General features: G+C 73.7%; 45 protein-coding genes and 1 pseudogene (1 of these 46 only partly in view). 25 read left to right on the top strand and 21 right to left on the bottom strand.

Going from position 1 to position 49393, the window contains the following annotated elements; all coding sequences use genetic code 11:
* Positions 1–246: 246 nt before the first annotated feature.
* The 3 genes from ABZ490_RS15710 to ABZ490_RS15700 form a co-directional block, all read right to left on the bottom strand.
* Positions 247–492: a hypothetical protein gene (locus ABZ490_RS15710; protein WP_358989548.1), complete on the bottom strand. Its 246-nt coding sequence runs from the start codon at positions 490–492 to the stop codon at positions 247–249.
* A 234-nt stretch (positions 493–726) separates the two neighbouring features.
* Positions 727–1623 (bottom strand): 2-hydroxy-3-oxopropionate reductase, encoded by an 897-nt coding sequence (locus tag ABZ490_RS15705; protein ID WP_358989546.1) that lies wholly within the window; start codon positions 1621–1623, stop codon positions 727–729.
* A 24-nt stretch (positions 1624–1647) separates the two neighbouring features.
* Positions 1648–2496, bottom strand: coding sequence for a TIM barrel protein (locus ABZ490_RS15700; RefSeq protein WP_358989544.1), 849 nt, complete (start codon positions 2494–2496; stop codon positions 1648–1650).
* 174 nt (positions 2497–2670) lie between these two features.
* Between ABZ490_RS15700 and ABZ490_RS15695 the strand changes: the two genes are divergently transcribed.
* The 6 genes from ABZ490_RS15695 (at position 2671) to ABZ490_RS15670 (ending at position 6644) form a co-directional block, all read left to right on the top strand.
* Positions 2671–2934 (top strand): hypothetical protein, encoded by a 264-nt coding sequence (locus tag ABZ490_RS15695; RefSeq protein WP_358989542.1) that lies wholly within the window; start codon positions 2671–2673, stop codon positions 2932–2934.
* Positions 2931–3320, top strand: coding sequence for a helix-turn-helix domain-containing protein (locus ABZ490_RS15690; RefSeq protein WP_358989540.1), 390 nt, complete (start codon positions 2931–2933; stop codon positions 3318–3320). The genes ABZ490_RS15695 and ABZ490_RS15690 overlap by 4 nt, the downstream gene beginning before the upstream one ends.
* Positions 3321–3407: 87 nt before the next feature.
* Positions 3408–3974, top strand: coding sequence for a 2-oxo-4-hydroxy-4-carboxy-5-ureidoimidazoline decarboxylase (gene uraD / locus ABZ490_RS15685; RefSeq protein ID WP_358989538.1), 567 nt, complete (start codon positions 3408–3410; stop codon positions 3972–3974).
* Positions 3971–4348: a hydroxyisourate hydrolase gene (gene uraH / locus ABZ490_RS15680; protein WP_358989536.1), complete on the top strand. Its 378-nt coding sequence runs from the start codon at positions 3971–3973 to the stop codon at positions 4346–4348. The genes uraD and uraH overlap by 4 nt, the downstream gene beginning before the upstream one ends.
* Before the next feature lie 6 nt (positions 4349–4354).
* Positions 4355–5251, top strand: a complete 897-nt coding sequence (gene pucL / locus ABZ490_RS15675) for a factor-independent urate hydroxylase (RefSeq protein WP_358989534.1) — start codon at positions 4355–4357, stop codon at positions 5249–5251.
* 10 nt (positions 5252–5261) lie between these two features.
* Positions 5262–6644 (top strand): 8-oxoguanine deaminase, encoded by a 1383-nt coding sequence (locus tag ABZ490_RS15670; RefSeq protein ID WP_358989532.1) that lies wholly within the window; start codon positions 5262–5264, stop codon positions 6642–6644.
* Positions 6645–6764: 120 nt separating this feature from the next.
* Here ABZ490_RS15670 and ABZ490_RS15665 read toward each other — a convergent pair whose 3' ends face one another.
* The 4 genes from ABZ490_RS15665 to ABZ490_RS15650 form a co-directional block, all read right to left on the bottom strand.
* Positions 6765–7580, bottom strand: a complete 816-nt coding sequence (locus ABZ490_RS15665) for a chitosanase (RefSeq protein ID WP_358989530.1) — start codon at positions 7578–7580, stop codon at positions 6765–6767.
* Between the two features lie 114 nt (positions 7581–7694).
* Positions 7695–8117, bottom strand: coding sequence for an acyl-CoA thioesterase (locus tag ABZ490_RS15660; RefSeq protein WP_358989528.1), 423 nt, complete (start codon positions 8115–8117; stop codon positions 7695–7697).
* A gap of 63 nt (positions 8118–8180) precedes the next feature.
* Positions 8181–8960 (bottom strand): hypothetical protein, encoded by a 780-nt coding sequence (locus ABZ490_RS15655; RefSeq protein ID WP_358989526.1) that lies wholly within the window; start codon positions 8958–8960, stop codon positions 8181–8183.
* Positions 8961–9010: 50 nt separating this feature from the next.
* Positions 9011–9604 (bottom strand): histidine phosphatase family protein, encoded by a 594-nt coding sequence (locus ABZ490_RS15650; protein ID WP_358989524.1) that lies wholly within the window; start codon positions 9602–9604, stop codon positions 9011–9013.
* A 199-nt stretch (positions 9605–9803) separates the two neighbouring features.
* Between ABZ490_RS15650 and ABZ490_RS15645 the strand changes: the two genes are divergently transcribed.
* A complete protein-coding gene (locus ABZ490_RS15645; RefSeq protein ID WP_358989522.1) occupies positions 9804–12620 on the top strand; it encodes a hypothetical protein in 2817 nt (938 codons plus the stop codon).
* Positions 12621–12627: 7 nt separating this feature from the next.
* On the opposite strand, the gene ABZ490_RS15640 is transcribed toward ABZ490_RS15645, so the two are convergent.
* Positions 12628–13836, bottom strand: a complete 1209-nt coding sequence (locus ABZ490_RS15640) for a pyridoxal phosphate-dependent aminotransferase (protein WP_358989520.1) — start codon at positions 13834–13836, stop codon at positions 12628–12630.
* Positions 13837–13923: 87 nt separating this feature from the next.
* Here ABZ490_RS15640 and ABZ490_RS15635 point away from each other — a divergent pair, with 87 nt between their 5' ends.
* Positions 13924–14550, top strand: a complete 627-nt coding sequence (locus ABZ490_RS15635) for a winged helix-turn-helix transcriptional regulator (protein ID WP_358989518.1) — start codon at positions 13924–13926, stop codon at positions 14548–14550.
* A gap of 384 nt (positions 14551–14934) precedes the next feature.
* On the opposite strand, the gene ABZ490_RS15630 is transcribed toward ABZ490_RS15635, so the two are convergent.
* From ABZ490_RS15630 to ABZ490_RS15620, 3 genes are all read right to left on the bottom strand, one after another.
* Positions 14935–15741, bottom strand: coding sequence for a hypothetical protein (locus ABZ490_RS15630; RefSeq protein ID WP_358989516.1), 807 nt, complete (start codon positions 15739–15741; stop codon positions 14935–14937).
* Between the two features lie 29 nt (positions 15742–15770).
* Positions 15771–17033 (bottom strand): VWA domain-containing protein, encoded by a 1263-nt coding sequence (locus tag ABZ490_RS15625; RefSeq protein WP_358989514.1) that lies wholly within the window; start codon positions 17031–17033, stop codon positions 15771–15773.
* Positions 17034–17112: 79 nt separating this feature from the next.
* Positions 17113–18627, bottom strand: a complete 1515-nt coding sequence (locus tag ABZ490_RS15620) for an IucA/IucC family siderophore biosynthesis protein (RefSeq protein ID WP_358989512.1) — start codon at positions 18625–18627, stop codon at positions 17113–17115.
* A gap of 113 nt (positions 18628–18740) precedes the next feature.
* Between ABZ490_RS15620 and ABZ490_RS15615 the strand changes: the two genes are divergently transcribed.
* Genes ABZ490_RS15615 through ABZ490_RS15605 form a run of 3 tightly spaced genes read left to right on the top strand, consistent with a single transcriptional unit; the run spans position 18741 to position 21516 of the window.
* A complete protein-coding gene (locus tag ABZ490_RS15615) occupies positions 18741–20261 on the top strand; it encodes an IucA/IucC family protein (RefSeq protein WP_358989571.1) in 1521 nt (506 codons plus the stop codon).
* A gap of 20 nt (positions 20262–20281) precedes the next feature.
* A complete protein-coding gene (locus ABZ490_RS15610; protein WP_358989510.1) occupies positions 20282–21196 on the top strand; it encodes a HipA family kinase in 915 nt (304 codons plus the stop codon).
* Complete coding sequence (locus ABZ490_RS15605) at positions 21193–21516, top strand: Rdx family protein (protein WP_358989508.1); 324 nt, start codon at positions 21193–21195, stop codon at positions 21514–21516. The genes ABZ490_RS15610 and ABZ490_RS15605 overlap by 4 nt, the downstream gene beginning before the upstream one ends.
* On the opposite strand, the gene aceB is transcribed toward ABZ490_RS15605, so the two are convergent.
* Positions 21506–23131, bottom strand: a complete 1626-nt coding sequence (gene aceB / locus ABZ490_RS15600; protein ID WP_358989506.1) for a malate synthase A — start codon at positions 23129–23131, stop codon at positions 21506–21508. The two genes, ABZ490_RS15605 and aceB, sit on opposite strands and share 11 nt — an antisense overlap.
* A 93-nt stretch (positions 23132–23224) precedes the next feature.
* Complete coding sequence (locus ABZ490_RS15595) at positions 23225–23842, bottom strand: nucleotidyltransferase family protein (RefSeq protein WP_358989503.1); 618 nt, start codon at positions 23840–23842, stop codon at positions 23225–23227.
* Between the two features lie 208 nt (positions 23843–24050).
* On the opposite strand from ABZ490_RS15595, the gene ABZ490_RS15590 reads away from it, so the two are divergent.
* On the top strand, positions 24051–24332 hold the full coding sequence (locus ABZ490_RS15590; RefSeq protein WP_358989501.1) for a DUF5955 family protein: 282 nt from the start codon (positions 24051–24053) through the stop codon (positions 24330–24332).
* 489 nt (positions 24333–24821) lie between these two features.
* On the opposite strand, the gene ABZ490_RS15585 is transcribed toward ABZ490_RS15590, so the two are convergent.
* Positions 24822–25619 (bottom strand): IclR family transcriptional regulator, encoded by a 798-nt coding sequence (locus ABZ490_RS15585; RefSeq protein ID WP_358989499.1) that lies wholly within the window; start codon positions 25617–25619, stop codon positions 24822–24824.
* Positions 25620–25870: 251 nt separating this feature from the next.
* On the opposite strand from ABZ490_RS15585, the gene allB reads away from it, so the two are divergent.
* A complete protein-coding gene (allB, locus tag ABZ490_RS15580; RefSeq protein WP_358989497.1) occupies positions 25871–27211 on the top strand; it encodes an allantoinase AllB in 1341 nt (446 codons plus the stop codon).
* A 43-nt stretch (positions 27212–27254) separates the two neighbouring features.
* Complete coding sequence (gene alc / locus ABZ490_RS15575; protein ID WP_358989495.1) at positions 27255–28379, top strand: allantoicase; 1125 nt, start codon at positions 27255–27257, stop codon at positions 28377–28379.
* Between the two features lie 211 nt (positions 28380–28590).
* Here alc and ABZ490_RS15570 read toward each other — a convergent pair.
* A pseudogene (locus ABZ490_RS15570) lies at positions 28591–28839 on the bottom strand (SDR family NAD(P)-dependent oxidoreductase); the annotation flags it as partial.
* Between the two features lie 110 nt (positions 28840–28949).
* Between ABZ490_RS15570 and ABZ490_RS15565 the strand changes: the two are divergent.
* From ABZ490_RS15565 to ABZ490_RS15555, 3 genes are all read left to right on the top strand, one after another.
* Complete coding sequence (locus ABZ490_RS15565; protein ID WP_358989493.1) at positions 28950–29780, top strand: AIM24 family protein; 831 nt, start codon at positions 28950–28952, stop codon at positions 29778–29780.
* Between the two features lie 160 nt (positions 29781–29940).
* Positions 29941–30327, top strand: a complete 387-nt coding sequence (locus tag ABZ490_RS15560; protein WP_358989491.1) for a ribonuclease domain-containing protein — start codon at positions 29941–29943, stop codon at positions 30325–30327.
* A gap of 184 nt (positions 30328–30511) precedes the next feature.
* Positions 30512–31201, top strand: a complete 690-nt coding sequence (locus ABZ490_RS15555) for an SDR family oxidoreductase (protein WP_358989489.1) — start codon at positions 30512–30514, stop codon at positions 31199–31201.
* Here the strand turns inward: ABZ490_RS15555 and ABZ490_RS15550 are convergent.
* The 4 genes from ABZ490_RS15550 to lanKC form a co-directional block, all read right to left on the bottom strand.
* Positions 31137–33062, bottom strand: coding sequence for an ABC transporter ATP-binding protein (locus tag ABZ490_RS15550; RefSeq protein WP_358989487.1), 1926 nt, complete (start codon positions 33060–33062; stop codon positions 31137–31139). The genes ABZ490_RS15555 and ABZ490_RS15550 overlap by 65 nt on opposite strands.
* Before the next feature lie 111 nt (positions 33063–33173).
* The gene (locus ABZ490_RS15545) at positions 33174–34874 is read right to left on the bottom strand and encodes an ABC transporter ATP-binding protein (protein ID WP_358989485.1); all 1701 of its coding nucleotides are present in this window, start codon (positions 34872–34874) and stop codon (positions 33174–33176) included.
* Positions 34875–35027: 153 nt separating this feature from the next.
* Positions 35028–35153: a SapB/AmfS family lanthipeptide gene (locus ABZ490_RS15540; RefSeq protein WP_099054098.1), complete on the bottom strand. Its 126-nt coding sequence runs from the start codon at positions 35151–35153 to the stop codon at positions 35028–35030.
* A gap of 100 nt (positions 35154–35253) precedes the next feature.
* The gene (gene lanKC, locus ABZ490_RS15535) at positions 35254–37812 is read right to left on the bottom strand and encodes a class III lanthionine synthetase LanKC (protein WP_358989483.1); all 2559 of its coding nucleotides are present in this window, start codon (positions 37810–37812) and stop codon (positions 35254–35256) included.
* A 539-nt stretch (positions 37813–38351) separates the two neighbouring features.
* On the opposite strand from lanKC, the gene ABZ490_RS15530 reads away from it, so the two are divergent.
* Entirely contained in the window at positions 38352–39170 is an 819-nt protein-coding gene (locus ABZ490_RS15530) for an MHYT domain-containing protein (protein WP_358989481.1), read from the top strand.
* Between the two features lie 27 nt (positions 39171–39197).
* On the opposite strand, the gene ABZ490_RS15525 is transcribed toward ABZ490_RS15530, so the two are convergent.
* Positions 39198–39398 carry a hypothetical protein gene (locus ABZ490_RS15525; RefSeq protein ID WP_358989479.1) on the bottom strand — a complete coding sequence of 67 codons (201 nt, stop codon included), beginning with the start codon at positions 39396–39398 and terminating at the stop codon, positions 39198–39200.
* A 188-nt stretch (positions 39399–39586) separates the two neighbouring features.
* Here ABZ490_RS15525 and ABZ490_RS15520 point away from each other — a divergent pair, with 188 nt between their 5' ends.
* From ABZ490_RS15520 to ABZ490_RS15510, 3 genes are read left to right on the top strand one after another with little or no spacing between them, the layout of a single operon-like run.
* The gene (locus tag ABZ490_RS15520; RefSeq protein ID WP_358989569.1) at positions 39587–40942 is read left to right on the top strand and encodes a histidine kinase; all 1356 of its coding nucleotides are present in this window, start codon (positions 39587–39589) and stop codon (positions 40940–40942) included.
* A 4-nt stretch (positions 40943–40946) separates the two neighbouring features.
* Positions 40947–41621: a response regulator transcription factor gene (locus tag ABZ490_RS15515; RefSeq protein WP_358989478.1), complete on the top strand. Its 675-nt coding sequence runs from the start codon at positions 40947–40949 to the stop codon at positions 41619–41621.
* A 59-nt stretch (positions 41622–41680) separates the two neighbouring features.
* The gene (locus ABZ490_RS15510) at positions 41681–42865 is read left to right on the top strand and encodes a cytochrome P450 (protein ID WP_358989476.1); all 1185 of its coding nucleotides are present in this window, start codon (positions 41681–41683) and stop codon (positions 42863–42865) included.
* Positions 42866–42905: 40 nt separating this feature from the next.
* Here the strand turns inward: ABZ490_RS15510 and ABZ490_RS15505 are convergent, their stop codons facing one another.
* Positions 42906–43910, bottom strand: coding sequence for a Gfo/Idh/MocA family oxidoreductase (locus ABZ490_RS15505; RefSeq protein ID WP_358989474.1), 1005 nt, complete (start codon positions 43908–43910; stop codon positions 42906–42908).
* Positions 43911–44039: 129 nt separating this feature from the next.
* Here ABZ490_RS15505 and ABZ490_RS15500 point away from each other — a divergent pair, with 129 nt between their 5' ends.
* The 4 genes from ABZ490_RS15500 to ABZ490_RS15485 all read left to right on the top strand — a co-directional run.
* Positions 44040–44777: a GntR family transcriptional regulator gene (locus ABZ490_RS15500; RefSeq protein ID WP_358989568.1), complete on the top strand. Its 738-nt coding sequence runs from the start codon at positions 44040–44042 to the stop codon at positions 44775–44777.
* Between the two features lie 145 nt (positions 44778–44922).
* Positions 44923–46071: an ROK family glucokinase gene (locus ABZ490_RS15495; protein ID WP_067246325.1), complete on the top strand. Its 1149-nt coding sequence runs from the start codon at positions 44923–44925 to the stop codon at positions 46069–46071.
* Positions 46072–46213: 142 nt separating this feature from the next.
* Positions 46214–46807 carry a sugar kinase gene (locus ABZ490_RS15490; RefSeq protein WP_358989471.1) on the top strand — a complete coding sequence of 198 codons (594 nt, stop codon included), beginning with the start codon at positions 46214–46216 and terminating at the stop codon, positions 46805–46807.
* Between the two features lie 82 nt (positions 46808–46889).
* Positions 46890–49393: the 5' portion of a DEAD/DEAH box helicase gene (locus ABZ490_RS15485; protein ID WP_358989469.1), read on the top strand. Its footprint extends 376 nt past the window's final position; only the first 2504 of its 2880 coding nucleotides appear in the window; its start codon is at positions 46890–46892; its stop codon lies off the right edge, out of view.

The raw sequence follows: 49393 nt of genomic DNA, 5'->3' as shown, positions 1-49393 counted from the left end.
CCCGATTTTTTCTCCGTCGCCCCCCCCCCCCGGTCACCCCCCCCCCCAACTAACACCCCCCGGCAGTCCGGCGGGGTGGGGGCGGCCGGCCACCAGGTGGCCGTCCCCCCACACCGTCCCCCGTCACGGGAAGCCCGCCACCCCCGTGCCGGCGGGCCCCGTGTGACCACAATGTGCCCGCACCCGGGCCCGGTTGAAGCCTGCGGCGCCAGGTTCAGAGGTTGATTTGAGGTTGGCGTACCCGCCCTACGCCGGTTGCTGTCCGTGGTGCTCCGACAGTCCCGGCCAGTCGTCGGGCCCACCGCCCTGCCACTCGATGAAGTCGCTCTCCTCGAGATCGGTCACATACAGATCGGCCAGGCGCAGGATCTCGCTGACGTCGTCCGCGTGCGTGGCGATCCCCAGCGTCTCGTCGCCCTCGGTCACCCGCCGGGAACCGTCGAGGGCCGGCGGATGCACCACGACATGCGGATGCTCCGTTGGATGTGCCATGCCTTCAGCGTCCTGCCGCCGGGGCGGATCCGCACGCGGAAGGCCCGCGCGGCGGGGGCCGGGCGGGGGAGTCGGGGCGGGCGAGTCCGGGCGGCCGAGTCGGGCCGGCGCGGTGGTGATCGGCGGGGCCCGGCCAGTGGGGTCCGGGCCGTGGGGTCCGGGTGGTGCCGTCGCCCGGGCGCGACCTGACAGATGTCGGCGACGGCACCGCCCGGAGTTCTCGGGGGAGGGGCGTCAGACCCGGGCGCCGGAGAGGCGTTCCACGGCCCGCAGCAGCGCCGAGTGGTCGAGGCCGCCGTCGCCCTGGGCCCGCAGCGACGCCACGAGCTGGGCCACCACGGCCCCGGCCGGCAGGGCCGCGCCGACGGCACGGGCCGCGTCGGTCACGATGCCCATGTCCTTGTGGTGCAGGTCGATCCGGAAACCCGGCCGGAAGTCGCGCCGCAGGAAGTTGTCCTTCTTGCGGGTCAGGACCGTCGAGCCGGCGAGACCGCCGTTCAGCACGTCCAGCGCGGCCTCCAGCTCCACGCCCGACTTCTCCAGGAACACCACGGCCTCGGCGCACGCCTGGAGGTTCACGGCCACGATCAGCTGGTTGGCGGCCTTCACGGTCTGCCCGCAGCCGTGCGGCCCGCACCGCACCACGGTCCTGCCGAGCACCTCGAAGAGCGGCAGCGCGGCGTCGAAGTCGGCCTGCTCGCCGCCGACCATGATGGACAGCACGGCCTCGACCGCCCCGGCCTCACCGCCGGACACGGGCGCGTCCAGGACCCGGATCCCCTTCTCCCGCGCCGCGGCCGCCAGCGCGACGGAGGTCTGCGGGGTGATCGAGGACATGTCGATGAGCAGGGCGCCGGGGCGGGCGTGCGCCAGGATGCCGTCCGGGCCGTACGCGACGGCCTCGACCTGCGGGGAGGCCGGCACCATCGTGACGATCACCTCGGCGTCCCGCACGGCCTCGGCGACCGAGGCGGCGGCCGTGCCCCCGGCGGCGGCCAGCCGGTCCAGCTTGTCCTGCTCCAGCGTGAACCCGGTGACGTCGTAACCCGCCTTGAGCAGGTTCTCGGACATGGGGGAGCCCATGATGCCGAGACCTATCCAGGCGACCTTGGGCAGGGATGCGGTGGTCATGGAGGATGCCTCTCGTACGGGGGATCAGCGGGCGGCGCGGGCCCCGCGGGCCTCGCGGGGCAGCCAGTCGAAGGCCTCGGCGCTCGGACGGTCGCCCGGCTTGTACTCCAGGCCGGTCCAGCCGTCGTAGCCGGCCTTCGCCAGCCGGTCGAGGAGGTCCGCCAGCGGCAGCGCTCCGGTGCCGGGCGCGCCGCGGCCGGGGGTGTCGGCGATCTGGACATGGCCGGTCCGCGCCGCGTGGGTCTCGATCACCCGGGGCAGGTCCTCGCCGTTCATCGCCAGGTGGTACAGGTCCATCAGGAACATCGCGTTGCCGAGGCCCGTCGCCTCGTTCACCCGGTCCGCGACCTCGACCGCGGCCTCTGCGCTCACCAGCGGATAGTGCGGCGACTCGGGCCGGTTCAGGGCCTCGACGAGCAGCATCGCGCCGATCCCGTCGGCGGCCCGGGCGGCGAGCGCGAGGTTCTCCAGGGCGAGCGCGTCCTGCTCGGCCGGGTCCACGCCGGCGACGCGGTTGCCGTAGAGCGCGTTGAGCGCCGTACAGCCCAGGGAGCCGGCGAAGCCCGCGGCCACCTCGATGTTCGCGCGGAAGCGCTCCGACTCCTCACCGGGCAGGGAGAGGGCGCCGCGGTCCGGGCCCGGGAGCTGTCCGGCGTAGAGGTTCAGGCCGGTCAGCTGGACGCCCGCGTCCTCGATCGCGTGCTGGAGGGCGTCGAGTTCCGGCCGGGCGGGGGTGGGGGAGTCCACCCAGGGCCACCACAGCTCGACCGCGGTGAAGCCCGCCGCGGCGGCGGCCGCGGGGCGCTCCAGGAGCGGGAGTTCCGTGAAGAGGATCGACAGGTTGACGTCGAAGCGCCGGTCTTCGAATCCCATGGGATGCCGCGCTCCCTTCTGACTCATCCGTACGTTTCATTTTCCGTATTGCGGAAGTGTTTTTCTGCTTACTGGAAGACTGGCGGGCGGGTTGTGGCTTGTCAAGGGCGTGCGCCGCCCCGGTCCGTTAAGGTCGGGGTCCTGGTGAGGCCGGTCGGAAGGTGTGGGGGCGCGATGCGACTGAAAGTGGAGTTCACCACCGAACCCTTCGACCTCGACGAGGCGCCCGCGCACGCGCTGGTCGCCCGTGAGGTGATCGAGGCCGCCGATCTGGACGCCGTCGACGTCGGGCCGTTCGGCAACACCGCGGAGGGCGGCACCGAGGCCGTGATCGCCGCCGTCGACGCCCTGCTGCGCCGCTCGCTCGACGCGGGCGCCACCCGGATCACCCTCCAGGTCAATGTCGTCGACCCGGCCGCCGCGGGGGAGGGCGCGTGACCGGCACCGGCGACGAGCCCTTCATCGCGGCCGTGAAGCCGCTGGTCGACGCGATGGGCGGCGAGATGCTCCCGCCCGACGAGGCCGGCCCCGACGACGTGGTCCTCGCCTGGGAGGGCGCCGACGTCGTCGCCGTGCGGCTGCCCCAGCTCGCCGACTCCCTCGACCACATCCTGGCCGCCCTGGAGCGCAGGAAGGGCAAGCCCCTCGCCGATCTGGACCGCAAGGCCAAGCAGGAGGTCGTACGGATGCTGGAGGCGCGCGGCGCCTTCTCCGTGCGGCACGGAGTGGAGACCGTGGCGAGCGCCCTCGGGGTGAGCCGCTTCACGGTCTACAACTACCTGAACCGGGAGAAGGGCGGGCTCCCGAAGCCGGGGCTCCCGTAACCGTGGCTCCCGCGGCCAGTGCTCCCGTAACCCGGAATTTTCAACAAAGTGTTGACGCGGGTTCGTGGGGAGGCGTTAGCTGACCCCGTGACTTCGACTTCGACGCCCCCGGGTCTGGCCCGGTTCAACGACCTGGAGGAGCACGCGGCGGCCGCCGCCCTCCACGAGGCGTGCGCGTCCGCCGCCTGGGGGCGGCGCCTGATCGCCGGCCGCCCCTACGCCGACGTCGACGCCCTGTACGCCGCGAGCGACGCCGCCATGGCGGAGCTGACCGAGGCCGACCTGGCGGAGGCGATGGCCGGGCATCCGCCGATCGGGCGCCCGGCACCGGGGGATCCGGTCTCGGCCCGCGAGCAGCGGGGCATGGCCGGGGCCCCGGCGGACCTCAAGGCCGAGATGCTCGCGCTCAACCTGGCCTACCAGGAGAAGTTCGGGCAGGTGTTCCTGATCTGCGCCACCGGCCGCACCGGCGCCGAGATGCGCGACGCCGCCCGGGAGCGCCTCGGCAACACGCCGGAGCGGGAACGCGAGATCGTCCGCACCGAACTCGGCAGGATCAACCTCATCCGGCTGGCCCGGCTCGTCACCCCCGCCGAAACCCCCGGCGGAACTCCCGGCGAAACCCCTGTCGAAGAGGACCGACCCCGACCATGAGCACCGCCCCCACCGCCCCCACCGCCTCCGTGTCCACCCACATCCTGGACACCTCCGTCGGCCGCCCCGCCCGGGACGTCGCCGTCGAGCTGTCGGCACGCGGCGGGCACGACGCCCCGTGGCGCGCGCTCGGCGGCTCCGCCACCGACGCGGACGGCCGGTGCAAGGACCTCCCGGCCCTGCCGGAGGGAACCACCCACGTACGGCTCGACTTCGCGGTCGCGCCGTACTTCGAGAACCAGCGAGCCGAGGCACAGCCGGGCGCGGTGTTCTTCCCGGAGGTGGCGATCACGTTCGCCGTCGCACCGGGCGAGCACTACCACGTACCGCTGCTGCTCAACCCGTTCGGCTACTCCGTATACCGAGGGAGCTAGCTGCCCATGCCCACGTTTCTGGGACCGAACCAGTACGGCAAGGCCGAGAACCGCGTCGTCAGGATCACGCGGGACGGCGCCACCCACCACATCAGGGACCTGAACGTCTCGGTGTCGCTCTCCGGCGACATGGACGAGGTCCACTACTCGGGCTCCAACGCCCACGTCCTGCCGACCGACACCACCAAGAACACGGTGTACGCGTTCGCCAAGGAACACGGCATCGACTCCCCCGAGCAGTTCGGCATCCACCTCGCCCGGCACTTCGTGGCCGGCCAGGACGCCATCCACCGCGCCCGCATCCGCATCGAGGAGTACGCCTGGGAGCGCATCGAGCACTCCGGGCGGGGCGCCCACTCCTTCGTCCGCAAGGGACAGGAGACCCGGCTCACCCAGGTCACCCACGACGGCTCGTCCTGGGAGGTCGTCTCCGGCCTCAAGGACCTGACCGTGATGAACTCGACCGACTCCGAGTTCCGGGGCTACGTCAAGGACAGGTACACCACCCTCCCCGAGGCCTACGACCGGGTCCTCGCCACCGACGTCTCGGCCCGCTGGCGCTTCGGCTGGAGCGACGACGCCGAGGACGCGCCGGACTGGGAGGAGTCGTACGCTCAGGTGAAGGGGCATCTGCTGCGGTCCTTCGCCGAGACGTACTCGCGTTCGCTCCAGCAGACCCTCTACGCGATGGGCGCGCGGATCATCGACCACCGCGGCGAGATCGACGAGGTCCGCTTCTCCCTCCCGAACAAGCACCACTTCCTGGTGGACCTGGCGCCGTTCGGGCTGGAGAACGACAACGAGGTCTACTTCGCCGCCGACCGCCCCTACGGCCTGATCGAGGCCACCGTCCTCAGGGACGGCCACGAGGCGAAGATCCCGGCGGACCTCACCCACCTCTGAAGGACGGACCATGGCAGCAGCCCTCCAGCGCGTCGTCATCGAGAACTGCTCGATCGCCACCGTCGACGCCGACGACACCGAGTACGCGGCCGGACATCTCGTCCTGGCCGGCAACCGTATCGAGTCGCTCGGTCCGGGCCCGGCCCCCGAGGGCCTGGAGAACGTCGTACGCCGGATCGACGCCACCGGCCATCTCGCCACCCCCGGCCTGGTCAACACCCACCACCACTTCTACCAGTGGATCACCCGGGGCCTGGCCACCGACCACAACCTCTTCGACTGGCTGGTCGCCCTCTACCCGACCTGGGCGCGCATCGACGAACCGATGGTCCGGGCGGCGGCCCGGGGATCGCTGGCGATGATGGCCCGCGGCGGGGTCACCACCGCGATGGACCACCACTACGTCTTCCCCCGGGGCTCCGGCGACCTCTCCGGCGCGATCATCGGCGCCGCCCGGGACATGGGCGTCCGCTTCACCCTGGCCCGCGGCTCGATGGACCGCAGTGAGAAGGACGGCGGGCTGCCCCCGGACTTCGCCGTGGAGACCCTCGACGGGGCGCTCGCCGCCACCGAGGAGACCGTCGCCGAGCACCACGACGCCTCCTTCGACGCGATGACCCAGGTCGCCGTCGCCCCCTGCTCGCCCTTCTCCGTCTCCACCGAACTCCTGCGGCAGGGCGCCGAACTGGCCCGCCGGCTCGGGGTGCGGCTGCACACCCACGGCTCGGAGACGGTCGAGGAGGAGAAGTTCTGCCACGAGCTGTTCGGCATGGGCCCGACCGACTACTTCGAGTCCACCGGCTGGCTCGGCGAGGACGTGTGGATGGCGCACTGCGTCCACATGAACGACTCCGACATCGACGCCTTCGCCCGGACCGGGACGGGGGTCGCCCACTGCCCGTCGTCCAACGCCCGGCTGGCCGCCGGCATCGCCCGCGTCCCCGACCTGCTCGCCGCCGGTGTCCCGGTCGGCCTCGGCGTCGACGGCACGGCGTCCAACGAGTCCGGCGAACTCCACACCGAACTGCGCAACGCCCTGCTCGTCAACCGCCTCGGCGCCCACCGCGAGGCCGCCCTGAGCGCCCGTCAGGCCCTGCGGCTCGGCACCCACGGCGGTGCCCGGGTGCTGGGCCGGGCCGGCGAGATCGGCTCCCTGGAGCCGGGCAAGCTCGCCGACCTGGTGCTGTGGCGGCTGGACACCCTCGCCCACGCCTCCATCGCCGACCCGGTCGCGGCGCTGGTCCTCGGTGCCGCGGCGCCGGTCACCGCCTCCTTCGTGAACGGCCGTCAGATCGTGGAGAACGGCCGGCTGCTCACCGTCGACGAGGACGCGATCGCCCGCGAGACCCGCGAGGAGGCGCGGCGCCTCGCCCGGATCGCCGCGCGCGACTGACCGGACCGCCTCGAACCCCGGCCGAGGGGGACGGCCCTCGGCCGGTGGCTCCGGACGTCCGTGCGGTGTCCGGAGCGACCGCCCGGGGCGCGCCCTGCCGCGCGCCCCGGGCCGGTCACCTCAGTCGATCTCGTAACTGTCGCCGTACACCTTCCACTTGAGCGGCGTCTCCAGATCGAGGTTCCCCTGGTTCAGGAACACCCGCTGGGCCGTCTCCACCCGGCTCACGTCACTGTGCGCCGGCTCCTGTTTCATCGCCCACACCCGGGCGTCCAGGAAGGCGTGCAGATACGTCGTCTCGTCGCCGCCGTCCGCCGGGGTGTCCGCGTGGGCCCGCGCCCGCTTGCGGATGCCGCCGAAGCTGAGGGCGTCGGAGCCCGGTCCGTGCATCACCAGGGCGTCGTAGTAGGCGAACTGGCCGAGCGTGCCCACGCCGTCCTTCTTGCCCCGCGCGACCGCCGGATCGAAGTAGACGCGGTCCCGTTCGTCGCGCTGGGCCTTGCGGAACCCCGCCGTCTTCGCCGCCGTGCGCCAGGCGGCCGGGAACCCCGGGTCGAGCCCCTCGTGCGAGTCGCTGCCGTTCACCGTGCGCAGCGCGGGCAGATACCCGGCCAGCGCGTTGTCCGGGTGCCGCTCGGTGTACAGCTCGACGAGGGCCAGCATGTCGCTCGTACCGGAGCAGAAACCGATGATCCCGCCGGTGTAGCCGCGGCCGTCGCCGATGTCCTCGAGGTACTTGTACTGCGCCTTCCAGTCCAGGGACGAGTTCTCCGCGCTGGACACCAGCCGCATCGCGATGTCCTTCTTCTCCGGATCGGCCAGTCCGGTCGCGGTGGCGGCCTCGGCCGAGGGCCACTGCGTGGCGAGCGCCCCCGCACCGAGGGCGGCGAGCAGGGTGCGGCGGGTGGCTCGTGCGTGCGGGAAGGGCAACGTCATCTCCCAAGTAGGGCGTTGTCAAAGGCAGTTGAGCCTGCCGCAGGATCTTGGGAATGCCGTGGGACACAGGTGGGACGGCGCTGTGAGTGGGGCACGGCCGGGCACCGGCCCGCGCTACAGCCCGAAGCGCGACGGGTCGTTCGCCAGCTTCTTGAACCACTCCCGCGGGTTCGCCACCATGCGCCGCTCCCGGAGGTCCAGCAGACCGCCGACCGCGGTGAGTTCGGCGGCCACCGTGCCGTCCGTCCGGGTGATCGTCTGCCGGATCCGGAAGGTCTTGCCGTCGCCCCACTCGAAGGCGCAGGAGACGTCGACCTCGTCGCCCGCCACGAGTTCGCGCCGGTAGCGGATGGTCGTCTCCAGGGCGATCGGTCCCACTCCGTGGCCGGTCAGCTCGCTCTGGCCGATGCCCGCCGCCTTCAGCAGGGACCAGCGGGCGTGTTCCGCGTAGTTGAGGTACACGCTCTGGTTGACGTGGCCCTGTACGTCCGTCTCGTACCCGCGGACGGTGATCCGGACGGAAAACGGCTCGCTCACTGCGTGCTTCCCCTTCTCGTCGACGCCTGACCGGTGCGCCGGCCACCGATCCTGGCACGTCCCTCACACCCGGCGGGGGGAAGCGAGCAGATAGCGCGCCCTGGTCCGGGGATCGGTGTGCTCGCCGACCTGCCAGCCCGCCTTCTCCAGTGTCGCCGCACAGGCGCCCAGCGTCGCGTCGTCCGGTCCGCGCACGGCGACGGCCTCCGGCTGGGGCGTCGCCCGGACCCGGTAGCCGTCCGTGTCCGGCCCGGCGGGGCGGTGCCCGCCGGCCTCCAGGGCGAGGGCGGCGGCCCGCACCAGATGGGCGCGCTCCCAGCCGCAGGGGCGGTCCACCGCTCCGTCCGGATGGGTCATGCGGCGCAGCTCCAGCAGGCCCTGCCAGGCGCTGTGCACCTCCCGCGCCCGGGCCGGGCCGTCCACGCCGGTGTGCTCCTCGCCGCCGACCCGCGCGGCGAACACCCCGGAGCCGGTCTCCTGCCGCCGGACCTCGGGCGCCGTCCCGGCCTGCGCGGCGAACACCCCGGAGCCGGACGCCTGCCGCCGGACCTCTGCCGCCGTCCAGGCCTCCGGCGCCCCGGCCTGCGCCGTCACGGTTTCCACCGTCCCGGCCTGCGCAGTCCCGGCCTGCGGCACCCCGCTCTCCGCAGTCCCGGGCTCCGTCTCCCGTATCCGGTGGCCCGCCGGGGTCAGGAAGTGGTCGTGCGGCGGCCGCGGATGCCGGAAGGCGAGTCCTCGCCGTACCAGCGCCGCGAGCTGGGCCTCCGTACCCCTGAGCCGGCCCGTGACGGGCTCGGCGGCGTCGATCACCCGCCGCTGCGCGGCGGTCGGCGGTCGGGTCACGGCCTGCTCCCCCCTGTCGGGTCGGGCCCCGCGACGGGCCCACTCGAAGGCTACGGCCCGGGTCTGACATTCCAGGCGGCGATCACCGGCCGCCCGTGCTCCGTGCCCAGCCGGCCCAGGGTGCCGGTGGCGAGCCGGAACAGCGCACCGGCCGACGGGGCGAGGCCGAGGTAGCGGGCGGTCAGCACCCGCAGGAAGTGCCCGTGCGCCACCAGCGCCACCGCCCCGTCGGCATCGGCCGCCCGCACCCGCGCGAGCACCCGGTCGGCCCGCTCGCCGACCTCCCGGGGCGTCTCCCCGGGATGCTCGGGCGGGCCCGGCGCCACCCCGTCGTCGAACAGGAACCAGCCGGGCCGCGCCTGCTGGATCTCGGCGGTCGTGACGCCCTCGTACCCGCCGTAGTCCCACTCCCGCAGATCGGGGTCGACCGTGGCGCCGTACAGTCCGGCCAGTTCGGCCGTCTCCCGGGCCCGTTCCAGCGGGCTGACGTACGCGGCGCCGATCCGCAGCGAGCCGACGAGCGCCGTCAGCCGCCGTGCCTCGTCCCGCCCGTGCTCGGTCAGCGGAACGTCCGTCCAGCCCGTGTGCCGCCCGGACCGCGACCACTCGGTCTCACCGTGCCGGACGAGGAGGAGATCGGCCACGTCTGCCAGCGTACGACAGTGATCGACGGCGTACGACCGCTGCGCCCGCCCCGCTGACCTCGTACGAACCGGCGCGGGTCGCGCCGCGGGGCCCCTGCACTCGTGCGGGTGAAGTCCTCCGCCGTCCGGTCCGGACCACCGTCGCGGCGTCCTACGTTCGGAGCCGACGCCGGGAGCACGAGCGGACGCGGGAGGCCGGGTGGCGGGGTGGGGACAGCGCGCGGGCAGGACGGACTACGCGCCGAACAGCGCCACGGACCGGGTGGTGAGGCTGTGCACGCAGTTGGTGACCGGATTCCATCCGCTGCGTACGCCCATGCCCCTGCTCGCCCTGTACGCGGCCGCGGACCAGGACGCCGGGACGCCCGCGGACGACCACGTCCGCAAGGGGGTGGGGTTCCTCCGGGAGCTGCACCTGCGGCGCGGGCTGCGGTGCCGGGTGGTCGAGGCGGAGCGGGAGGGGGACGACTTCCGGCGGGGGCTGGCCGTCCTGACGGATCTGGCGGGCAAGCCGTGGGAGAGCCGCCACCGGCCGCACTCCGAGGCGTACGTCTTCCCGCGGTCCAGGCTGCTGGAGGCCGTCGAGCAGGCCGTGGAGGCCGAGGACGAGGACGGTGTCCTGCCCCGGCTGGAGCGCATGCGGTGGCGGCCCGGCACGACGGGTGACCCCGGCGGCGGCTGGGCGCAGCAGGCGCTGCGGGCGGCCATGAGCCCGGCCAGCCTCGTCGGCGCGGTCGTCGTCGCGGCACTCGGCGGTGTGGCGGCCGTGCACGGAGAACTCGTCGTCGGCCTGCTGGCCGGGGTGCTGCTGGTGTTCCTGGGCAGCGCCTGGTCGCGCCACCACGAGGGCCTGCTGCCCTGGCACGGTCCGGCCGGACGCTGGCTGTCGACCACCACGTTCGTGGCCGCCGAGAGCGACTTCGCACCGGTCTGGTCGGTCTGGCGGCCCCGCCTGTCCCGCGCCACGCGGGCGGCCCGCGCGCAGGAGGTGGCCCGGACCTTCCGGCTGGCGTGCGGCGGGCCCGGCCCCGACCGGGAGCGGGCCCGCCAGTTCTACCTCGAACTGCGCACCCTGGCCCTGCTGGACGACCTCCGCCACGACTTCCGGCCCCGGCCGGTGCTGCGGGTCCGCCGGCACGTGACCCCACCGGTGGTGTTCGTCCCGCGGGCCTGCCACGCGAACGGCGGGATCACCCTGCTCCGTGTCATCAGTGACGTACGCAGCCGGCGCAGCGAACTCGACCCCCTGCTCGTCGTCGCGGGCCTGACCCGGGCGGACGAGGCCGAACTGCACGTCCGCAGGGTGGTGGCGCCGGCGTTCACCGACGCGGAGGCCGACCCGGACCCCTCCGCCCTGTACTGGGCGTGGGTCCGCGACCATCTGAGGGTCGGCCAGTCGCCGAGCGTCGCCGCGAGCCTGCCCTGGGTGCTGCCGATCCGCCTCCCCGCCTCCCTGCTCGGCTCGACGGGCACGCAGGCGCACGACGCGTCGCCGATCGGTCCGCCCCGCTGGGTGCGCCGCGCTCCGCGGGTGCTCGCCGCCCTGGTCGTGACGGCCGCGCTGACCGGCGCCGGGGTGCTCGTGGGCGCGCAGCCCGAGAACTGCGACGACCGCCGGCTGCACGCCTTCGACCGGGCCACCGAGGTCGTCGGCGGCGAGTGCGTGGGCCTCTCGGACGGCACGGTGGTGTTCGGTACGGACGGCGGGGTACGGCTGGACGGCCGGGCGTACGACCGGCACGGCGACGGCGAGGGGGCCGCCGGGACCGGTCTGGCGCAGCTGATGGGGCTCATCGCGGAGGAGAACGAGGACGCGAGGGCCGGGCGGTACGTGGTCGTGTTCTACGTGGGCGAACTGACCACCGGCGGCGAGAAGAACGCGGTCACCGCACTGAACGGCCTCCGGGAGCTCGCCGGGGTCCACGCCAGGCAGAAGTCCGTCAACGCCAGGGACGGCGCCGGGGGCGCGAACGCCCCGAAGGTCGTCGTCGAGGTGGCCAACGGCGGCCGTCTGATGAGGCAGCAGGACAAGGCGGTCACCCGCATCGTCCGGTACACCCGGGACCACCCGGACGAGGTGCTGGGGGTGGTGGGGTTCAGCCGGGACGACGAGGACACGGAGGGCTCGGTGCGGCGGCTTCGGGACGCCGGGCTGAACGTCCTGGCCCCGCAGAACTCCGACGACGAACTCGCGGCGCGGTACGCGAACTATTTCGGTCTCGCCTCCACGAACCAGGAGGAGGCCCGCGCCTTCCGGAAGGCCGTCGACTCGGGACGGGTGGCCGTGGAGCCCGGCGAGGTCCTGATCCTGACGCCGGACGGCACCGGCGACACGTACAGCACCCAGCAGGCGGTCGACGCGGAGAAGGCCCTCGACGCGACCGGCAGGCTCACCGCCCGGAGGATGACGTACGGCACCCTGGCCGAGGTGGGCGAGGCGCTGTGCCGGCCGAAGCTGACCGCCCTGTACTTCACGGGCCGGGCCGAGAAACTGACCGAACTGGCCGACGCGGTGTCGAGTTCGCGGTGCGCGCCCGAGAAGCTGACGATCATGACCGGCGACGATTCGACCAAGACGCTGGCCACGGCGGGCCAGGAACGGCTCACGGGTGATGTGACGCTCTACTACGCCTCGCTCGCGGCTCCCGAACACACCCTCCCCACCTCGCAGTTGCCCACGCACATCGCGGACGTCCTGGGCGTGGCGACGCCGCGGGACGACGATCCGCTGTTCGAGGACGGCACGATGGCACTCGCGTACGACGCCATGACCGTCCTGTACGACGCGGCGCAGAAGGCTTCCTGGCGGCCGGAGTTCGTCAACGGGGAGCTGCTGAAGACGAAGGGAAAGGGCGCGGGAGGGCCGATCGACCTGAGCCCCGCGCGACGCCTGAGGCCGTGCGCGCACACCGTGGCCCTCTTCAAGGTGTACAAGGAGGCCGGATCGGAGCAGGAGACCAAGGAGGCCTACTACTCCGGGTCCGATGCCGCCGACGACGACTGTCCGGCCTCCTGACGGGGCGCTACTGCCGATAGCCGCTCAGGAACCGCCCGATCCTGCCGATCGCCGTCTCCAGGTCCTCCGCGTGCGGGAGGGTCAGGATGCGGAAGTGGTCGGGCGTGGGCCAGTTGAAGCCCGTGCCCTGGACCACCTGGATCTTCTCCTGGAGCAGCAGGTCCAGGACGAACTTCTCGTCGTCGTGGATCGGGTGGACCTTGGGGTCGATGCGCGGGAACGCGTACAGCGCGCCCTTCGGCTTCACGCAGGACACGCCCGGGATCTCGTTGAGCTTCTCCCAGGCCACGGTGCGCTGCTCGTGCAGCCGGCCGCCCGGCGCGGTCAGGTCGCGGATGGACTGCCGGCCGCCGAGCGCGGCCTGGATGGCGTACTGGGCGGGCGCGTTGGCGCACAGCCGCATGGAGGCCAGCATGGTCAGGCCCTCCAGGTAGTCGCGCGCGTGCTGCCTGGGGCCCGTCACCACCAGCCAGCCCGAACGGAAGCCCGCCACCCGGTAGGTCTTCGACAGCCCGCAGAAGGTCAGCACGACCAGGTCCGGGGCGAGCGCGGCGGCCGAGTGGTGCACGGCGTCGTCGTACAGGATCTGGTCGTAGATCTCGTCGGCGAAGACCATCAGGCCGTGCCGGCGGGCGAGGTCGAGGATGCCCTCGACGATCTCCTTCGGGTAGACCGCGCCGGTGGGGTTGTTGGGGTTGATGAGGACCACGGCCTTGGTGCGGTCCGTGATCTTCGACGCCATGTCGTCCAGGTCGGGGTACCAGTCGGCCTGCTCGTCGCAGAGGTAGTGGACCGCCTTGCCGCCCGCGAGGGTGGTGACCGCCGTCCAGAGGGGGAAGTCGGGGGCGGGGATGAGGATCTCGTCGCCGTCCTCGACCAGCGCCTGGACGGCCATCGCGATCAGCTCGGAGATGCCGTTGCCGAGGAAGACGTCGTCGACGCCGACCTCCAGGCCCAGCGTCTGGTAGCGCTGGGCCACGGCCCGGCGGGCGGAGAGGATGCCGCGCGAGTCGGTGTAGCCGTGCGCCTTCGGCAGCATCCGGATCATGTCCTGGAGGATCTCCTCCGGCGCCTCGAAACCGAACAGCGCGGGGTTGCCGGTGTTCAGGCGGAGCACGCTGTGGCCCGCCTCCTCCAGCGCGTTGGCGTGCTCGACCACCGGGCCGCGGATCTCGTAGCAGACCTCGCTGAGCTTGTTCGACTGCCGGAACTCCATGCGCGCTCGCCCCTCCGGTTTCGTGTGTTGCTTGGTTTTACCAAGTTCCCGCTTGGAAAGTCCAACGACATGTCTAGACTGCGTCGCATGTCACCTCGTCGAAGCTACGACCAGTACTGTTCCGCCGCCCGGGCGCTCGACGCCGTCGGGGACCGCTGGACCCTGCTGATCGTCCGGGAGCTGCTCGCGGGCCCGCGCCGGTACACGGACCTGCACGCCGATCTGCCGGGCGTCAGCACGGACGTGCTCGCCGGACGGCTGAGGGACATGGAGCGCGACGGTCTGGCCACCCGCCGCCGGCTGCCCCCGCCGGGCGCCGCCTATGTCTACGAACTCACCTCGCGCGGGCGGGAGTTGCTGCCGGTGCTCCAGGCGCTGGGCCGCTGGGGCGAGGGTGAACTCGGCGAACGCCGCCCCACCGACGCGGTCCGCGCCCACTGGTTCGCCCTGCCCCTGCTGCGGGCCCTGGACGGCGAGGGGCTCCTCGAAGTCCACCTGGACGAAGGGGACTTCCACCTCTACGTCGGTGCCGAGGACGGCCCGGTGCACGGCGAGGGACCCGCCCCCCGGGAGCCCGATGCCCGCCTGGTCCTGGACGCCGCCACCTGCGCGGCCGTGGCCCGGGGGGAGCTGGGGGTACGGGACGCCGTGCGCGCCGGCCGGATCGCCGTCAGCGGGGAGGGCACGCTCGCCAAGGCGCTGCGCGAGGCATGAGCCGGGGCCACACGCCGGACCGGGCACGGGGCCCGGCGTGGCGAAGGCCCATCACTGCGTGGTGATGGGCCTTCTGGGCGGGTGCCGGGGGCGGGCCCGGTGGCGGTACCTGCCGCGGGGCTCGCCGGGCGCTGCGCGAGGTGTGAGCCGGGGTCATGTGCCGGGTCGGGTGCGGGGCCTGGCGTGGCGCAGGGCCATCACTGCGCGGTGATGGGCCTTCTGGGCGGGTGCCGGAGGCGGGCCCGGTGGCGGTATGCCGCGGGGCTCGCCGGGCGCTGCGCGAGGTGTGAGCCGGGGTCATGTGCCGGGCCGGGCGCGGGGCCCGGCGTGGCGAAGGCCCACCACTGCGCGGTGATGGGCCTTCTGGGCGGGTGCCGGGGGCGGTCAGGCGCCCGGTGGCGGTACCTGTCGTGGCCGTCCCGCGCCGCGGGTCAGCGTGTAGCCGCCGATGCCGGCCAGTGCGGCCAGGATCGCGCCGATCGCGGTCCACACCCAGCGGTCGGACCACCAGCCCGAGGCCCAGCCGTCGTCCGGCTCGATGCTGGACAGCACGGCCGTCGCCGAGGAATCCTCCTCCTCCGCCGCGGACTTGACGGCGATGCCCGGGACGAGGGGCTTCGCCAGCGAGCCGTCCACGGCCGCCGCGCCGCCGATGTCCTTGGAGTCGACGCGCAGTTCGGCGCTCACCGGCTGGCCCAGGTCTGCCGCCTTCAGACCGACGGCCGTCAGCCGGACGTAGTACGTGCCAGGCAGCGGGTCGTTCGCCCACGGCTCCGCCCAGGCGCGGACCGTGCGCAGCACACACGCCAGTTCCACGGTGGCCGCGTCCTGGGCGGCGCTGCGCGTCTGGGCGCCGTACTGGCAGGCCTGACGGCGCCGCAGACCGTCGTACACATCGATCTGCCAGGTCTGCGCGAGGTGCGAGTCGGGCAGCTTCACCGTCGCCTTCACGGTGGGCCGCTGGCCCGAGTCCGCCGGGAACGACCAGTACAGGTAGTCACCCGTGGAGGCGCTCGCGGTGGCCGTCTGTCCCTGCTCGACCTCCGCCGCCGTACGGAAGGAGGTGCCCGCCGAGGTCGGCGCGGCACTGTCCCCCGAGGGGCTCGCGGAGGGCGAGGAGTCGGCGGCGGCCGGTCCGGCCGCCAGCCCCAGCGCCAGCAGCGCGCCGCCCAGCACTCGTGTGATCCGCATCGGCCGGTTCCGCATCAGTTGGATCCGCATCAGTTGGTCCTCCAGACCGCGACACGCCAGCGCGACAGCCAGCCCCAGATCAGACCCGCGAGGAAGCCGGTCAGCACCAGCAGGCCGAGCAGCCACCAGCCGCGTCCGAGACCGAACGACGCCACGTCGCTCGCCTGCGACGGCGCGTCGACCACGTCCACGGTCAGCTCCACCGGCATTCCGGGGGTGGTCTTCACCCCGGCGCCCGCCGAGAAGGAGTTCGTCACCTGGAGGCAGACCGTCTCGGCCGGGGCGTCCTCGTCGTCGCTCTCCGCCTTCGGGTAGCGCAGACCCGTCGAGACCACGTCGGTACGGCCGTTGCCCGCCGACTCGCCCCGCACGATCTCCCGGCCGTGCACCGTGACGGCCCGCAGCAGCACCCCGTAGTCCGGGTTCATCGCCCGGTCCGAGGCCACGCTCACCGAGGCCCGCAGCTCCTGGCCCGGCTCGACGTCCACCTTGTACCAGCGCTCCTGGCCGAACTCCTCGCGGTCGGTGTAGAGACCCGACTTCAGGGCGGGCGCGGCCGAGCAGGAGTCCGTGCCCTCGGTGGCGACCGGCGTCACCACCGGGTCGGCCGCCCGGTCCACCAACTGGTTCACCTTGTCGGTGAGTTCCTCGGTGTGCTCGACCGAGGTGTAGGTGCCGCCGGTGGCCTCGGCGATACAGCTGAGCTGCTGGCGCATCTTCGTGTTGGGCACCAGGCCCAGGGTGTCGATGGTCAGACCGATGCCCTTGGCCGCGATCTCGCGGGCCACCTCGCACGGGTCGAGCGGGGCGCAGGTGTCCTCGCCGTCGCTGATCAGCACGATCCGCTTGGAGCCGGTGCCGCCGTCGAGGTCGTCGGCCGCCTTCAGCAGCGCGGGGCCGATCGGCGTCCAGCCGGTGGGGGACAGGGTCGCCACCGCCGCCTTGGCCTCGGTGCGGTCCACCTGGCCGACCGGGTAGAGCTGCGCGGTGTCCTTGCAGCCCGTCTTCTGGTCGTCGCCCGGGTAGTTGGCGCCGAGGGTGCGGATGCCGAGCAGGACGGTCTCCGGGGTCGCGTCCAGCACCTCGTTGAACGCCTGCTTGGCCGCGGCCATGCGCGTCCCGCCGTCGATGTCCTTCGTCCGCATCGAGCCGCTGACGTCGAGGACCAGGTCGACCTTGGGCGCGAGGGCGGTGGTCTCGTCGGCGACCGCCCCGGCCGGGAACGCGAGCCCGGCCGTGAGCGCGGCGAGCAGGGCGCACACGCCCGCCGCCAGCCGTTGTGTTCTGATCATCGGCGGATCTTATTGATCAGGGGTGTCCCGCCACAAAACGGGGCCGACAACAGCGCGTGAACGCATACCGGATACGCCGTCAGTTCCCCTGCCCCACCAGCGGATTGGGCAGTTCGGCCCACTGGTCCCCGGGTGTGCCCGGGGAGAGCCGCATCAGCGTCAGCGCCTTCGCCGGCAGCGGCCGCTCGCACAGCGCCACCAGATCGGGGGTGCGCGGCAGATCCCGTACGGCCGTGCCGAGCGCCGCCCCCAGGGCCGCACCGCTGCCCGCCGTCGCCGCCAGCGACCCCGCCACCAGCGAGCCGAACAGCTTGCGCCGCAGGCCCCTCTCGTCGTCGGTGAGGATCCGCGCGGGCAGGCCGTCGGGCGGTGTGATGCCGTGCCGGGCCAGCCGGGCGGGGCCGACCCGGATGTCGGCGAGATCGCGGTAGACCAGCCGCAGCGGCGCCCCCGACGCCGACAGGACGAGCAGCAGATTCTGCCCGTGTGCCTCCAGCGCCACCCCCAGCTCCAGCAGCCGCAGCCCCACGGTGAGCGCGAGCCGCGCGAACTCCGCCGTCCACGCCGCCGACGCGGGCAGCCCGGTGCCGGCGAGCGCGGCCACCGGGACGACGTGCTCGCCCGGACCCGCGTACACCGCCGGCGACTCCCGCAGCACGGCGGCGAGTTCGGGGGAGTCGGGGGTGGCCGCACCGAGCGTGCGCGTGACGTGCAGCAGGCCGTCCGTGCGCGCGGCGAGCGTCTCCGCGAACGCCGACAGGGCCGCCGAGGCGGCGACCGACCCCACCGAGATGTCCCGCACCGAGGACGTCAGCCGGGCGCTCAGCGAGGTCTTCACATGCGGCCCGCCCGGCAGCGCCAGCGTCCGCAGCGACATCAGCGGATGCGCCGGCAGCTCCTGCCCGCCGGACCGCTTCAGGACATGCGCCGCCTGCCACGGATGCACCGGGAGCAGCAGCCGCTCCCCGTCCCGCAGCTCCTGCGGCCACACCCCCGACACCAGACACTCCCCGGCCGGCACGGGCACCAGCCCCAGCCGCACCACCGGCCGGTGCTCAGGGCCGTACGCCAGCTGCTCGGCGACCGAGAAACCGGGCCGGGAACGGCAGTTGGGGTGGTACGGATGCCCGTCGACCACCCGCTGCTCCCACTCCCAGTCGTGCACCGGCCACGGCGACCCCGGTGGCACGGGCTCCTGCGCGGCCCGCGACAGCGCCAGCGAGGCCGCGCTGTGCCCCAGCTCGGCGGCGAAGCCACCGCCGTGCGGCACCGCCAGCGCCGTCATCAGGCGCGCCGGATCGTCGTACGCCACCGAGTCCAGCCGTACCCCGGTCACATACCCGGCGGTCGCGTACGGGTCGGCGCGCGGGCCGTCCAGCCGGCGGCCGTCCGCCAGCCGCAGCACGAGCGCGTCCCGGCCGTACTCCCGGCCGGTGATCCACGGCAGCGGCTCCTGCGCGAGGGCCCGCCACAGCCGGGTCAGCACGGCCGCCCGGGCGCCGGGCAGCGCGGCGGCGTACCGGGGGACGAGGTCCGGACGCAGCGCGGAAAGTTCGGCGGCCACCTCGGCCTCGGCGGTGTGCGGTCGGTCCACGGGTGGGCTCCTCGGAGTGCGGGTACGTGAGTCACGGAGGGGCCGCGACGACAGCGATACTGATCGTCTCCGCCCAGAAGAACCGTAGGGAACGAGTACAACGCGTGGACCTCATCCCCCCGCCCGCCGAGGCCGCAGGCCCCGCCGACCCCGCCGTGGACGACGGCCGGGCCGACGCCTTCGCGGTCGCGCCGCTGCTCAACTGCCTCCTGAGGGAGGTGGCCGAGCCGCTGCCCGAGCCCCCCGGGCCGCACGGCGAGCGCGTCCACCGGCTGCCCGGCACCGGCCGGCTGCTGCGCGTGCGCGGCACCCGCCGCCCCGCCGGACCCGAGTTGCGCACGGCGGACACCTGGCAGCCGCTCGGCCACGCCGAACTGGTCAAACTGGTCGCGGAGGAACTGCGCCGCCACACCGGCCTCTCCAACCACGAACTGCCCACCGAGATGATCGACAGCCGGGACGCGGTCGCCGCGCTGCTCGCGGCCCGCGCGCGGGCCACCCCGCCCGCCGACCGCTATCTGCTCTCCGAGCAGTCCCTCGTCACCGGCCACCCCCACCACCCGGCCCCCAAGGCGCGCGGCGGCGGCCCGGTGGCCGGCTGGCTGCCGTACGCCCCGGAGGCCCACGCCCGCTTCCCCCTGGTCCTCCTGGCCGTCCGCGAGGACCTGGTCGTCGAGGAGGGTGACACCTCCGCCCTCGACGCCCTCGGCGCGGCCCCGGCCGGCTACCGGCTGCTGCCCGCCCACCCCTGGCAGCTCGACCTGACGGCCCCGGAACTGGCCCCCGCGTTCGCCGACGGCCGTCTGCTGCGGCTCGGCACGACCCCCTTCGAGGCCTGGCCGACGGCCGCCGTGCGCACCCTCTACGCGCCCGGACACGACCTGTTCCTGAAGTTCAGCCTCGATGTGCGCATCACCAACGACGTCCGCCGGCTGTGGCGGCACGACCTGCTGAAGCTGCGCCGCACCGACGCGGCCGTCACCCAGGCCTTCGCCGCCCTCGGCGGCCCGGCGGCCTGGCTCAGCGACCGCGGCTACCGCACCGCGTCCTTCGCCTTCGAGGAACTCGCCGTGCTGGTCCGCGACGGTCTCGACGGCCCGGTGCTGCCCGGCGCCACCCCGCTGCTCGCAGCGGGCTTCACGGAGGGCTTCCCGGGCAGCCCGCTCGATTCCGCGGCGGACCCGGCGGCCTGGTGGGAGGCGTATCTGCGGGCCGTCGTGCCGCCCGCCCTCACGGTCTTCGCCGAGCACGGCGTCGTCCTGGAGGCGCACCTGCAGAACACGCTGGTCGCCGTCGACGCGGCCGGCCTGCCGGTGCAGGCGCTGTTCCGGGACGCCGAGGGCGTCAAGCTCCTGGCGGACGTGGAGCGGGCGGCCGGCTGGGAGCGGCTGGTGTACTGCCTGGTCGTCAACCACCTCACCGAGATCGCCGCCGTCCTCGCCGAGCGGCACCCCGGCCTCGATCCGTGGCCCGCCGTCCGCCGCGAGCTGGCCCGCCACGACCTGCCCGAGGCGCACGCCCTGCTCACCGCCCCCACCCTGCCCGGCAAGACGAACCTGCTGCTGCGCTGGACCGGAGCGGACGGCGCGGACGCCCGCTACCTGCCCCTGCCGAACCCGCTGGCCTGTACATGATCTGAATTAAGGTGGGGTGTGTGCTGCGCGAAGTGACTGCCGTCCGATACGTGACCCCGCTGCGGTCCGGCGGCTCCGTGCCCGGGGTCGTCGAGGCCGACGACCTGGGGACCTACGTCGTGAAGTTCACCGGCTCCGCGCAGGGCCGCAAGGCGCTGGTCGCCGAGGTGATCGTGGGCGAGCTGGCCCGGGCACTGGGGCTGCGCTTCCCCGAGCTGGTCCTGGTGCACTTCGACCCCGCGATCGCCGACGACGAGCCCCACCAGGAGGTGCGCGACCTGCACGGCGCGAGCGCGGGCCTCAACCTCGGGATGGACTACCTCCCGGGCGCGCAGGACTTCACCCCGGAGGTGGCGAAGGCCTTCCCGGTGGACCCGCGGGAGGCCGGGAAGGTCGTCTGGCTGGACGCCCTCACCGTCAACGTCGACCGCACGGTGCACAGCTCCAACCTGATGATCTGGCCCACCCTCGGCGTCGTGCCGCCGCGCCTGTGGCTGATCGACCACGGCGCCGCCCTCGTCTTCCACCACCGCTGGGACGCCTCCGACCCCACGAAGGCCTACGACTTCCGCCACCACGCCCTCGGCCACTACGGCCCGGACGTGCGCGCCGCCGACGCGGAACTGGCGCCGAAGGTGACCCGGGACCTGCTGCGGGACATCGCCGCCGAGGTCCCGGACGCCTGGCTGCTCGGCGAGGAGGGCTTCGCGACGCCGGACGACATCAGGACGGCGTACGTGGACTACCTCCACGCGCGCGTGGAGGCCTCCGCGGCCTGGCTCCCCACCGACTTCCCCTCGCGGGAGGAACTCGCCGCCGAGGAGGCCCTCCGGGCGGCACGTACCCAGCAGGGCCGTCCGGGCTGGCTCAAGCGGGTCCCCGACCTGCACGGCAAGCCGGCGGCGGAACAGGATTGGTCGGTGCACCTCGGATGAGTGAGCAGCAGCCCGTCGAACCGCAGCCCGTCGACCGGCAGCGCGTCGAGATCGAGTACTGCACCCAGTGCCGCTGGCTGCCGCGGGCGGCGTGGCTGGCGCAGGAGCTGCTGACGACGTTCGAGACCGAGCTGACGGAGCTCGCGCTGAAGCCGGGCAAGGGCGGGGTCTTCGTCGTACGGGTGAACGACGAGGTGGTGTGGGACCGCCGCGAGCAGGGTTTCCCGGAGCCGACGGCGGTCAAGCGGCTGGTCCGCGACCGCGTGGCCCCGGGGAAGCCCCTGGGCCACGCGGACCGCGCGGCGGACGTCAGCCCCTGAGCTGCCGGTACGCGGGCAGGGTGAGGAAGTCGACGTAGTCCTGGTCGAGGGCGACCTCCAGGAACAGGTCGTGCGCCTGCTGCCAGTGACCGGCGGCGAAGGCCTCCTCGCCCAGCTCGGCGCGGAGGGCGGCGAGATCCTCGGCGGCGACCTTGCGGGCCAGCTCGGGGGTCGCCTTCTCGCCGTTCTCGAACCCCACCCCCGCGTTGATCCACTGCCAGACCTGCGAGCGGGAGATCTCGGCGGTGGCCGCGTCCTCCATCAGGTGGAAGATGGCGACGGCGCCGAGGCCGCGCAGCCAGGCCTCGATGTACCGGATGCCCACCTGCACGGCGTTGACCAGACCCGGGTAGCTAGGCCGGGCGTCCAGCGAGTCGACCGCGATCAGTTCGGCGGCCTCGACCCGGACGTCCTCACGGAGGCGGTCCTTCTGGTTCGGCCGGTCCCCGAGGACCTTGTCGAAGGACTCCAGGGCGATCGGCACCAGATCGGGGTGGGCGACCCAGGAGCCGTCGAAGCCGTCACCGGCCTCCCGGTCCTTGTCGGCACGGACCTTCTCGAAGGCCACCTTGTTGACCTCGGGGTCCCGGCGGGAGGGGATGAAGGCCGCCATGCCGCCGATGGCGTGCGCGCCGCGCTTGTGGCAGGTGCGCACCAGGAGTTCGGTGTACGCGCGCATGAACGGGGCGGTCATCGTGACCAGGTTGCGGTCCGGGAGGACGAACTTCGGCCCGCCGTCCCGGAAGTTCTTCACGATGGAGAACAGGTAGTCCCAGCGGCCCGCGTTGAGCCCCGAGGCGTGGTCGCGGAGTTCGTAGAGGATCTCCTCCATCTCATAGGCGGCCGTGATCGTCTCGATCAGGACGGTGGCGCGGATGGTGCCCTGCGGGATGCCGACGTACTCCTGCGCGAAGACGAACACCTCGTTCCACAGCCGGGCCTCGAGGTGCGACTCGGTCTTCGGGAGGTAGAAGTACGGGCCCTTGCCGAGGTCGAGCAGCCGTTGCGCGTTGTGGAAGAAGTACAGGCCGAAGTCGACGAGGGCGCCGGGGACGGGGGTGCCGTCGCCGTCGGCCAGGTGCCGCTCGTCGAGGTGCCAGCCGCGCGGGCGCATGACGACCGTCGCCAGCTCCTCGTCCGGCCGCAGGGCGTACGACTTGCCGCTCGCCGGGTCCGTGAAGTCGATGTTCCGGGTGTAGGCGTCGGCCATGTTGACCTGGCCCAGGATCACGTTCTCCCAGGTGGGCGCGGAGGCGTCCTCGAAGTCCGCGAGCCAGATCCGCGCGCCCGAGTTGAGGGCGTTGATCGTCATCTTGCGGTCGGTGGGGCCGGTGATCTCGACCCGGCGGTCCTCCAGGGCGGGCGGGCAGGGCGCCACCCGCCAGGAGTCGTCGGCGCGGATCGCGGCGGTCTCCGGCAGGAAGTCGAGCGTGGAGGTGCGGGCGATCTCGGCGCGGCGCTCGGCGCGGCGGGCGAGGAGTTCGTCGCGGCGCGGGGTGAACCGCCGGTGCAGCTCGGCCACGAAGGCGAGGGCGGCCCCGGTGAGGACCTCCTCCTGCCGCGGCAGGGGTTCGGCGTCGACGATGGCCAGCGGGGACGGCGCTGGTGCGGACATGAACGTCACTTCCTTCAGCGAGCGTGGCACCGGGTGCCCTGGTAAAAGTGGATACTAGTTTCCTCATCGTGGAAGTTCAATGCTTTGTTGATCTCAGGGCGCCTCCGGGTCGGGGCCGAGCCGGGCCAGGTCCCCGGGGGTGTCGATGTCGTACGGCAGACCCGCGTCACCGCACTCGACGAGGACGATCTCGGCCGCGTGCGCCTTCAGATAGGCACGCGCCCCCTGGTCGCCCCGCGCGCCCTCCGTCACCCCCGCCCAGTGGGCCGCGCCGAACAGCACCGGATGCCCGCGCACCCCGTCGTAGGCCGCCGCGGCCAGCGACACCTCCCCGTCGTACGCGGCGAGCACCCGGGCCGTCGCCTCCGCTCCGATGCCCGGCTGGTCGACCAGCGACACCAGCGCCGCCCGCGCCCCCGTCCCCGCGAGCGAGTCCAGCCCGGCCCGCAGCGAGGAACCCATGCCCTCCTCCCACCCCGGGTTCTCCACCAGCACGCACCCCTCCAGCCGCGCCCGCTCCCGTACGGCCTCGGCGGCGGCCCCCAGGACCACATGGACGCGCGTGCAGCCGGCCGCCCGCAGCACCCCCACCGCATGCTCCACCAGCGGCCGTCCCCGGTGCGTCAGCAGCGCCTTCGGGCGCCCGCCGAGCCGCCGCCCGCCCCCCGCCGCGAGCACCAGCCCGGCGACCTCGTCCACGTCGTACGTCATGGATCCTGCATACCGCACGCGACCGGCGGCGCGCGGATCACGCTGTGCAGCAAGTCGGTGACGCAGCGGACTGGCGCCCATGGCCCGAGGTGGCGTTAACTGGGCGCCCGCACCGTCCGGGGCCCGACCGGCACCCGGCGCGGGAACGTGCACGCGTACCACGGGTGCGAGGGGGAGGACTGCGTTGCGGAGCGTGGAGCAGAGGTCTGTGACCGACAAGGACCCGCGGGTGGTGGAGCTGCGCTCCGCCGTGTCCCGGCTGCGCCGGGAACTCGCCGCACACCCCGCGGAGTTCCGGGACCGGGACATCGCGGAGGAGGAACTCGCCGCCCTGGCCGCCATGGCCGCCGGCGGCACCCCCGAGATACCCCGGCTGCGCCGCTCCCTGCTCCTGATCGCCGGAGCCATCGGCTCGGTCAGCGCCCTCGGCCAGGGCCTCACCCAGGTCCGCCGGGCGGTCGACCGGTTCGGGGAGCCGCCGCGCGCCTGAAGGGGGGCGGGGCGGGCGGTCCGGTGCCGGGGCTGGTGGACACAGGGCCGGATCAGGGCCGGATCGTCCCCGAGGCATGAGGCGCGAGGAGCTACCCGTGGGGAGTTCGGCGAGGGGCAGGCGTCCTCGGCGGTCTTCAGGATCGCGTTGGAGAGCCGAGGGCGGGCGGTGAGGCCGCCACGGCGCTCCACCGGGCGATCGTCCGGCGCCGGTCCCCGGCGGCGGCAGCGACGCGGCGGCCCGGCGGGCGGCGTCCACGTGGTGGGCCGAGCGCCAGGCCCGCGCGATCCGTCCGGCGGGGGCGCGGGCACCGGCCGCGGCCTGCTCCTCGCCGACCCGGGCGGTACAGGCCGCCCAGGGCGTGAGCGAGGGGCCGGCTCGCGCAGGCCCCGCCGGCCGTGCTGCCGAACTGGTCCCGCAGCGGCAGCAGAGGGGTGATCGGCGGGACCGCCGCAGCGGTGTCGCCCGGACCTACGTCCGCCCGGAGCGCTAGGCCGCCGGGCCCGAGGTGGTCAGGGCCTGGGACAGGTCGGCGGCCACCTGCTGGAGGACAGGGACGATGTGTTCCGTCGCCGCGTCCGTGACACGGCCCGCCGGGCCGGAGATGGAGACGGCCGCCGCGGTGGGGGAGTCGGGGACGGACACGGCGAGGCAGCGGACGCCGATCTCCTGCTCGTTGTCGTCGACCGCGTAGCCCGCGCTGCGCACGTCCGCCAGGGCCGCGAGGAAGGCCTCCGGTGTGGTGATCGTCTTCTCGGTCGCGGCCGGCATGCCCGTCCGGGCGAGCAGCGCGCGCACCTCCGCGTCCGGGAACCCCGCGAGCAGCGCCTTGCCCACCCCCGTGGAGTGCGGCAGCACCCGCCGCCCCACCTCGGTGAACATCCGCATCGAGTGCTTCGACGGCACCTGGGCCACGTACACGATCTCGTCCCCGTCGAGCAGCGCCATGTTCGCCGTCTCCCCGGTCTCCTCGACCAGCCGGGCCAGATAGGGGCGCGCCCAGGTGCCGAGCAGCCGGGACGCCGACTCGCCGAGCCGGATCAGCCGCGGGCCGAGCGCGTAGCGGCGGTTGGGCTGCTGACGGACGTATCCGCAGACGACCAGCGTGCGCATCAGCCGGTGGATGGTGGGCAGCGGCAGCCCGCTGCTCACGGACAGCTCGCTCAGCCCGACCTCGCCGCCCGCGTCCGCCATCCGCTCCAGCAGGTCGAAGGCGCGCTCGAGGGACTGGACCCCTCCGCCGGCGGACCGGGCGGAGTCGGAGGTGCTGGCGCTCGACGTCGGCACGGCGCGTTCCTTTCGACACGGGCGGGAGGAGCTGAAGCCTACCCGGCGGTCGGTTGACTCCCCGGTCGTGCGTAGCTACGTTCTGATCACTGGAATTGTATTTCCACTTCATGGAAACATCCAGAGTGACGGCGGTGGGGGCACCCTGGAGGAGGGGCGCCCTTGACGCTCGCGAGGCGGCGGGGAAGACTCCTTCAACAGAACGTTGAATTCCGTTACGCGGAAGTTAACGGCGGCAGAGAGGGGTCCGGGTGTCCGACGCTGAACTGGTGCTGCGCTCGACGCGCGTCATCACCCCCGAAGGGACGCGCGCCGCCTCGGTCGCCGTCTCCGGCGGGACGATCACGGCCGTCCTGCCGTACGACGCCCCCCTCCCGGCGGGGGCCCGCCTGGAGGACCTCGGCGACGACGTCCTGCTGCCCGGCCTGGTCGACACCCATGTGCACGTCAACGACCCCGGCCGCACCCACTGGGAGGGCTTCTGGACCGCCACCCGAGCGGCGGCGGCCGGCGGCATCACCACCCTCGTCGACATGCCCCTGAACTCCCTGCCGCCCACCACGACCGTCGACCACCTGCGCGTCAAACAGGGGGTCGCCGCCGACAAGGCGCACATCGACATCGGCTTCTGGGGCGGCGCCCTGCCCGGCAACGTCAAGGACCTGCGCCCCCTCCACGACGCCGGTGTCTTCGGCTTCAAGGCGTTCCTGTCCCCGTCCGGCGTGGACGAGTTCCCGCACCTGGACCAGGACGGACTGACCCGCTCCCTGACCGAGATCGCCGGCTTCGGCGGCCTGCTCATCGTCCACGCCGAGGACCCGCACCACCTCGACGCCGCCCCGCAGCAGGGCGGCCCGCGCTACGCCGACTTCCTGGCCAGCCGCCCCCGCGCAGCCGAGGACAGCGCCATCGCCACCCTGATCGACCGGGCGAAACGCCTCGACGCGCGCGTGCACGTCCTGCACCTGTCCTCCAGCGACGCGCTGCCGCTGATCGCCGCCGCCAAGGCGGAGGGCGTGCGCATCACGGCCGAGACCTGCCCCCACTACCTCACCCTCACCGCCGAGGAGGTCCCCGACGGCGCCAGCGAGTTCAAGTGCTGCCCGCCCATCCGCGAGGCCGCCAACCAGGACCTGCTCTGGCAGGCGCTCGCCGACGGCACCGTCGACTGCGTGGTCACGGACCACTCCCCGTCGACGGCCGACCTCAAGACCGGCGACTTCGCGACCGCCTGGGGCGGCATCTCCGGCCTCCAGCTGAGCCTCGCGGCGGTCTGGACCGAGGCCCGCCGGCGCGGGCACGGCCTGGAGGACGTCGTCCGCTGGATGTCGGCGAACACCGCGCGGCTCGTCGGCCTGGACGCCCGCAAGGGCGCCATCGAGCCCGGCCGCGACGCCGACTTCGCCGTCCTCGCCCCCGACGCGAGCTTCACCGTCGACCCGGCCGCCCTCCAGCACCGCAACCACGTCACCGCGTACGCCGGCCGGACCCTGTACGGCGTCGTGCGGTCGACCTGGCTGCGCGGTGAACGCATCGTCGCGGACGGCGAGTTCACCGCACCGCAGGGCACCCTGCTCACCCGGACCCCCTGAGCGCACCCGCACCCGCACCGGCCGATCCCGAAAGGCACACCCCGTGGCAGCGATACCGACGTTCACCGGCGACGCGAACCCCTACGGCGGCGGCGACCCGTACGCGGACTACCGCACCGCCGAGTTCCCCTTCACCCACCTCGCCGACCTCGCCGACCGGCAGCTCGGCGCCGCCGTCGTCGCCGCCAACGACGAGTTCTTCGCCGAGCGCGAGAACCTGCTGCTGCCCCACCGCGCCGCGTTCGACCCCGAGCGCTTCGGCCACAAGGGCAAGATCATGGACGGCTGGGAGACCCGGCGCCGCCGCGGCGTCTCCGCCGGCCACCCGTGGCCCACGGCCGACGACCACGACTGGGCGCTGGTCCGGCTCGGCGCGCCCGGGGTGATCCGCGGGATCGTCGTCGACACCGCCCACTTCCGCGGCAACTATCCGCAGGCCGTCTCGGTCGAGGGCACGTCCGTCCCCGGCACCCCGTCCCCGGAGGACCTCCTCGGCGACGACGTGAAGTGGACGACCCTCGTCCCGCGCACCCCGGTCGGCGGCCACGCGGCGAACGGCTTCGCCGTCTCCCTCGAACAGCGCTTCACCCACCTGCGCGTCAACCAGCACCCCGACGGGGGCATCGCGCGCCTGCGGGTGTACGGCGACGTCGTCCCGGATCCCGCGTGGCTCGCGCTGCTCGGCACCTTCGACGTCGTCGCCCTGGAGAACGGCGGCCGCGCCGAGGACGCCTCGAACCGCTTCTACTCACCCCCGTCGAACACCATCCGCCCCGGCCGCTCCCGTCAGATGGACGACGGCTGGGAGACCCGCCGGCGCCGCGACCAGGGCAACGACTGGATCCGCTACCGGCTGGTCGCCCAGTCCGTGATCCGCGCCGTGGAGATCGACACGGCGTATCTGAAGGGCAACAGCGCCGGCTGGGCGTCGGTCTCGGTCCGCGACGGCGACGACGGCGACGAGGGGGGCTGGACCGAGATCCTCCCCCGCACCCGCCTCCAGCCCGACACCAACCACCGCTTCCCTCTCCCCACCCCCACCATCGCCACCCACGCGCGTGTGGACATCTACCCCGACGGCGGCATCTCCCGCCTCCGCCTCCACGGCACCCTCACCGACCAGGGCACCCACCACCTGAAGACCCAGCACCGCGAACTGAACACCTGACCTCCCGGCCCCGGCCAACCGCCCGACCAACCGGATCGGGCCACCCCCGGCCGGGGCCTCCGTCGCCGGGGCCCGGCTGGACCGGACCGCCCGTGGCCTCGGTTCCCGAGACCGGGATGCGGTCCGTCCGGCCCGGGCCGCTTCCCCACCGGGAGTGCCGCCACCGGGATGCCGCACGCCTGGTCCGGGCCGGTTCCCGACCGGGCGCCTCCGCCGTCCGCTCCACGGCCCCGGCCGCCTCCCCGGGGTCCCCGGAGTCGGCGCGCAGGGCCACCGCCCGCCGCCCGAGCGCCTCCACGGCCCGGACGACGTCCCCGGCCGCCTTCTCGCCGTTCACGTACGTCACCGCCACGTCCGCGCCTTCCCGGGCCAGCCGCAGCGCCGTGGCGGCACCGATGCCCCGGCCGCCCCCGGTCACCAGGGCCACCTTGCCGTACAGAGTTCCGTCAGTCGTCGTCATGGGTCCATCCCACCGGCCCGCACCCCCGCGCGCTGGCGGTCCACGGACGCCGACCTCAGCTCACACCCACCGAGCGGAACTCTTCCCTCCGCCTCCCGCGTTCTTCTCCCGTGACCCTTCAGCAAGAAATCGTCGGCAACGCCATGCAGATGGCGGTCGTCAACCTCGCCCCCGGCCAGACCGTGTACTGCGAAGCCGGAAAGTTCCTGTTCAAGACCACGAACGTGACCATGGAGACCCGTCTGGGCGGCCCCTCCGGCAGCGGCGGCGGGCACCCCCAGACCGGCAGCGGCAGCGGCAGTGGCGGCGGCATGGGCGGCATGCTCCGCCAGGCCATGGGCACCGCCATGCAGGTCGGCCAGCGCGCCCTCGCGGGTGAGTCGCTGGCGTTCCAGTACTTCACCGCCCAGGGCGGCGAGGGCACGGTCGGCTTCGCGGGCGTCCTCCCGGGAGAGATGCGCGCCCTGGAGCTGAACGGCACGCGCGCGTGGTTCGCCGAGAAGGACGCCTTCGTCGCCGCCGAGTCCACCGTCGAGTTCGGCATCGCCTTCCAGGGCGGCCGCACCGGCATGAAGGGCGGCGAGGGCTTCGTCCTGGAGAAGTTCACCGGGTACGGCACGGTGATCATCGCCGGCGCGGGCAACTTCATCGACCTGAACCCCGCCGACTTCGGCGGCCGCATCGAGGTCGACACCGGCTGCGTGGTCGCCTTCGAGGAGGGCATCCAGTACGGCGTCCAGCGCGTCGGCGGTCTCAACCGCCAGGGCCTGATGAACGCCGTCTTCGGTGGCGAGGGCCTCTCTCTGGCCACCCTGGAGGGCAACGGCCGCGTCATTCTCCAGTCCCTCACCATCGAGAGCCTCGCCAACGCCCTGAAGAAGGCCCAGGGCGGCGACAAGCAGGGCCCGACAGGCGGACTGTTCTCGACGAACGCGGGCTGAGCGGCTGAGCCACCCGCGCCCGTCGCCGCCGGGTCCCGGAGCTTCCCCCTGGTCAGGCCCCGCCCGCGAAGTTAATTCGCGGAAAACTCATGGGACGTGACGGGAAATTCTCCGGAGTTGTCATTGACATGCCATGGTCTACGCGCGTCATCATGAAGCCATGAGATTCCCCCCACGTATCACCCGCATAGGCGCCACGGCCGCCGTGCTGTCCGCCCTCCTGGTGGGCGGCGCCGTCACCGCCACGCCCGCGTCCGCCGCGGTCGGCAGCATCTGCTACGGCGATCTGCCGTCCCAGGCGTACGACACGCTCGAACTGATCGAGCAGGGCGGTCCGTTCCCGTACTCGCAGGACGGCAGCGTCTTCCAGAACCGCGAAGGCGTCCTGCCGAGCCGGTCCACCGGCTACTACCACGAGTACACCGTGAAGACCCCCGGGTCCTCCACGCGCGGCGCACGCCGCATCGTCACGGGTCGGCAGTACGAGGAGGACTACTACACCTCCGACCACTACGCGACCTTCGACCTGGTCGACTACGACTGCTGAGTCCCCCCACGGACCAGCCAGAGGAACGGCGTGTCCCTCCGCCCCGCGGCCATCCCCCACGCACCACGGCCGCGGGGCGAGGCATGTCCGCGCCCGCCGTCCGCTCCCGCGCTCCCGAACTCGCCCTCCCGAACTCGCCCTCCCCACAGGGGGAAAGAACGCCATATTGGGTAAGTATCAGGTTATGGGAGTGTTTCTGATCACAGGTGCCGGTTCCGGCATCGGCGCGGCCCTGGCCGCCCATTTCGCCGAGCGCGGCCACGAGTTGTGGCTGCTGGCCCGGGACGAGACGCGGGCCAGAACGCTGCGGGCACGGTTCCCCCGGAGCCGGACCCTGGCGGCGGACCTGGCCGAGCCGGGTGCGCTGCGCGCCCGGCTGGAGACGCAGGCGCTGCCCCCGCGGCTGGACTCGCTGCTGCACGTGGCCGGTGTGGCCGAGTCGGGGCGGGTCGGCGAGGCCGGCGCGGACGTCTGGGAGCGCACGCTCGCGGTCAACCTCGTCGCCCCGGCGGAGCTCACCCGCCTGCTGCTGCCCGCGCTGCGGGCGGCCCGCGGGCAGGTCGTCTTCATGAACTCGGGAGCGGGCGTGCACGCGCCCCCGCGGCTCGGCGCCTACGCGGCGTCCAAGTTCGGTCTGAAGGCACTGGCCGAGTCCCTGAGAGCGGAGGAGTACGAGCACGGCGTCCGGGTCACCACCGTCTACCCGGGCGAGACCGACACCCCGATGCAGGTCCGGCTGCACCAGGAGTTCGGGCTGCCCTACCAACCGGAAGCCCATATGAGCCCGGCCTCCGTGGCCGCCGCCGTCGTCACGGCGCTCGGTCTGCCGAAGGACGCGACGATGAGCGATCTGATGCTGCGTCCGGGCTGCTGAGCCCGTTCCCGCCCGCGCCGGGCCCGTCCTCGACGGGCCCGGCCGTACCGGTGTTCCAGATGCCCACCAGGTCCGCGTAGAACGGGACTTCGGCCAGCAGCGCGTCATGCGTGCCGACCCAGGCCCGCCGCCCGTCCAGGAGGAGCACCTTGTCCGCGCGGCGGGCGAGGGCCAGCCGGTGCGCGAGGGTGACGACCGTGCCGGGCCGACGCCGGAACGCCTCCTCCACCCGCCGTTCCGCCTCGGCGTCCAGATGCCGCGTCGCCTCGTCGAGCACGACGAGCGCGGCGGGGGAGAGATGGACCCGCGCCAGCGCGACGAGCTGCCGCTCGCCCGAGGACAGCCCGGCCGGGTCCAGCTCGCCGTCGAGCCCGCCCAGCCGCCGGACGACCCGGCCCAGACCGAGTTCCTCCACGGTGCGGGCGACGGTCTCGTCCGGTGCGCCGGGGGCGAGTTGGGTGAGGTTCTCGCGCAACGTCCCCGCGAAGACATAGGGGTTCTGCGGCAGCAGCGCCCGGGCCCGGCTCAGATCGGCCCGGGTGACCCGGTCGAGGGGCACGCCCCCCAGGGTGACCCGCCCGCGGTCGGGCGGGAGGATCCCGGTGAGCAGGTCGGCGGTCGTGGACTTCCCCACGCCGGAGGGCCCGACCACGGCCAGGTGGTCGCCGTGGGCGAGGAGGAGGTCGAGGCCGTCGACCACCGGATCGGCGTCCGGGCCGTAGGCGAAGGTGACGTCCGACAGCACGACCGATCCGTCGGCCGGCCGGAGCGCGGGGTCGGGGTCCTCGGGCAGCCCGGGGTGGCGCGCGGCCCCGGCGAGCCGCTCCGCCGCCACCGACAGCCGCAGCCAGGAGGCGCCCACCCCCTGCACCAGCAGCCGGACGGCGGGTTCGAGCGTGGACAGGACATAGCTGAGCACCCCCACGACATCGCCGGGTGTCATCCCGCGGTCCACCAGGCCCGGCGCGGCCAGCACCACCAGCAGCAGCGGGCTGTGCGCGCCCAGCGCCACGATCACCCGGCGCACCGCCGCCACGGTCGCCAGCTTCCGGGAGGCGCGCAACTGGGCCCGCACCGCGTCCAGCACCTCCTGCTCCGCCCGCTCGTGGGTGCCGGTCGCGACGATGTCGCGCAGCGCCCCGACCGTGGCGACGGTCTCCCGCGCGAGCGCCTCCTCGGCCTGGAACGCCTCATGCTGGCGCCGGACGGTCGCCGGCGCCAGGACGGCGAACACGCCCAGCGCCACCACCAGCGGCACGGCCACGAGCGGTACGGCGGCCGGGGCGATGAAGGCGGTGCCCACGACGACGGCCCCGACCGTCAGCACGAACTGCCAGACGAGCATGAGCTGTCCGGCGAGCGCGTCACGGACCGCCTCCACCTGCCGGGTGAGCTGGGCCACCGCGACGGCGTCGACACCGTCCCGCCGGGCGCCGCGCCCCACCGCACGGCGCAGCGTGCCGGTGACGACCTCGCCGAGCAGACGGTCCCGCAGCGGCTCGACGATCTCGGCCAGCCAGGGGTAGGTCTGCCGGCTCGCCCAGGCCCCGCCCAGGGTGCACAGGGCGAACACCGCCAGGCCCAGGGCCGCCGTCCGGGGGCGGTGCGCCAGGAAGCCCTCGTCGACGGCGAGGGCCAGGGCCTTGCCGGAGACGAGGGCGGGCGCCGCCGAGACCAGCGTCCACCAGGCCAGCCGGAGCGCCGCGGCCCGGCTGTGGGCGAGGGTGCCGCGCACCAGGTGCAGCGCCGCGGCGCTGGTGGTGAGCGGCGCCGTGACCGTTGTACGAGAGCCCGGGTCCCCGTCGGGGCCCGGGTGCGGGTGAGGGTGCGGGCGGGGGGCGTCGGCGGTGCCGTCGGCCATGCGTGCCTGTCCTTTCGTCCGTGGTCCGCTCGTCCGTGGTCCGCTCGTCCGTGGTCCGCTCGTCCGTGGTCCGCGTCCGGTCGTCCGCGGTCCGCGTCGGCCGTACGGTCCTCAGTCCCCGGAGCCACCGGCCGGCCCGTCGGAGTCCCCCGTGCCGGTGAAGATGCGGCGGTAGGCCGGCGTCCGCCACAGCTCGTGGTGGGGGGCGACGGCCCGGATGCGCCCCCCGTCCAGCCAGGCCACCGCGTCCGCCCGGGCCGCCGTGGACGTGCGGTGGGTCACGATCAGCCGGGTGCGGTCCCCGTGGGAGGCGTCCACGGCGTGCAGCACCGCGGCCTCGGTGGCGGTGTCGAGGCTGGAGGTGGCGTCGTCGAGGACGAGCAGCCGGCCGTCGCGGGCCAGGGCGCGCGCGAGCCCCACCCGCTGCCGTTGTCCCCCGGACAGGGGCGCGTCGGCGAGCGGGGTGTCGTAACCGGCGGGCAGCCGGCGCACGAAGGTGTCCGCCTGCGCCGCGCACGCGGCCCGGCGGGCGTCGGCGGCGCGGACCGGTTCCGCGGCGGCCGTGAGGGCGTCGAGGACGGTGACCCCGGTCAGCACGGGGTCGCCGAAGGCATAGGAGACGGCGCTCCGCAGGTCCGCCGGACGGATCTCGTCCAGCGGTACGCCGTCCAGCAGCACCAGGCCCCCGTCCGGGACCAGCAGCCCGCCGGCCACCGCGGCCAGCGTGGAGCGGCCCGACCCCGAACTCCCCACCAGCGCGGTGCAGGTGCCCGCCGGGAGGACCAGCTCCAGCCGGTCCAGGACGGCCCGTCCGGACCGCCGTACGGTCACCTCACGGATCTCCACCCGCCCGGGACCCGGCGGCAGCGCGCGCAGCCCCACCGGCCCCCGGGGGGTGTCGAGCACCTCGGACACCCGGGCCTGTCCCGCCCGGGCGCGGGCGAGGTCCAGCAGGCTCTGCGCCGTGCCGAAACCGCCGAGCCCCAGCGCGGTGTAGCCGAGCGCGGCGATCAACTCGCCCGTGCTGAGCGCCCCGGTGGAGAGTTCGTGTCCCGCGACGGCGAGCACGGTGATCTGGGTCGCCGGGGCGAGCAGACCGGTGGACCAGGCGACCCGGCGTTGGCTGTCCCACAACGCGCGTCCGTGCCGGGAGAGTTCGGCCACCGGCCGCAGCACGCGCTCGATCTCCTGCTCGACGGTTCCGGCGGCGGCGATGGTGCGGCTGCCCGCGAGGGCGTCCAGCAGCCGGGCGGCCACGGCGGCCTGCGCGCTCTGGTAGCCCGTGCCGCGCCGTACGGTGCGCCGCAGCTGCCGGCGCAGCAGCAGCCAGCCGGCCGGGGCGGTCACCAGGAAGGCCGCGGCCAGTTCGGGGGCGAGCAGGGCGAGGGCCACCACGGCACCGGTGGCCATGGCGAGTTGGGCGACCGCGTAGACGATCGCCTGGCCGGCCAGCCCCGCCTCCGCGGTGCCGGCGGTGAGCCGGGCCACCAGGTCGCCGGTCGCCGTCTGCCGCGGGGGGTGGGGGCCGCCGGCCATGATGTGCCGTACCAGGGCGGTGCGCAGCCGGGCCGTCGTCTCGGCGGTGGCGCGCGGTCCCGCGTACTGCGCGACGGCCTCCGCCACCGTGAGCAGTCCGACGACCGCGGCCAGCGGGACGACCCCGGCGCCGCCGCCACCGGACAGGGCCCGGTCCACGGCCCGGGACACGGCGGCGGGCAGGAGCAGCGCGGCCAGCGAGCCGGCCGCCACGGACAGCGCGAGCGCGGTGGGCCACCACAGTCGGAGTACGGTGGTGGTGAGGCCGTGCCGCATACGGGGCTCCTGCGGGAGAGGGACGGACGGTCCGAACGGGTGGCACATGAGCGCCGGCCCGGGCTCTAGCTCAGCCCGGGCCGGCTCTGTTCATCCGGCCTTCCGGTCACCCGGCCGTCCGGTGGTGGGGCGCACCGGCCCCGGGGGTGCCGACTACAGGCACAGCAGGGTGCTGACGGTGCTGTTGGTGCAGTTCACCGCGGAGAGGGAGCTGAGCACCGACATGTACTCGGTGGTCTCTTCGGGGGTCTCCAGGGCCTGCAGGCTGAGGATGGACATGGTGTACTCCTGTCACTTCGGTTGGTGCTTCTGCTTCCCGGCGGTCGCCGGAAACTCTGGGCTGCGAACGGTGGTTCGCAGAGGGGGACACCGCGGGGTGTCAGGCCGTGCGCTGCCAGAAGGGCAGCGCCGGGGTGTCGGCGAGGGCCGATCCGAGGGCGAGCAGGACGCCGGCGGATCCGGTGGCCAGGTCCATCGACAGCCGCAGGAGCTGCTCGCCGGGGAAGGCCACGTGTCCCTGATAGGGGATCAGGTGCCAGACCAACCGCCGGATGTGACGCCGGATCACCCGGTCGTGCACCCCGCTGTCGTCCTGGAGCAGGCACAGCAGCCAGACCAGTCCCGCCCGCCCGTTGAACAGCCCGGGCTGGACGATGAACTCGGGCTCGGCCGCGCCGCGGATGCGGTCCAGGCTCTGCCGCAGTGCCGGATCCGGGCGGTGGCGCAGATAGGAGTGGAGGACGGCGGCGATACCCGCGCTGCCCGACTCCAGGTAGGGCAGGACCCTGCTGCCGTCGTCGACCTGGAGGGTGCCGTCCTCACCGAGGACACAGCGGTCCAGGTCCCGGCCGAGCGCCCCTTCCGCGAGGTCGAGCAGCTCGCGGTCGCCGGTGCTGTCGTACAGGCGCAGGAAGAGCAGGGCGGCTCCGGTGCTGCCGTGCATCAGCCCGCTGCGGGCGGCGGTCGGTGGGCCGCCCTCGCCGGAGGGTTCCCGCAGGCGGTCGGCGAGGCGTCCGGCGGTGTCCACCGCGGCGGCGTGCAGGGAGGCGTCGCCGGTGGTCCCGGCGAAGTGCAGCAGGGTGAGTCCGATGCCGGGCAGTCCGCCGGCGAGATCGCTGCCCTGGCCGTCCGGCGGGTCCTTCAGCAGCCGGTCGAGGAGGTTGTGCGCCTGCCGGGTGTGGCCGAGACGGTCGAGGGCCAGGGCGACACCGTGCGAGCCGGTGTAGAGACCGGGGCGGCAGGGTTCGCGGGTGACGGCGTCCAGGAGCCACTGGACGTGGTCGGGGGCGACGGGAGCGCCGGTGCAGTGCAGGGCCCACAGCACGCCCGAGGCGCCGTACGCGAGTCCGAGGCCGTCGTGGGTGAACTGGTTCGGGTCGCCCGGGAAGAGCCGGTCGGTGCGGTCCGGGGTGGCGCTGGCGGTGATCGCCGCAGCCATCGAGTCGCGCAGGGCGGGCCAGGAGGCGCGGTCGCCGCTGAAGAGGGCGGTGAGCGCGTCGCGCCCCGGTGGGCCAGAGGGGGAGGAGGAGGGGCCCGCGGAGGGCGGTGGGGCCTGGGCGGGGGCGGGCAGTCCGAAGCGGTCCGCCGCGGCGCCGGCCAACTGGGCCCGTTTGCCCGGATCCAGCGACGTCAGCTGCATCAGCGGCATGAAGATCCACAGTCGCAGGGCGTCGAGGGCGTGCCGGTCGATCGCGAATCCGTGCAGGTCGGCGGGGGCCGCGAAGCCGGCGGCGCCGAGTCCGGGTCTGACGAACGCGTCGACGGGGGAGGCGAGTTCGAAGTCGATGAAGCAGACCCGTCCGTCGGGACGGACGATCAGGTTGCGCGGATGGAGGTCCCCGAAGACGACCCCGCGGTCGTGGATGGCGCGCAGGCCTTCCTCGATGCCCTCCAGGACCTGGAGCGCCTCCGCTCTGTAGCGGTCGACGTCCGTCTGGTCGGGATCGGGATGGACCAGGGGGTAGCGTCGCGCGAACCACCGGTTCAGCGGCTCGCCCTCCACGAACTCCTGGACCAGGAAGTGGTGTTCCCAGGCGGTGAAGTAGTCGAGGGCGGCGGGTACGGCGGACACCCCGTCCAGCCGGTGGAGGATGTCCCGCTCCTTGCCGAGCCGGAGCACGGCGTCGTCCCCGCGCTGGTCGAGCCCGGCGTGCGGGCGGGCCTCCTTGAGGACCACCTCCTCGCCCCCGCCGGCGGGCCGGGCGATGTAGATGCCTCCGCCGTTGGAGAAGTGCAGGGCCCGTTCCACGGAGTAGCGGAACTCGGCCGTGCTCGCTCTGGCCCGGTCGGCCAGCGCCTGCGCCAGGATGGCCGGCACGGGAGCCCAGTCGGGCACCTCGAACACCGCGCGCCGCACGTCCGGCCGCAGCCGGCCCGAGGGTTCCCGCAGCGCCAGGACGAGCTCGCCGGTCTCCGAGCGGCAGAACTGCTCGGTGAACCCGCCGTAGCGCAGATACAGCGGCCCTTCGCGCCAGCGCAGATCGCTCAGGATGTACGGCCCCTGCTGTCCCGCGAGGGCCGCGTCGAGGTCGTGGAGACATCGCTCCAGCGTCGGTTCGTCGACCGGGTACAGCGTCATGAACTTGCCGCTCGAACCCCGGGAGGCGTACTTCGCGTTCTGGGTCTGCACCAGCGCGGGGCTGCGCAGGAACTTGAACGCCACGCGGTTCTCGAAGCAGTAGGCGGCGACCACCGACAGGATGTGCTCCGCGTTGCCCATGCACGCGGAGACATGGATCTTCCAGCCCTGGTCGGGGAGTTCGACGTCCGCGAGCTGCCGCCCCACCCACACGTCCCGCGCGTTGCCGGCCCAGCCGGCCGGTAACGGCGCGCCGACGGCGTCGAACTCCTCCACCGTCGCCCAGCGGACAGGCGAGTCGTAGAACACCGGATCGGCATACGAAAACGCCTCGTAGCGCATGTCCATAAGGCCCCCCATCGCAGTGATTCGACATTCCCGGACGGATGCAGTCGCAACGCCGGACCGTTTCACCCCCCGAGGGGAGTGTTACTGTGGCCGGTTTGCGTCCACGAAGTGAAGGTAACGTAAGGCCGGCTTGCGCAGGCAGGGCGCATTCAGCGCTCTCGCCGAGCGCGCGAAGCCCACCCCTCCCCGGAAAAGCGCGACCAATTGCACCCGCTTATCAGTTCGACCTTGCGGTGCGTGAATAAATCCAGATATCCGGGTTTCCAGAAATACGGTCGGCCGGGCGAAGGCGGGCGTGCATCCCTACGGTATGTCCGGAATGAGCGATTTGGGCGGTGTTTCGGGTGACAGGCGCTGAAGTATCGATTCGGCGAACGGATGCGCAACGTGGAGGAAGTGTGTGCTTTGTGTGATTGAATCATGCACAACTCGGCCAGGTGGCTTGATCTGATCGACCGGATCCCCCGTGTCCTGCATCCCCTATCAGGCACTGCCGGGCGCCCGGGTCAGGGCCACCGGCCGAGCCGAAACGCACGTGAAGGGAACCCTCGATGACCGCGACCGTCTCCAACTTCTACTACGGCGCGGTGACTCCGGTTTCCGCGTATCTGATGGCCTGTCTGGGCGCGGCCCTGGGGCTGCGGTGCACGACGAGGTCGCTGCGCCGCCCGCACCGCCGGGCCGCCTGGCTGGCGCTGGGTGCCGTCGCCATCGGCTGCGGCATCTGGACCATGCACTTCATCGCCATGATCGGATTCAGCGTCCAGGGCGCCCTGGTCGGCTACGACACGACGAAGACGCTCCTCAGCCTCGCCGTCGCGATCGTCGTCGTCGCCCTCGGCGTGTTCCTGGTCGGCTACCGGGGCGGCTCCCCGGCGAACCTGGCCGTGGCGGGCACCGTCACCGGTCTCGGCGTCGCGGCCATGCACTACCTCGGCATGGGCGCCATCCACACCAACGGCACCCTGCACTACGACACCGTGACGGTGGGCCTGTCCGTGGCGATCGCCATCGCGGCCGCCACCGCGGCCCTGTGGGCGGCGGTCTCCATCCACAAGCTCTGGTCCAGCCTGGGCGCGGCCCTGGTCATGGGCGTGGCCGTGACGGGCATGCACTACACCGGCATGGCCGCGGTCTCCGTCCACCTCACCGGCACCTCCGCCGTCGCCCAGTCCTCCACCAGCCTCCTGTCGTTCCTCCTGGTCATGCTCGCCGGCCCGCTCGCGGTGCTGCTGATCGCCGCGGTCATCGTCATGTTCGACCCCGACATGATGCTCGGCAACGACGACTGGGAGCAGCCGGCGCCCGCCGACCGGTACCCGGCCGGCGACTACTCCGCCCAGCCGTCGCAGCAGTACGGCTCCTGGTAGGCGTACGGAGCCGGTCCGCGCGGCCGGTCAGTCCGGCCCCCGGCTCTCCGCCATCGCGAACAACGCCACCGCCAGCACCACCAGCGCCCCGCTCACGTACACCTCGTACCCGTCCAGAAAGCCGACCCGCTGCACGAGTCCCACCCGCCAGTGGGTGAACTCGTGCACCAGGCCCAGGACTCCCTGCACCAGGGCGAGGAAACCGAGCACCTCCAGGAACTCCTTCATGGCGGCGAGCCTCGCCGGGCGGGGCCGTCGCGCGCATCGGCCGTCGGGCGGGGCGGCCGAGACGGAAGGCGCGCCGTGGCCGGGCGGGGCGGGCCGAAAGTAGACGGGGGCGCGACCTTCGTCGAAGCCCGCGCCGACCGGGAGGTGCCGGTGCCCTCCACTGCGTAGATTTGTCGGCCATGAGGGGCATGAGGGGACAGAGCGGCGCGGTACGGGCATCCGACGCGCTCCACACCGCGCCGCGGCTCGTACGCCGCACCTGGCTGCTGCCGTCCGCGCTCGTCGCCGAACTCGATCCGGACGCCGGGCGGTCCGGGCGGCCGCCCCGGCGCACCGCGCGCGACTGGGCCGTGGACTTCACCTGCTTCCTGCTGGCCGTGGTCGTCGGCCTGATCGCCGCCGACACCTTGCGCGGCGAAGAGAACCTGCCGCGCGCCCTCGTCGTCACCGACCAGCTCCTCGGCGTGCTGTCCTGCGCCGCGCTCTGGCTGCGCCGCCGCCGGCCGCTCGGCCTCGCCGTGGCGATGATCCCGGTCGGGTTCCTCTCCGACACCGCGGGCGGCGCCTGCATGGTCGCCCTGTTCACCCTCGCCGTGCACCGCCCCTTCCGGTACGTGGCGTTCGTCGGCGGCGCCAGCCTGGCACTGGTCCCGCTGTTCTTCTGGCTGCGCCCCGACCCCGACCTGGCCTACCCGGCGGCCGTGGTGTTCACGGTCAGCCTCGCCGTCGCGGTCATCGGCTGGGGCATGTTCGTCCGGTCCAAGCGGCAGCTCATGCTGAGCCTGCGCGACCGGGCCCGGCGCGCCGAGACGGAGGCGCGGCTGCGGGCCGAGCAGGCGCAGCGGCTGGCGCGTGAGGCCATCGCGCGCGAGATGCACGACGTGCTCGCCCACCGGCTGACCCTGCTCAGCGTGCACGCCGGTGCGCTGGAGTTCCGCCCGGACGCGCCCCGCGAGGAGATCGCGCGGGCCGCCGGTGTCATCCGGGAGAGCGCCCACGAGGCCCTCCAGGACCTGCGCGAGATCATCGGCGTCCTGCGGGCCGGTGAACCCGACGACGCCGGGCGCCCCCAGCCGACGCTGGCCGCCCTGGACGCGCTGGTCGCCGAGTCCCGGGAGGCGGGCCTGAAGGTGACGCTCGACCAGCGCGTCACCGACTCCGGTGCCGTGCCCGCCTCCGTCGGCCGCACCGCCTACCGCATCGCCCAGGAGGCCCTCACCAACGCCCGCAAGCACGCCCCGGGAGCGGAGACCGAGGTCACCGTCGCGGGCGGCCCGGGCGAGGGCCTCACCGTGCTCGTGCGCAACGGCGTCCCCGACGGCGACGTCCCGCCCGTCCCCGGTTCCGGCCAGGGCCTGATCGGGCTGACCGAACGCGCGACCCTGGCCGGGGGGCGGCTGGCGCACGGGCCCCTGGAGGACGGCGGGTTCGAGGTGCGCGGCTGGCTGCCGTGGCCGTGGCAGGGGCAGGGGCAGGGGCAGGGGCAGGGGCAGGGGCAGGAGCCGGGGCCGGGGCCGGCCTCCTCGGGAACCGTGGTGTCGTAGGGCCATGACTGCGATCCGACTCCTCCTCGTCGACGACGACCCCCTGGTGCGCGCCGGACTGTCCCTCATGCTGGGCGGCGCCGACGACATCGAGATCGTCGGCGAGGCCGCCGACGGCGCGGAGGCCGAGACGCTCGTGGACCGCGTCCGGCCCGATGTCGTCCTGATGGACATCCGGATGCCCGCCGTGGACGGCCTGACCGCCACCGAACGGCTGCGCCGCCGCCCGGACGCCCCCCAGATCGTGGTCCTCACCACCTTCCACGCCGACGAGCAGGTGCTGCGCGCCCTGCGCGCGGGTGCCGCCGGTTTCGTCCTCAAGGACACCCCGCCCGCGGACATCCTGGACGCCGTGCGCCGGGTCGCGGGCGGCGACCCCGTGCTGTCGCCCGCCGTCACCCGGCAGCTGATGGACCACGCGGCCGGCTCCGCGGCCGACACCCGGCGCTCCCGCGCGCGGGAGCGGCTCACCGCCCTCGCCGAGCGCGAGCGGGAGGTCGCCGTCGCGGTCGGCCGGGGCCTGTCCAACGCCGAGATCGCCGCCGCGCTCTTCATGAGCGTCGCCACCGTCAAGGCCCACGTGTCCCGCATCCTGGCCCGGCTCGGCCTCAACAACCGGGTGCAGATCGCCCTCCTGGCGTACGACGCGGGCCTCCTGGACGGCGAGGACGGGCACTAGCCGAGGCCCCCGCGCGTTGCACGGGTGGCGTGGTGACGGGCGATGAGGAGGGGGATCCCATGGCGACGGTGATCGACCTGGGGGAGTACGGCGACGCGTTCCGCCGGGACCCGCACCCGGTGTACGCGCGCCTGCGCGAGGGCGGCCCGGTGCACCGGGTGCGGCTGCCCGCGCCCGACGCCCACCACGAGACCTGGCTCGTCGTGGGGCACGAGGAGGCGCGTGCCGCGTTCGCCGACCCCCGGCTGTCCAAGGACGGCAGCCGCGTCGGCGTCACCTTCCTCGACGAACAGCTCATCGGCCCGTACCTGCTGACCGCCGACCCGCCGCGGCACACCCGGCTGCGCGCGCTGGTCTCCCGCGCCTTCACCCCGCGCCGGGTCGAGGAACTGCGGCCGAGGATCCAGCGCATCACCGACGACCTGCTCGACGCGATGCTTCCGCGCGGCCGCGCCGATCTCGTGGAGTCCCTCGCCCACCCGCTGCCCCTCACCGTCATCTGCGAGCTGCTCGGCGTCCCCGAGCCGGACCGCGCCGGCTTCCGCGCGCTGACCACCGAGGCCGTCGCGCCCACCAGCGCCGAGAGCGAGCACGACGCGTTCGTCCGGCTCGCCGACCACCTCACCGAGCTGATCGAGGACAAGCGCTGCTCGGGTCCGGGCGGAGACCTGCTGAGCGACCTGATCCGCACCACGGCCGAGGACGGCGACCGGCTCTCGCCCGCCGAGCTGCGCGGCATGGCCTTCGTCCTGCTCATCGCCGGGCACGAGACGACGGTCAACCTCATCACCAACGCCGTCCACGCCCTGCTGACCCATCCGGGCCAACTCGCCGCCCTGCGCGCCGACACGACCCTGCTCGACGGCGCGGTCGAGGAGGCCCTGCGCTACGAGGGCCCGGTGGAGAACGCCACGTTCCGCTTCGCGGCCGAGCCGCTGGAGATCGCCGGCACGCCCATCGCCGCCGGTGACGCCGTGATGATCGGCCTCACGGCCGCCGACCGGGACGCGGAGCGCTACCCCGACCCCGACCGGTTCGACATCCGCCGCGACACCCGCGGCCACCTCGCCTTCGGCCATGGCGTGCACTACTGCCTGGGCGCCCCGCTGGCCCGTCTGGAAGCCCGTACCGCCCTGCGCTCCCTCCTCGACCGCGCCCCCGCCCTGGCCCTCGACGGCCCCCCGGGCGACTGGCTCCCGGGCCCCTTGATGCGCGGCATGCGCAGTCTGCCGGTGAGCTGGTGAAGCGAGGGGCGGCCGGAGCGAGGGGAGGGGTGGGGGCGGCTCACGCTCCCGGGATCTCCGCCAGGGACACCGGCCGGCGCTCCCGGCGCGAGACGTCACAGGCCTCCGCGATCCGGAAGGCCCGCAACGCCTCCCGCCCGTCGCAGGGATTGGCGCGCCCGCCCCGCAGCACCTCCACGAACGCGATGAGCTCCGCCTCGTACGCGGGCCCGAAGCGCTCCAGGAAGCCGCCCCAGGGCTTGTCCGCGGCCGGGGGACCGGTGGGTTCGGTGGAGGCGATCGGCGTACGGTCGTCCAGCCCGACCACGATCTGGTCGAGCTCCCCGGCCAGCTCCATGCGGACGTCGTAGCCGGCGCCGTTCAGCCGGGTCGCGGTGGCGGTGGCGAGGGTGCCGTCGTCGAGGGTGAGGACCGCCGCGGCCGTGTCGACGTCTCCCGCCGCCCGGAACATCGCGGGACCGGCGTCGGACCCGGCGGCGTACACCTCGCGCACCTCGCGCCCGGTCACCCAGCGCAGACAGTCGAAGTCGTGGATCAGGGCGTCCCGGTAGATCCCGCCGGAGAGCGGCAGCCACGCGGCGGGCGGCGGCGACTGGTCGGAGGTCAGCGCCCGCACGGTGTGCAGCCGCCCGAGCCGACCGGACCGCACGGCCTCCCGGGCCCCCGCGTAGCCCGGGTCGAAGCGGCGCTGGAACCCCATCTGGAGCACCGTTCCCGCGGCCTCGACCTCGCCGATCGCCTGTAAGGTCCCCGCCAGGTCCAGCGCGATGGGCTTCTCGCAGAACACCGGAAGCCCGGAGCGTGCTGCCCGACCGATCAGTTCGGCGTGCGCCGAGGTGGCCGTGGTGATCACGACCGCGTCCACGCCCCAGCGGAAGATCTCGTCCACCCCGGGGGCGGCCGTCTCGCCCAGCCGCAGCGCGAGCTCCTGCGCCCGCGCGGGGTCCGCGTCCGTCAGGATCAGGGATCCGACCTCGCGGTGACGGCTGAGTGTGTTCGCATGAATCGTGCCGATGCGGCCCGTCCCGATGACCCCGATGCGCATGAAAACAAAGTGACCTCGCAGGCCACGCGATGTCAATCCGTATGTCCGGACAACCGAACTACACAACTTCCCGTCAACAGCGCTCGGGGCTACGCTCGGCGGGTGCCGAAACCAGAAGTGGACCCGACCGTGCAGCTCGAACTCCGCGTGGACCGAAGCTCTCCGGTGCCGTTGTACTTCCAGCTGTCCCAGCAGCTGGAGGCCGCGATCGAGCACGGATCGCTCACCCCCGGCAGCCTCCTGGGCAACGAGATCGAGCTCGCCGCGCGCCTCGGCCTGTCCCGCCCGACCGTGCGCCAGGCGATCCAGTCGCTCGTCGACAAGGGCCTGCTGGTGCGCCGCCGGGGCGTCGGCACCCAGGTCGTGCACAGCCAGGTCAAGCGTCCCCTGGAGCTGAGCAGCCTCTACGACGACCTGGAGGCGGCCGGCCAGCGTCCCGCCACGTCCGTCCTGGTCAACACCGTCGTGTCCGCCTCCGCCGAGGTCGCCGCCGCGCTCGCGGTCGCCGAGGGCAGCGAGGTGCACCGGGTGGAGCGGCTGCGGCTCGCGCACGGGGAGCCGATGGCGTACCTCTGCAACCACATCCCGGGCGGACTGCTCGACCTGGACACCGGCCAGCTGGAGGCCACCGGCCTCTACCGTCTGATGCGGGCCGCAGGGATCACCCTGCACAGCGCCCGCCAGTCCATCGGCGCCCGCGCCGCCACCCCCGCCGAGGCCGAACGCCTCACCGAGGAGCCCGGCGCTCCCCTCCTCACCATGCAGCGCACCACCTTCGACGACACCGGCCGCGCGGTCGAATTCGGCGACCACATCTACCGCCCGAGCCGCTATTCCTTCGAGTTCCAGCTGCTCGTACGGTCGTGACCCGAAGGGGCGCGGGGTTGTATCGATGTGCGGCTCCGCGCGTGGGCGCGACCAGCCACATCGCACCCGCACCCCGCGACGCACAGCAGCCCCCCCTTCCGCCCGGCTCGGCACTCCCCCGGAGGGTGAGGCAGAATCGGCGACGATGAGCACCTACGGCAACTTCAGCGCCCCCATCGGCTCCAGGCGTGCCCCCGCACTGCGGACAGTGGGCACCAGAGAGCGCCGCTCACACCTGACGGCGCCCCGCGTGCCGACGGTGGGCATCGACATCGGCGGCACCAAGGTGATGGCGGGCGTCGTCGACGCCGACGGCAACATCCTGGAGAAGGTCCGCACCGAGACCCCGGACAAGTCGAAGAGCCCCAAGGTCGTCGAGGACACCATCGTCGAACTGGTCCTGGACCTCTCCGACCGGCACGACGTGCACGCCGTGGGCATCGGCGCGGCCGGCTGGGTCGACGCCGACCGCAACCGGGTCCTGTTCGCCCCCCACCTGTCCTGGCGCAACGAGCCGCTGCGCGACCGCCTCTCCGGCCGTCTCTCGGTGCCCGTCCTCGTCGACAACGACGCCAACACCGCCGCCTGGGCGGAGTGGCGCTTCGGCGCGGGCCGCGGCGAGGACCACCTGGTCATGATCACGCTGGGCACCGGCATCGGCGGTGCGATCCTGGAGGACGGCCAGGTCAAGCGGGGCAAGTACGGCGTCGCGGGTGAGTTCGGGCATATGCAGGTGGTGCCCGGCGGCCACCGCTGCCCGTGCGGCAACCGCGGCTGCTGGGAGCAGTACAGCTCCGGGAACGCCCTGGTCAGGGAGGCCAAGGAGCTCGCCGCCGCCGACTCCCCGGTGGCGTACGGGATCATCGAGCACGTCAAGGGTCAGATCGGCGACATCAGCGGCCCGATGATCACGGAGCTGGCCCGCGAGGGCGACGCGATGTGCATCGAGCTGCTCCAGGACATCGGCCAGTGGCTCGGCGTCGGCATCGCCAACCTGGCCGCCGCGCTCGACCCGTCCTGCTTCGTGATCGGCGGCGGTGTGTCGGCCGCCGACGAGCTGCTCATCGGCCCCGCGCGCGACGCCTTCAAGCGCCAGCTCACCGGGCGCGGCTACCGTCCCGAGGCCCGGATCGTCCGCGCCCAGCTCGGCCCGGAGGCCGGTATGGTCGGCGCCGCGGACCTCGCGCGCCTGGTCGCCCGCCGCTTCCGGCGCGCCAAGCGGCGGCGCGTCGAGCGCTACGAACGCTTCGAACGGTTCACGGACGCCGCCCGCCGCACCCGGGACACCGCATGATCCAGGCACCACCCCGCACGACCCCCGCGGCCGACCCCGGCCGCGGGACCCGTACCACCCGTACCGCTCGCGACATCCGTACCGTTCGTCACACCCGTACCGCCTGTACCGCCTGTACCGCCCGCACCACCAGGGACACCGCATGACCGCCTCGCTGCCCCGCCAGGCGGCGCCCCCCGACGAGCCGCCCCGGCCGCCGGAGGACCGCCGCCATGTGATCCGGCGCAGGGCGCTCACCCTGCTGATCATCGTGCTGCTCATCGGCGTCCCGGCCGGGTACCTGGTGATCTCCGCCAACCAGAGCCGTGACAGCGGCAAGGACAAGGAGGCGAAGTACTCGGCGACCGGCCTGACCGCCGGCTGGCCCTCCAAGGTCCAGCGCCGCCTCTACCAGGTGCCGGTCCCGCACCCGTCCAACCAGGTCGCCTACTACGAGACGAACAACTGGAAGACCAGCCGGCTCTACGTGCAGTTCCAGACCACGCACGCCGGCCTCGACCAGTTCCTCCGCCAGATCGGCGCCGACCGGACCGACCTCGAGCAGGGCGAGATCGCCATCAGCGCCCGCGACCAGGGCATCACGGGCTGGCGGTTCAAGGGACCGGGCGCCCGCACGGGCCTGTTCTACGGCATGGTCGTCGAGAAGAAGAACCCCACGCCCACCCTGGACGTCGTCGTGAACTACGGCAATCCCGTCTACCCCTTCGTGTACGTCGTCTCGCGCACGGTCCCCTAGAACCGCTCGCCGGGACCGATTGTCAGACCCCGCCCGTAGAGTCGAAGACGAGTGATCCGGGATGCGGGCGGGAGGTGGACAAGTGCGTACGGGCTTCAGGTCCCCGGCGGAGGAGGCGGGCGTCCCGGTGCGCCTCGCCGCCGTCTTCCTGCCCGCCCCGCTCCCGCGCGAGGGCCGGATGGTCTTCTGGGACCCCACGGCGCCCCCGGGCGGCCGGGATGGCCGGGATGGCCCGGGCGGCCCGGGCGACGAGAGAGCGGTCGAGACGGCCGAGAGGACCGAGCTGACCGTCGTCCGCCCGCACGGCGCAGGCGTCCGCCGTAAGCAGGTCCCCGCCCTGACGCTGCCCCTGGACCGGGCGCTCCCGCTGCTGGTGCACGCCCGCCGCGACCCCGCCGCCCACCCCGCCACCGCCTGCTGGGGCGCGGCCGCGCTGCACGCGCTGCGGCTCACCGCCCGGGGCCGGCTGCTCCCCGGACTGACCCCCTCCGGCCATGACGCCTGGCGGGCCGGCCCCCTCGATCCGCAGGACATCGCGCATCTGCGCGCGATCGCCGCCGCCCTGCCCCACGAGGGGCACGCCGTCCCCCTGCCCGGCCCCGGCCCGCTCCGGCTGCCGCAGCCGGAAGCGCTGCTGCGCGCCTTCCTGGACGCCGTCGCCGACTCCCTGCCCCGCACCCCGGCCGCGCCGCACGCCGCCGGGAAACCCTTCGCCGACCGCCGCCCCCAGCGGCTGCCCGGCGCGCACGACTGGGCGGCGGAGGTCGCCGCCGGCATGGACGCGGGCGTGCGCGTCTCGCTCCGCCTCGACCTGTCCGCGTACGACATGTTCGACGCGTCCGACGACGGCGGCCGGGGGCGCGCCGCCGGTGCCGCGATCGTCCAGGTGCACAGCCTCGCCGACCCCACCCTGATGACCGACGCGGCAGCCCTGTGGGCGGGCGAGGCGGACCCGGCCTTCGGACCCCGCGCGCGCGTGGACGCCGCCCTCGCCGTGCGGCGCGCCGCGCGGGTGTGGCCGCCGCTGGCCCGGCTCGCCGAACAGGACACGCCGGACGTCCTGGCCCTGTCCGAGGACGAGCTGGGCGATCTGCTCGGCGTGGCGGCCACCCGGCTCGCGGCGGCCGGAGTGGCCGTGCACTGGCCGCGTGACCTGGCGCAGGACCTCAGTGCCACGGCGGTGGTCCGGCCCGCGCCGGGCTCGGCGACCGACGGCACCGGCTTCTTCGACAGCGAGGAACTGCTCCAGTTCCGCTGGCAGCTGGCGCTCGGCGGCGATCCGCTCAGCGAGGCCGAGATGGACGCGCTGGCGGAGGCACACCGCCCGGTGGTGCGGCTGCGCGACCAGTGGGTGCTGGTCGACCCGGCCCTGGTCCGCAAGGCCCGCAGGCGCGAACTGGGCCTGCTGGACCCGGTGGACGCCCTGTCCGCCGCCCTCACCGGCACCGCCGAGGTCGACGGCGAGAGCGTGGAGGCGGTGCCCGTGGGCGCCCTCGCGGCCCTGCGCGACCGCCTCACGGCCGGGGTGCGTCCGGCGGACCCGCCCCCGGGTCTGCACGCCACCCTGCGCGACTACCAGCTCCGCGGCCTGGCCTGGCTGGATCTCATGACCTCCCTCGGCCTCGGCGGCTGCCTCGCCGACGACATGGGCCTCGGCAAGACCATCACCGTCATCGCCCTCCACCTCCGGCGCGCCCGCACCGAACCGACCCTCGTGGTCTGCCCGGCCTCCCTCCTGGGCAACTGGCAGCGCGAGATCACCCGCTTCGCCCCCGGCGTCCCCGTCCGCCGCTTCCACGGCCCCGATCGCTCCCTGGCCGACCTGACCGGCGGTTTCGTCCTCACCACGTACGGCACCATGCGCTCCACCGCCACGACGCTGGCCGCCCGGCCGTGGGGCATGGTCGTCGCGGACGAGGCACAGCACGTGAAGAACCCCTACTCGGCGACGGCGAAGGCGCTGCGCACGATCCCGTCCCCCGCGCGCGTGGCCCTCACCGGCACCCCCGTCGAGAACAACCTCTCCGAGCTGTGGGCCCTGCTGGACTGGACGACGCCCGGCCTCCTCGGCCCCCTGAAGTCCTTCCGCGCCCGGCACGCGCGCGCGGTGGAGAACGGCGAGGACGCGCAGGCGGTGGAACGCCTGGCCCGTCTCGTCCGCCCCTTCCTCCTGCGCCGCAAGAAGTCCGATCCCGGGATCGTCCCCGAGCTGCCGCCCAAGACCGAGACCGACCGTCCCGTGCCGCTCACCCGTGAACAGGCCTCCCTGTACGAGGCGGTGGTGCGCGAGTCGTTGCTCGCCATCGAGACCGCGCAGGGGATCGCCCGCCGGGGTCTGGTGCTGAAGCTGCTGGGCGCGCTGAAGCAGATCTGCGACCACCCCGCGCTGTACCTGAAGGAGGAGGCCACTCCCGTCGGTGAACGGCTGGCCGCCCGCTCCGGCAAGCTCGCCCTCCTCGACGAACTGCTGGACACCGTCCTCGCCGAGGACGGCTCGGTGCTGGTCTTCACCCAGTACGTCGGCATGGCCCGGCTGATCACCGCCCACCTCGCCGACCGGGCGATCCCGGTGGAACTGCTCCACGG

It is taken from the genome of Streptomyces sp. NPDC005811, assembly GCF_040630405.1.
Taxonomy (GTDB): Bacteria; Actinomycetota; Actinomycetes; order Streptomycetales; family Streptomycetaceae; genus Streptomyces.
The sequence above is the reverse complement of the archived record's forward strand: the minus strand, read 5'-3'. Positions and strand labels throughout refer to the sequence as shown.

What these genes read in the sequence shown, in the direction of transcription:
- ABZ490_RS15710 (WP_358989548.1), bottom strand. Translation starts at nt 492, where the DNA reads ATGGCACATCCAACGGAGCATCCGCATGTCGTGGTGCATCCGCCGGCC.
- ABZ490_RS15705 (WP_358989546.1), bottom strand. Translation starts at nt 1,623, where the DNA reads ATGACCACCGCATCCCTGCCCAAGGTCGCCTGGATAGGTCTCGGCATC.
- ABZ490_RS15700 (WP_358989544.1), bottom strand. Translation starts at nt 2,496, where the DNA reads ATGGGATTCGAAGACCGGCGCTTCGACGTCAACCTGTCGATCCTCTTC.
- ABZ490_RS15695 (WP_358989542.1), top strand. Translation starts at nt 2,671, where the DNA reads ATGCGACTGAAAGTGGAGTTCACCACCGAACCCTTCGACCTCGACGAG.
- uraH (WP_358989536.1), top strand. Translation starts at nt 3,971, where the DNA reads ATGAGCACCGCCCCCACCGCCCCCACCGCCTCCGTGTCCACCCACATC.
- pucL (WP_358989534.1), top strand. Translation starts at nt 4,355, where the DNA reads ATGCCCACGTTTCTGGGACCGAACCAGTACGGCAAGGCCGAGAACCGC.
- ABZ490_RS15670 (WP_358989532.1), top strand. Translation starts at nt 5,262, where the DNA reads ATGGCAGCAGCCCTCCAGCGCGTCGTCATCGAGAACTGCTCGATCGCC.
- ABZ490_RS15665 (WP_358989530.1), bottom strand. Translation starts at nt 7,580, where the DNA reads ATGACGTTGCCCTTCCCGCACGCACGAGCCACCCGCCGCACCCTGCTC.
- ABZ490_RS15640 (WP_358989520.1), bottom strand. Translation starts at nt 13,836, where the DNA reads ATGGAGTTCCGGCAGTCGAACAAGCTCAGCGAGGTCTGCTACGAGATC.
- ABZ490_RS15635 (WP_358989518.1), top strand. Translation starts at nt 13,924, where the DNA reads ATGTCACCTCGTCGAAGCTACGACCAGTACTGTTCCGCCGCCCGGGCG.
- ABZ490_RS15630 (WP_358989516.1), bottom strand. Translation starts at nt 15,741, where the DNA reads ATGCGGATCACACGAGTGCTGGGCGGCGCGCTGCTGGCGCTGGGGCTG.
- ABZ490_RS15625 (WP_358989514.1), bottom strand. Translation starts at nt 17,033, where the DNA reads ATGATCAGAACACAACGGCTGGCGGCGGGCGTGTGCGCCCTGCTCGCC.
- ABZ490_RS15605 (WP_358989508.1), top strand. Translation starts at nt 21,193, where the DNA reads ATGAGTGAGCAGCAGCCCGTCGAACCGCAGCCCGTCGACCGGCAGCGC.
- aceB (WP_358989506.1), bottom strand. Translation starts at nt 23,131, where the DNA reads ATGTCCGCACCAGCGCCGTCCCCGCTGGCCATCGTCGACGCCGAACCC.
- ABZ490_RS15595 (WP_358989503.1), bottom strand. Translation starts at nt 23,842, where the DNA reads ATGACGTACGACGTGGACGAGGTCGCCGGGCTGGTGCTCGCGGCGGGG.
- ABZ490_RS15560 (WP_358989491.1), top strand. Translation starts at nt 29,941, where the DNA reads ATGAGATTCCCCCCACGTATCACCCGCATAGGCGCCACGGCCGCCGTG.
- ABZ490_RS15555 (WP_358989489.1), top strand. Translation starts at nt 30,512, where the DNA reads ATGGGAGTGTTTCTGATCACAGGTGCCGGTTCCGGCATCGGCGCGGCC.
- ABZ490_RS15550 (WP_358989487.1), bottom strand. Translation starts at nt 33,062, where the DNA reads ATGGCCGACGGCACCGCCGACGCCCCCCGCCCGCACCCTCACCCGCAC.
- ABZ490_RS15545 (WP_358989485.1), bottom strand. Translation starts at nt 34,874, where the DNA reads ATGCGGCACGGCCTCACCACCACCGTACTCCGACTGTGGTGGCCCACC.
- ABZ490_RS15540 (WP_099054098.1), bottom strand. Translation starts at nt 35,153, where the DNA reads ATGTCCATCCTCAGCCTGCAGGCCCTGGAGACCCCCGAAGAGACCACC.
- lanKC (WP_358989483.1), bottom strand. Translation starts at nt 37,812, where the DNA reads ATGGGGGGCCTTATGGACATGCGCTACGAGGCGTTTTCGTATGCCGAT.
- ABZ490_RS15530 (WP_358989481.1), top strand. Translation starts at nt 38,352, where the DNA reads ATGACCGCGACCGTCTCCAACTTCTACTACGGCGCGGTGACTCCGGTT.
- ABZ490_RS15525 (WP_358989479.1), bottom strand. Translation starts at nt 39,398, where the DNA reads ATGAAGGAGTTCCTGGAGGTGCTCGGTTTCCTCGCCCTGGTGCAGGGA.
- ABZ490_RS15520 (WP_358989569.1), top strand. Translation starts at nt 39,587, where the DNA reads ATGAGGGGACAGAGCGGCGCGGTACGGGCATCCGACGCGCTCCACACC.
- ABZ490_RS15515 (WP_358989478.1), top strand. Translation starts at nt 40,947, where the DNA reads ATGACTGCGATCCGACTCCTCCTCGTCGACGACGACCCCCTGGTGCGC.
- ABZ490_RS15510 (WP_358989476.1), top strand. Translation starts at nt 41,681, where the DNA reads ATGGCGACGGTGATCGACCTGGGGGAGTACGGCGACGCGTTCCGCCGG.
- ABZ490_RS15505 (WP_358989474.1), bottom strand. Translation starts at nt 43,910, where the DNA reads ATGCGCATCGGGGTCATCGGGACGGGCCGCATCGGCACGATTCATGCG.
- ABZ490_RS15495 (WP_067246325.1), top strand. Translation starts at nt 44,923, where the DNA reads ATGAGCACCTACGGCAACTTCAGCGCCCCCATCGGCTCCAGGCGTGCC.
- ABZ490_RS15490 (WP_358989471.1), top strand. Translation starts at nt 46,214, where the DNA reads ATGACCGCCTCGCTGCCCCGCCAGGCGGCGCCCCCCGACGAGCCGCCC.